This window comes from Providencia sp. PROV156, assembly GCF_028480905.1.
In the GTDB taxonomy this organism is placed as follows: domain Bacteria; phylum Pseudomonadota; class Gammaproteobacteria; order Enterobacterales; family Enterobacteriaceae; genus Providencia; species Providencia hangzhouensis.
The window spans coordinates 1-57671 of sequence record NZ_JAMPPE010000008.1; the positions used below are offsets into that span (position 1 = coordinate 1).

Below are 57671 nucleotides of genomic sequence, written 5' to 3' on the forward strand. Positions count from 1 at the left end.
CAGTTAGCATTTGTTATGTCTTCTAAATCTATTATGGTCTTATTTATCCCATGCATTTCTAGGGCGAATATGGGATGAAAATGTGGGTTTTCTACTATTAAAGAAAAAAGGATTACAACCTCAACGTAACAATAGCTTGTCACTTTATGCAAATCAGTCGACAGGCCTATTACAAAATACTGGATAGGATTGAGGAGCGAAAGAAAGCTGATCCATCATTAAGGTCGGGGGATACAATTTTGTTCTTCGGAGTATCAGGAAATACATAAAGAACATAATATTCAATATTCTATGATAGATAGCTACGATTGTTGCCAAAATGCTTTAGCGGAACGAATTAATGGAATATTGAAAATGGAGTACTTTCTGATAAAACCGAGTAATCTAGAGCTAGTGAGAAAATTAGTTGAAGATGCCAAAAACGAAGGTAAAAAATTCATACTAACTAGGAGGCGCCGACCAAAAGACTCTGCTTTTAGTGCTGCCTTAAATTCAGGTGTACTTGGCGCACCATGTTTAAGAATTTAAAACATTTCTACGATTCTTGAGAATATTGTTTTTATTCCATTTTTTTATTCTATTATGGTTAACTAATAAAAATGATATGGATAATAACGAAATATTTAAAGAATGTAGGAATGAATAATCTTAATAACTTCAATAGGTAGGGCATTTAGTTAAGGGCTTAATAAAGCCTCAAGAAAGTTTATAGTCTTAAAGTTTATTATTTTTTTAGGTACGGGTATCACCAAGTTTTGGTTATATAAAATTCCATTAAAAAGGAAATGTTAACATCTTGTTAATTAATAACGTGTGGCGTTTAAGACTTGTTGGATAAAAAAACTGTTTTTTTTAAATATATGAGATAAGTAACTATATTTAGTGATGGTGTTTACCCGAAAAATGACGAGTTCGTTAGACATTGTTTCATAAACCTTACTTATATTAAGGGTAACCAGATATTAATAGTTAATAATCAGCATTTTCAATAAATAAAATTAATGTTTGGTTTTATTTATTACTCGTATGTGAGTTTGTTATTTTTATTTTATTTAATTAGTATTGCTCGCAGTTAGTTATTCTTACGTTATTCAGTATCTACTTTGTATTTTTCAGAAAGGAAATAAAAATGGCAGCTAGATATCCTATTGCCAAAATAGTAGGGAGCAGAATAAAGAAGCTTAGAAGGGAGTATGGATTAACAGGAACTGAAGTGGCAATGGCTTTGAATGTTAGTCAACAGCAGTTTTCTCGCTATGAACGAGGTATTAACAGAATAGATATCGATTCTTTAGTTATGATTGCAGACTTCCTTAAAGTCAGTGTTCATTATTTCCTTGAAGATATAGATTTAGAACAATCAAATAGCTGGACCTCTGAATATAACTCATTATTAAGTCATGGTTTTTATTCAAACAATAAAAAAAATGAAGGTTAGTATTTGTTTTAAGGATCTCCTTATATTTACGGTTCATATTAGTGGTTATATTACTTCACATGTTATCGAACATCTCAAGTCATTAAAATAATGATAAGAATAAAGTTAACTAAATTCTAGTTATATCAATAAAACTATTGATATGGCTGTGTACCAACTAAGGTATTGCCTTAGTATATATTAATAATATCATGAAATAAGGGTTTAAAATGAAAAAGACGCTATTAGCATCTTCAATTATCGCATTAACATTCACTGCTGCATCAACTTCATTTGCTGCAGATGTAGGAAGCGGTACTATTGAATTCAATGGTACTGTGAATACTGGTGCTTGTACCATTGCTCCTTCTTCTGTTAACAAAGAAGTTCAATTAGGTTCTGTTCCAGCGGCATCATTACAAACAGCTGGTTCACAAGGTCCAAATGTTGATTTCACATTAGAATTAACGGATTGTATTTTGGACCCTACCGCAAGTGGTACTGATTATTCTAAAGTAACAGTTAAATTTACGGGCCAAATGGATGCAGCTGGCACCTTATGGGCAAGTACTGGTACTGCTACCAATGTTGGTGTGTTATTCCAAAATGCAAGTGGAACAAATTTAAAAACAAATGATACTGTTGAGCAAAGCTTAAACGCAGGGACAAATGTTATTAATTTATCTGCTCGTATGCAGGCATTAGGTGCAGCTACAGCCGGTTCTGTTAAATCTACAGTCGCTTACGTTTTAGATTACCAATAAGTATTAATATAAAAACATTAAAAAAATAATAAATCTTATATTTGCTGATTATGCTGTGTATAGCAATTGCTTCACAGCATTTTCAGTTATATGAGTTCATTCAATAAATCCATTATAGAATATTGCGGCTAATGAAAAAGAACAATTTTAATAAAAACATAGTGACTAGTTTAGTATCTAGTTTATTGTTTTACACTTACTATGTTAATGCGGATTCTGTTCAATTTAATGAAGACGCATTATCTATTTTGGGTAATACTAATATAGATTTAAGTGCATTTGAGAAAAATAAAATTAGTGAAGGTTCTTATTTTTCTAATGTATCGGTGAATGGTCGAAGAATCAATTATTTTGATCAAATAAATTTTTTAAATAAAGACGAAAATATACAACCTTGTATTTCTAGAAACTTAGTAGAAGTTATTGGGTTAAAAGAAGAATTTATTAAAGAAGTACCAACATGGGAAAATGGTCAGTGTTATGACCTTGCATCACAGGATAAAAATATTCAGGCAAGATTCGATGATGAAAAGCAAGAGTTAATGCTTTCAATACCTCAAGCTTATTTTCAGTATTCTGATGACAATTGGGTTCCGCCCATGCAACGGGAAGTTGGAGTTAATGCACTCGTATTGGATTACAACTTTGTTGAAAACTATATTAAGTATAAGAATACTCGAGATATTAATAATTTTAGCTCATTCGGTTCTATTGGTGCGAATGTAGGGCGTTGGCGTGTTCGCAGTAATTATCAATATCAAAAAGATTTTAATGATAATAAAAATGATAATTTTAAATGGGTGCAAACTTATTTATTTACAGATTTACCTAGTTTATCCGCAAAATTTTTTGCGGGTAAGTATTATACCGTAAGTAATGTATTTGATTCTGTACGCTTTAACGGCGTTAGTGTCTTTACGGATGAGAACATGCTACCGGCTTCTCTAAGGGGGTATGCACCGAGTGTCACAGGAACCGCGACAAGTAATGCGACAGTCACTATCTCACAAAATGGACGTATCTTGAATCAAATGAAAGTGGCACCAGGGCCTTTTTCAATTGATAATTTGAGTTCCTCTTTATCAGGGACTCTTGATGTTAAAATTACAGAAGAAGATGGCTCTATACGTGAGTACCAAGTTTCCTCGACCAATATTCCTTTTTTAACACGCCCAGGCATGGTGCAATATAAACTGAATGCAGGCCGGTTAGACCCAATGGGATATAAAAACATCAATGATGACTTTATATCAACTGAAGCTTCTTGGGGGATCCTCAACAATTTATCTATTTTTGGTGGTATTTTTGCAACCTCTAATGATGAATATCATGCCTATAATGCAGGTGTTGGGGTAAATATGGAACGCTTTGGTGCAATATCTTTTGATATTACACAGTCGAAGAATCAACTACAGGATATCGCTTTACGTACTGGTGAAAGTTACCGTATTAATTATGCAAAACGTTTTTCGAATTCAAGTCGATTGGATTTAACAGGGTACCAGTTTTCTAATGAAGGCTTTATGTCAGTGAATGATTATATTAGCTTAAAAGAAACTCCGTTAACGCCACATTATCGGCAGAAAAATGTATTTACGACTTCTTTTACACAACAACTCCCTGATTTACAGGCAGATATAAGTTTAAGTTACTCACGGGAAAGTTATTGGAAAGAATCAAAAAATAATAATACTCTAAATTTATCGTTTAATAAAACCATAAATACAAGTTTTATAAATAATGCGATTTTATCATTATCAATTGGTGAAAGTAGCTACGTAAAAGGTAAACGCTCTAAGCAAGCATATCTTTCGTTAAGCGTCCCATTTGGTGGTGAAAGAAACTCACGGATTCAATACTTTAGTTCTTATAATGATATTGATAAGAAATATAATAGTAATATTAATTACAATTCTAAAATTAATGATAATAACGTTAGCTTAGGTTTATCAAGTAAAGACTTTTTTGAAAATGCGGCAATGAATGCATCCGTTTATCGTGATACGCAATATGGTACTGCACAACTAACGGGATCGTATGGTGAAGATTACCATACATTAAGTGGGTCACTAGATGGCTCCTTGACGATTACCAACCAAGGCCCAGTTTTACACCGACGAGTTTATGATAACCAAGCTCGTATGGTTATTGATACAGATAAAGCGAAAGGGGTATCAATTAATAAAAATGAATCAGTTACGAATGGGTTTGGTTTAGCCGCAATTAGTAATGTTCCAACCTATTATAGGTCGACCCAGTATGTAGACCTTAATAATGTACCAGACAATGTCAGCATTGATGACAGCGTGATTGAATCAAATTTAACTGATGGTGCGGTTGGTTATTCAAAACTCAATACATTAGTGGGGGAAAAAGCGTTAGTTACAATTAAATTCCCTGACGGAAATACGCCTCCATTTGGTGCTTTAGTTTATGGCTCTGATAATAATAGTGTATTGGGAATGATTGCAGAGGAAGGGCAAGTTTATTTAACGGGCTTCCAACCAGATCAAAAATTAACGGTTAAATGGAGTGGTGACCAGTCATGTCGAATTATGTTAGGAAAACAAAGCCATTTAGCCAGTAAGAATATAACCTGTAATAAAGAATAGAAAATCATGAAAAAATTTAAATTAATAATAAGTGCTTTAATCTTGATTAGCACATACACACATGCATCAATTTCTGTTGACCGTACTCGCGTTATTTATGATGAAGCAAGTAAAGGTGTTAGCGTTGTGATTGAGAATATTGATAAAAAAGACCCTTATTTAGTTCAGTCATGGATCGAGAATGAAAATGGTGAAAAAATTTCAGAGCCACTAATTGCTTTGCCTTTACTGCAACGTGTTGAAGCGAATCAAAAGAAACAGGTTAGAATTAGTTTATCAAAAAATGACGTGAAAATACCGAACAACCAAGAGTCTTTATTTTACTTTAATGTCTTGGGTATTCCACCGAAAACTAAACTAGAAAATGCTGTTGAAATTGTTATTCAATCACGCTTTAAATTATTTTATCGTCCAAGTGAATTGAAAAAATACCCTAACAATGACTGGCAGAAAGAATTGAAAGTGGAAAAAATGGGAAACTCGTTAAAATTAACTAACCAGACACCCTATCACATTGTTGTGATTAATGTTAATGATAATGAATCTAAAGTTCCTGATTTTAAAGAAATTGTCATAAAGCCAAATAGCAATTCAACATATTTTCTATCAGATAAACAAGTGAAATCGCCGAAAATGGTTATTACTTATATTGATGATTATGGAACACCAAACTTATTGAAATATACATGTAATACAACTTGCTCCTTATCAAATGAAAAGGATAAGAGATAAATTATGTTAATTTTTAATAAAATAAATTCATTCGCTATATTATTTTTATTTTTGCTAAGTTTTCAATCAGTAGCTGCGGTTAATAATTGTATACCGAGTTCAGGAGCTACAACTATAGAACAAGAATTAACCTTTGATATTACAAATAGTAGTACTTCAATTCCAAATGGTACCTTATTGACATCAGCATTGAGCTCATATATATCAGTGAGATGTGAGTTTACTGGCTCATCAAGTACAACTAATGCCGTTTACTTTAAAAATACAATGCCAACTGCAATTAAAACATTATTGATTAATAGTGGTGTCAGTGTGACGCAACAAAATGCAATTTCATCTCCTAGTCCAGTAACGATAACCAACCCAACTGTTCCAAATATTTATTTGGGGTATTGGAGTCAACCAGAAACAGGAATTACACGCAATATCGCTTTCATGTATAACTTTTATGTTTATAAGGGGGCAAACGCTCTTAAACCTTTTGATACAGGGCTATTTTTATTAGGAACCCATGTGGATTATTTAGGTAAGGATTTAGGCGGGCCAACTTATGTGCGCATTAAAGGTAACTTAACCTTGCTCTGCCCTGCACCTGCGGTGAATATCACGGCTTCTAATGGGGGAAGTGTAAACTTTGACTCAATTTCACCTAAACAAATGAATGCGGGAGAAGTGGTTAGCCGAACTTTTAATTTAGGTATGTCAGTGCCACAAGACTGCGAAACAGGGCTAAATATATCAGTACGTTTTGAACCCAATAATAATACGGTGCTAGGTGGAAAATATCTTGATATGGGCAATGGGTTACAAACACTATTAACCCGTAATTCAACTGATATTAACTATAATGAAAGCTACAGTATTGGTGAAATCATGCCACAATCACCGATTAATGTCCCTTTTACTGCGACATTAAGCAAGATAGCGGGCAGCACTATCGCTTCTGGTCCGTTTTCTAAAACAGTTCGAGTTGTTGTTTCATATTAAGAGTGTTAATTGACATTTTTTCTATGGTGTTATATTGAATATACATATTCTGATGCTGAGTATTATTAAATGAAAAAACTCAAATTAGTATTAGTTGATGATCATCCCATTGTGCTTTCAGGTTTGAAAGATACACTTTCTCAATCAATGAATTTAGACATTTTAGGTGCTTACACTCAGGATGCTGAACTATTTGCTTTTTTGAAAAAAAATGAGGTTGATGTGATCGTAACTGATTATATGATGCCTAATAATACCCAATCTAGCGATGGACAGAATTATATTCAATTTTTACGTCGCCAATATCCAAATATTGCAGTGATTGTATTAACGATGGTTTCTAACCCAATGATTGTACAAATGTTATATGATTCTGGGGTGAGTGCGGTGGTGTCAAAAGAGGCACCATTAGGTGACCTGATGAAAGCTATCACATTAGCGGGGCAAGGTCGCCAATATCGTGTTCCTGTTGCAGATATGACAACGACATTAAAAAGCCGTAATGCAGTAACATTAAATGATAGGGTAAAGACATTATCACCTCGTGAACTTGAGGTACTGCGCCTTTTTGTTCAAGGTAAGCCTATTGTTGATATTGCTAAGCAATTAAACCGCAGTGATAAAACTATCAGCCTACAGAAAAATGCTGCAATGCGTAAATTGGGTGTTGATAATAATCAAGCGTTAATCAGTTATTGCCTCACACATCATTTGTTTGACTAATTTTTTTTATCCAATTAGCTAATTGGTTGCAGATATTCTGACTAATCTGGGTATCAATGTATGTTGATGTCCGTGAATCTAATGCTGTTTCAAACCCACGAAGCTGATTAGCTAACTCACGTTGTTCAACACTAATTAATGCACCACGGATACGATGGGATAACTGTTTTAATTCTTCTGTGTTGTTATTTTCAACCGCTTGGCAAAATTGAGTAATATCACTCACAAAATGACGAATAATTTTTTCTCTATCTTCCCCATTTAGCGGGTTAATCACTTTTATTGGCCCCATTTCTGAAGCTGAGGAGGAGTAAATCGGGAATAAACGGTTGAACAATTGAACTAAGGTTTCTAGCTCTATAGGTTTTACAAGCCATGAATCCATTCCAGATTCTAGGCATCGCTCTTCTTCTTCTTTTAATCCATTAGCAGTAACACCAACAATCGGGCATGTTTCGCCTTCACTGCGCAGCTGCTGTGCAAGCTCATAACCATTACGATAAGGCATATTAACGTCTGTAAGGATGATATCAACAATTTCGTTATCCCAGATCACCAACGCTTCTTCACCATCATTGGCAATAAATACCTTACAACCAAGTAGTTCAAGTTGCTCTTGTAGAACAACTTGGTTAATGGGGTTATCTTCAGCAATTAAAACGCGAAGCGGGTATTTATGCATATGAGTTTGTATACGAGATGTTGGACAAATAAGGGGTATCGGTTCTTTATTATTTTGTAGTAAGAATAACTGCTGATTTAACTCGGATAGTCTGAAATTCATTTCAGTGCTTACCCATTGTTGCCCATCCCAATTAGTTGGCAGAGGAAACGATGGAATTAAGATGCCGACGGCAATAACGGATGAGGTATCTATGGGGAGGCTATTTTCTGTGAAATATACATTGGCCCCCCAACGTTTTAGCCATTGCGTTATATTTTCAGTCAATAATGGGTTTGGGGTTTGCAACCAAATATTGGTGTTCTTGAGTGATAGCCAGTGTGTTTGCTGTATATCGAGTGCTAAAGGTAGTGTCACGAGAAACGAGCTACCAACTCCAGTTTCGCTTTGTAAGCTTATTTGCCCATCCATCAATTTGATAAGCTTAGAGCAAATAAATAGACCTAAGCCAGTGCCACCATAAGCATGAATTTCTGAATGAGCTTGATAAAATGGCTCAAATAATTTTATTTGTTGTTCAGGGCTAATTCCAACTCCTGTATCACTGACACGTAGTAATATATTATTTTTATTACTTCTTTTAAGTTCAATAATAACAGTACCTCTGTGGGTAAATTTAATCGCATTACTGAGTAAATTACCTAAAATTTGTTGCAGTCGGGCAGAGTCACCAACTCTATTTGCTTGTACATTTGGGTCAATAATAGCAAATAGGAGCAACCCTTTTTGCTGAGCAATTCCTTGATATAACTGAACAGTTTGTTGCACTAATTCTAATAAATCAAATGGTTGATTATGAATTTGAATTTGATTAGCTTCTATTTTGCTAATATCTAAAATATCACCAATTAACTGCATAAGTAATTGGGATGTTGTTGATATTCGATCAATAAAGTGAGCTTGTTGAGATGAAAGAGAGGTATTTGCCAGTAATTCTAATGTACCTATTAGACCATAAAGTGGGGTTCGTATTTCATGGCTCATTGTTGCTAAAAATGTGGATTTAGCTCGGTTGGCTTCTTCTGCAAGTCGCTTAGCATCATCAAGTTGTTTTTCAGTTTCTGCTTGGATCGTAATATCAGTAAATGCGCATAAAATAACAGGGCGCTGCTGGTAATAAGTTGCTGTGCTTACGACATAAAGAACATGTTCCCCAGACTTTAAATTAGTTTTAACCTGTTCTGTGTCAGAAAGAACCTTGATAAGTAATTCATTATATTCATTTGAGTCGTGGGGAGTAGATATATTGGTTATTTTTAGCCAATAACGAGCTAACTCATTCGCAAAGCGTAACTGCTGGGTTTCTTTATCTATTACACATAAGCCGATAGGGGTTGTCGCAATAAGTGTTTGGTTAAAAGATTCATTTTCTAAGATAGCTTGCTGGGAGTCTATTGCGGGTTGTAATATTTTTCGTTGGTACCAGCGGTGATATCCCCATCCACAAAATAAACTAAAGAAAAGTGCAATAACTAAACTGATAGGAAGCCACAGGTTGTCTTCAAAAAAAGCCGCATAACTAATTCTATAATATCCAGTCCATTCATCAGTTTTAGATGAAAGTTTAAGAACTAGGCCATCTCGGGTATAAAAAATACCTTCTAATGCTTCTTCCTCAGGTGCTTGGGTTGTTCCAAGTAGCTGACCATATTTTGCATGAATCAGCCAAAATTGATGTGTGAGTGTGGGGTTTAACATTCGCTCCAGCACGCTAAGCCTTGCTTGGCTTAACATACTGACTGCATAAATATTTTTAGGAGAAATGTGAGCATTCTGCCATAAATGTTCATCAAAACCAGCAGGGATGATCCCAATGAGAATATGATCAAATGGCTCAGGACGTAACCAGATAATGTCTTTTGAATCGCTTTCTTGTGATTCTAAAAATTGAGCATGAATAGTAGGTAAATTTTTTCTAATACTATCAATGACGGAGTAATACAAATTTGGAGAAATAGATTCATTTCCTAAAACTGTTCCAACGGAAGGAACGCTGATACTAATTTGGTCGTGTTCGTTGACAAAAAATACTGCAGCAGCTGGAAAATATGAGCCTCCCCAAAAAGTAGAATAGTAATCAGCTAAATAGGCCCCTAAAGAAAATAGTATACTGGGAACGTTGGAACACTCTAAACTCTTGTCACAAGCTAGGGTAAATGGCATTGCAACTAAAGATTCTTTACCTTCGAGTAGATATAATGGCGACCTTGTTGGTAAGAACTGTTCTTGTATTGCATAGGTTCGGCTTTCAACTAACTCTATTAAATCTTGATTTTGCTTATTTAAAGATCGTAAAAACTTTTCTTGTTCATTGATATAGCCTATTAGTGACCTAAAATCGACTTCTAGGCGTTTAGTTTCTTGTTGAACAATTCGCTCTGCACTCCAAATCAATGTTGTTATTAGAATGAATAACAAAGGAAAAGCAATGGTAAGTATGCTATTCGTGCGTCCTGATGTGCGAGTTATCCTTGAAAATGCAGTCGGAGAAGGGGTAGGCATAGCGCTGTTCTCATCGATTATAGGCAAACTCCATGATTTTCATAATAATATAAAATAAACAAATTAAACAATATTTCTTTACGCTAAAGGTTATACAATTGCTGAATTATAATAGTCTTTCAAATCATCTAATTCCCAGCCAAAACCATTTAAATTAGTGATATAGTGTGAAAGTTTAGGATGATGACTCACGACATAGAATAGCCTATGGTAAAAATCTGGGAAATTAATACCGAGTATAAGAATAAATTTAAACAATACATCTACGGTTAACGCATTCTCTCCTCGTTCATAGCGCGATAATTGCTGTTGGCTAATGCCTAACTCTTTCGCAATGTTCTCACCACTAATTCCTAATTCTTGCCGGTATTCTTGTAAGCATTTACCAACTAGTTGGCTGATATAATAAGTTGTATCTTTTTTCTTTTTCATGAGGAAACTTGACCCTAGTATCATTGATTCATAAAACTATTTTTATAGCTAAGAGTAAATTATGACGAAAAGAAAATTTTAGAATATAAGGTATTCCTTAATTGAAAGTTTTAAATAAGATTGAGTCATTTATTTTAGGTTCATATGCAGAGTCTTATTCTAAACATTATAGTTATTTGCTCTTTATTTTATGGGGTTATTTTTATTACTTAACAATATGTTAAGCAAAAATTGTGAGTTGTTCGGTAAGGTTGAGTAGGTTTTATTACATTAAGGCTTAGTTACCTTTTTATTACAAATTATTATTAGCACTTCTTGATTAATATTGTATTTGATTATTTTTTTAGCTCAATAGCTAGGAATAAAAAATGATATTGTGGTTTTTTAATGATTTATTTTCATAACTATTAATATAAAAACTTATTTTTAGGTTCTTAGATAAGACAATAGGCTAATAAAAACACGTAATATGAGTTAAGCTTGGCTGTCTAATGGATGAAATGAGAAAAGGGTGAGAATAATAATCTAATTATAAACTTTAGTGTTTGGTTTTTTTTAGGTAATTCCTGGTTATTTGGTATAAGTCAAGTTAATTGACTTTATATTATAGCTGATTGTATATCAATATTCTGTATAGTGGCGGACTAACCATGTCTAGTAGACCGAAAGGGTATAGAAATAAGTGTTTAGGTTAGATAAAAAAAAGATTATAGATTTCAGATTCTTTAGCCGAGTACTCAACTTGAGCTTAGAAATATAAAAGCAAAAAACCGCCTTTTGGGGCGGGTTCTTTAAATATGTGGTGCCCAGACTCGGGAACATTCAGCTATTTAATGAATTGATTTTCAAAGTAAATCTATTTTATCTTTTTGTCAAGACCCATAATATGCCTCTTTTTTCTACATTGATTGCCATGTTCTGAGCTGACACCCCACCACGGTAAATAATTCAGCTCGGGTGGGGTGGTCTATGAAATCTACCCTCTCAGGCAAACTTGAACTGGCTGCACTTCTGTCGGGCCGGTTCAGGAAGTCATTCGCAGCTTGTTAGGCTATAGCAACCCCGTGAGTTCAGGCTTCCGGACCTTCGCTCCATGACCGGCGGTATTGTTGTTAGATGAGCCTTTGTCGAGCTTAGATCCAGGTAGCCGTTAACGTTTAGGGCTGGAAGTGAGAGATATCTTGCGGGAAGCTGGGCAAACAGCACTGTTAGTGACTCACAGCGAAGATGAAGCACAATTGATGGCTGAAAAATTAACTATCTGAAAAAGGGCAGATTAATTCAGAATGATGATCAATTGAGCATATGGAGAAGACATCTGATTCGGTATAGCCCAGATACAGGTCCCCTTGATCCGCAGTGGTGAAAATAGATTTGGAATTTAATATGAAAAAACGAGTTATAGGTTTGTTTTTATTGATAGGACTACCTTTGGTTGCAATAGCTGATAATATTCACGTGACGGTGAATTCCTCTATGTACTCTTACCCTGATAATCGGGCGTGTATTAACCCCATTTAACGAGGTGTATACCAGTGTTGATGTAAAAAATACAAGCACAATTCAATGCCAGTCAATCTTGTCAAAATAAAGAGGGCAGTAAGAGTATTTTTGTACACCAAAAGATTACAGCAACTGTGACACTGAGTAATGGAGATAGTTGTCACCAGAGGCTCTCTACCATTGCATTATTTCATGGATTTGATCAAACAGGTCAGTATTTGCTGGTAAATGAAAGTATTGATGATGTTAGTACATATAATTTTGGTAACAAGATCATGTCGTTTGATATTTCGGATGGACAATGCGGTTTTTCAAAAAAACTTTCAGGGTGACTATTATACCCGCTCTTCAGGAAAGGGAGATGCAGATGATTTTCTACACAGCATTAGCTCAATGAAAATACCTCGAAAGAGGTAAACTGACAATAAAAATATAACTTGTTAATTTACTTGCGTGAATTATGTTCGCTTTAATCGTTATGATTAAATTTCGTTATTTTGTATTTCATGACCTTGTGGGTTTTATCCAGTATCTGTGTAAATGGTTTCTGATAAATTATTTAGAAAGGCATATGGTTTATGGTTATCACAGATGAAGCATACCAAAGATGATATGCATATTTATTGGTTTTTTGATTTGTTTTGTTAGGCTATGGTGTGAATGGGGCGAATAGATGGAGATATAGCTTTAGATGATTTTAATGGCGCATGTGTGAAATTGTCAGAGTTTTTTCCGATTAAAGATGGGATGTGATATAAATAACTCTGAATAATACCAAGTATATAATCCTACACTTATAGCATATGATAACCTGACTTATCACTCATTATTTTCGACTATTAAAATAAATAATAAAAAAATAATATATATTTTTTCCATTATGGAGATTTTATGTCATTGAACACAAATGATGGTTCTAAAGTATATACACCTCTCTCTTTGGCTCTATATGACTGGTGGGTACTAAATATATCTAATAACTATGCATGGCGTTGTAATACTGATGAATTTTTAATTCCTCACTTTAAATCTCATCTTGGTAACAACCATATGGATATTGGTGTTGGGACTGGTTTTTATTTAAAAAAAGCTGCAGATGAAATTAATAAAATATCACTTTCCGATCTTAATATTCACAGTTTAGAATATGCTAAAAAATATATTTCTGATGAGAAATTAAACTCTTGTTTCTGTCATGATATTTTTAATAGATTTACTGGTGAGTTGAGAGGGGCATTTGATTCAGTATCCATATTTTATTTATTACATTGCTTGCCAGGGAAAATGAGTGATAAGAAACAAGCGATAATAAATATCAGTGAAACACTTAAGGATGATGGCACTTTATATGGTGCGACTATTCTTGGAAAGGGGATTAAGCATAATCGTTTTGGAAGTAAGCTAATGTCAGTCTATAATAAAAAAGGAATTTTTAGCAATGTTTATGACTCTGCGGATTCACTTGAAACGACACTTGCTTCTTTGTTTGAAGATGTTTCTGTTAATATTCAGGGGGCGGTTGCATTATTCACTGCTAAAAATAAAAAAATCAAGTGTAGTAAAATATAATTATCTGTAATAAAAAATGATTTGCTTATATAGGTGACAATATATTCTTTTTTTGATTTTACACATGATGTTATTCAGCTTAATCGGATAACTGATTGGGGTAATATTTTAAGAAATAAAAAGTGGCTTTCACTTCGAAGGCCACTGTCATCATAAAATGGGGGAGATGTAAAAAAACAAGCTTGTGTTGTTAATACTCAACAAGAGTAAAGTTAATTATAGAAAACCGGCCGCTTTAAATTTTGCTAATGCATCCGTTTTTTGTGCTGCAGTTAATGGGCGTAGTGGACGGCGGGGGTCACCAACATCAATACCATGTAATTGCATTGCAACTTTACCTGCAGCAACACCACCGTATTCTACCAGCACACGAATAATTGCAATTACTTTATCCATACATGCAGCGATACCATCGTAATCACCAGTGTTAAATTTCTCAATTATTTCAAGATATAAAGGAGCCGCATAGTTATAGGTGCTTCCTACAGCGCTTAACGCCCCACAAGCTAACCCTGCCGGTATAAATTCATCTACACCAAATGGAATGTCGTATTTACCGCCATCAACACGTAAACAACGTTGAAATTCATACATATCAGGAGAATTAAATTTCATTCCGGATAAATTCGGAATTGTTTTTCCTGCCGCTTGTAAAAATTTTTCCATGTCAATGTTTAGACCTGACATAGTAGAGTGGTAGTAATAAAAGCCTTTAGAAGGCGAATTCATCGCTGCTAAACGACAATATTCAACTAAGTCATCTACATTGCTTGGTTTAAAGAAACAAGGACCAATCACTGATGTAGCTTGAATATCTAACGTTTCAGCATGACGGGATAGCTCTATAGTGTCTGCAATACTGAGTGCACCTGTATGAACAATGATATCTAGTTGTCCTTGACTGGCAGCAGCCCAGCATTCAGCGACTTTTTTGCGTTCTTCGACAGAACAATGGATACCTTCTCCTGTTGTTCCTAATACGTAAGCACCAGTGACACCACTTGCAATAAGATGTTCTGCAATTTTATCAATGACAGGATAATTAATACTGCCATCGGCAGCAAAAGGTGTATGAGGTGCAGCGATTAATCCAGAGAGTTTTTTCATTATCATTCCTTTTTTGGAGGTTGATTTCTTTATTTATTATGATATGGAGTTTTACTCTATATTAAGGCTCAATCGTTCAGAACGCAATAATGAAATTAGCGTTAAAGAAAGAGAAAAATGAAAGTGTGATCTTTAGCTGGTTTTTGTTCAAGACCACATAACACTGATTATAAACTCATGCTGAATTGGTATTTTTTAATGCATTTAGTGTACGCAGTTTTTGCTCTTTGACCATTTCAGGTTGAGCTTGGACAAGTAGGGTATATAGTAAGTCTAAAACGAACAGTTGTGCTGTTTTTGTACCAATAGAATCACCTTGTAATTTCCCCTGTCGATTACCATTAATCAGATAATAATTGGCATATTCCATAATGTGTGAACCTAAATTATGCGTTAGCGCAATTGTGGTAGCCCCTGCTTCTTTTGCAAGTTTCAGTGCATGAACTGTTTCCGGTGAGTTTCCGGAATGGCTGATACCAATCGCGATATCACCCGGTTTCAATAAGGAAGCCTGCATATACATAAAATGGTTATTGGTAACAGCATCCACTCGATATCCAATACGCATCAGTTTATTTTTTAGATCCTCTGCTGTGATCCCTGAGGAACCCACACCGCAGATAAAAACATAATTCGATGATAGCAACGCATTTACAGCATCTTGAACTTGCGTCATATCAAGTAAATTTAATGTTTCTGATAACACATTATTGATGGTTGCTTGTAATTTTAAACCTATAGTATGGATATCATCCTGATGGCTAACTTCAGCATCAAGGATTGGTGATTCTTCACTATCCGATGTCGCCATTTCAATGGCTAAATCCATTTTAAAGTCTTGAAAGCCCTTATAGCCTAAAGTGCGGCAAAAACGCACTACAGTTGCCTCTCCCGCCTTAGTCGCTTGGGAAAGTTGTGCGATGGAAAGCTGAGTGACTTCAACAGGATGAAACAGGATATATTCAGCAATACGCTGTGATACTCGCGTCAGGCTATTTTTCATTGCCCCTAGTGTGTCGAGTATTTTACCTGGCTTCAGTCTGGTAACTGACTGTTTTGTCATGAAAATTATCCTTGTTTGCCGAAGTTCAAAGGGAATGGAATTCTGCTAACAAGAGTATCAATTCTGGCGGGTTAAAAAAAGCCTTGCTCTTATAATTATGTGATAATAACAAAACGCTTTATTCCATTTGCATCAATATACAATTTATTGATGCATTAGAAATAAAGCGTTTAATTGGAACTGATGAAAATTAACTTGTCAGCAAATTAAGGTTTACCTTAATTACTGCTTTTTTTAATATACTGTTTCCTTCCTCTGCTGCTATACCTGGTTTATGGGGTTCATAAGGCATAAAAATAGCAAACATAGAGGGTGTTAATGACAATGTTTGACAATTTTCAATGACATCTGTGAGTTGGTAGTCATCCGCTTCACTGTAAACAGTGGCATTTTTAGCCGAATTTCGAACGCCGTAATCTATAACTTCCTCACCGGATAGTAAAATTTGTATATCAATATAGCGATGATGTAATTCTGCACATTTTTGTTCTCGAGATTGTGTTTCAAATGACATTACATTCATGAATACATCATTATCATCAATAGGGTAGCTTCCCGGTTCTAAAGAGAATGGGTCGAGTGCGAGTGCCTTTTTAATTATATTACGTAATACCAAATTCATTTCAGGCATTACTGCCGCGTCAGATATATGACCAAATAACATAGATACCTCCTATGAGTTCCTTGATATTTCACTATCATCCAATGAAATTTGTTTTGCTGCCGAGAAAAATGGCGCAGTAATTGTACCAATAATGACTACTGACATAGCACCTATTACACCATAGAAGAAAAAGTTAAGGTCACTGCCATAACGGGCTGCTAATACAGCAATGATACTTACTATAATGCCTGCGACCGCACTACCTGCATTAGCACGTTTAACAAAAATACCTAACATAAATAGTCCGGTCATAGGGCCACCCATTAAACCGATTAAACTGTTAAAAGCATCCCATATTTCAGACTCGTCAGATAAAACTAGCCAAATTGTTGCTAAACTGCTGAATACTCCAGCAATAATTATAACTAATCTGGCGACTTTCATTTTTTGTTCTGAACGCCGTTCAACTTTACTTAAGCGAATATAGATATCAGAATTAAAGCAACTAGAAATACTATTTAAGCTACTAGATATGCTCGATTGAGCAGCGGCAAAGATAGCTGCAATGATTAGCCCAGAAATACCCACTGGCATTTCTGTAACAATAAATAAGGGTAAGATACCTCCGGTATTAAAACCTTCAGGTAACAAACTTGGATTTTGTTTGTAATACACAAATAGGGCTGAACCAATGGCAAAAAAGAAAATAGGAATAATGGCAACTAATTTAGCATTTGTGATTAAAGTACGTTTAGTTTGTTCGATAGAATCAGTCACAATGTAGCGCTGGACAACATCTTGGCTTGCAGTAAATTGTTGAATATTGGCAAATAAAAAACCAATCATTAATACAGGAATAGTACTGTCAGTCCAACTCCAGCGTAACTGTGCATCCGGGAAAAATTTATCAGCCTGTGCTGTTGTGGTAAAAATCTCACTAATACCTCCATCAACTTTAAAACAAATCATGATAAAGATTAAAACAGCACCACCTGAAAGTAACAATCCCTGAATAACATCTGTCCAAATAACGCCTTCAATCCCTCCCATCCATGTATAAATAATACATAATAGACTAATCAGTACAACTAATATAATAGGGTCTATCCCTATGAAAGGACGTAGTGCGAGTACGGTCAAATAAGTGATAATTGCAATACGACCAATATGAAATAACATAAATGACAGGCTGGCAAATAAACGGCTTCGTATATCAAAACGGGCTTCTAAATACTCATAGGCTGAAGTGATTTTTAATTTTCTAAAGAAAGGAATATAGAAATAAAATACTAATGGCAAAATGGCGATCGCTAAATATTGGCCAATAATAAAAGTCCAATCAGAAGTATAAGCTTTCGCTGGAATTGACATAAAGGTAATTGAGCTTAATGTTGTTGCAAAGACAGAAACGCCGGCAGCCCAACCGGGAACCCGCCCCCCAGCACGAAAATAATCATCCGCTGTTTTTTGGCGTTTAGAGAAATAAACACCAACGAGTAACATTGCGGCTAAATATCCAAATAGCACTGCATAATTAACGAAACCAAAATCATGTAATTGCATTTTTTTAGTCCTGCCATATGTAAGGTAAAAGGTAAGAAGTACGACAGTTTTTTAGTGTTTCCTAGCCCAAAGAACGGCTCCCCAAAGTCCAGCATTATGATGATAGTGAGCAGCTAAAATAGGGACTTGTAACGCCTCGGGCTGTTGTCTGATAGCTGCTTGAACAAGCTCGATATATCCATTTGCTAATCCAACACTTCCACCAAGAACAACACAGTCGGCATCTATTATTGCTTTAATATCAGCAACTAAATTAGCTATAGTACTTGCTGAGTTTTCAATTATTGTTTTCGCTTGAAGGCTTCCCTGGTAATAGGCAGTAAAAATAGCTTTAGCATCTTTACCTGCAAGTTCATTTACAGCTTGTGAAGCAATGGCACGGCCGGAAGCGATAGCTTCGACACATCCATAACGACCACAGCCGCAAAGAGGGCCATGAGGATCAGCTATAGTGTGGCCTAGATGGCCTGCAATACCTCGTTTTCCTAGCTGTAATTGTCCTTGTTGAATTAGGCCGCCCCCAACCCCTGTCGATACTGTAATAAATGCCATATCAGAGATATTTTCATGGCGGTAATCATATTCAGCCCATGCAGCAGCTTGAGCATCATTGAGTAACCAGCAAGGCAAACCGGTTATTGTAGAAAGTGTTTTTTTTAACGGGAAATTTTTTAATCCTCCCAAATTATTAGGATTTAATGCAGTTAATACGCCATCACAGATAATCCCTGTAGAGGCTACGGCGACACCATCTGCATACGCTTTTAGTGGTGTAGTTATCGCCACCAAAGCTTCATAGAGTTGAGTTGGTGATGCACTTGCAGGGGTTGTAATTTGAGTATGGTGCGTAAGTTGATTGTCTCGACTGATTAATGCAGCCGAAATCTTTGTTCCTCCAATATCAATTGCTAATATATTCATTTAACTAATTCCTGCTGTAACTTGAGGGCATGGGTAAACCAATCACAGACATGTTCAAGTCGGGTTAATGCGGAACCAACTGTGACAGCCCAAGCTCCAGCTTGTATAGCTCTTGCTGCAATCATAGGTGTGTTATAGCGGCCTTCGGCTATTACACGGCATCCATTTTCAGCGAGTGCTGCCACTAATTGTAAATCAGGTAATTTTGGTATTTCACCACCGGTATAGCCAGACATAGTTGAACCAATAAATTCTGTTCCTAATTCCTGGCAATACATTCCCTCATTAAATGTGGAACAATCTGCCATTGCCAACCTATTGAAGTGGTGTATGCAAGCCAATAACTCATTGACTGGAACTGGGCGTACACGATCCGTACCATCAAAAGCGATAATATCGGCACCTTCTGTTGCTAGTGCTTCTACATCACTTAACCAAGGTGTGATCCTGACAGGACTATCCAGTAAATCGCGTTTGACAATACCAATAATTGGCACATCAATAAGAGGGCGAGTTGCTTTTAAATTATCTATTCCCTCAATTCGTACTGCTACTGCACCTGCATTAACTGCAGCTTGAGCCATTGCAGCAACAATTTCTGGCTTATCCATAGGGCTATTATCGACAGGCTGGCAAGAAACGATCAGCCCTCCTTTTTGTTGAATATCCGTAGTCATCTTTTCAATCAATGCCATTTTGAACTCACCATTTTATTTTGAAGTATAACTCCAATTAATGTTATTTTATGAAGCTAAATTCCTCAATTACGAAAGTCGTAATTTGTGAAGAAGATCAAATAATAAAATATTTTTCTTAATTTATTGATAAATATGAAAAAATAATATAGTGAGTAATGGAGTAATTACTCACTATAATTTTTGGCATCTTTTTACATAAGATTTAAAAGTGGAATTGTAATCCTAAACGATACCTAGTTTGACGGGCGTCACTGGTCGGGCTTACCGCAACATTTCCAACTTCAATATAAGGAGTGAATGTGTCACTCAATTGGTAAGAGAAAGAGACATTATGTTCATAATTACGTTTCTTATTATCATATTTTATGCCATCGCTATACATTTGTGTGTAGTCATATTCAATTTTGTATTTATTATATTTATAGCCAATAAACGCATCAAAGCGATTTGTTTTTTCGTCATCAACAGCTTTTTTTGTTTTTCTGGCATAATCAAAACGATAACGGCCTGCAATATATAAACCGTTATCAAAATTATATTGCGCCTTTAAATAAGGTTTATAAATTGATGTGTCTGTAACTGTTTCAAAAATTAATCCCGGTTGTAACGTTATACTTTTATTTATCTTATGGTTGTAACTTAGCCCCATTTCGATAGCATTATTAACAACATCACTAAATACTTTATCTTTTTCGCCGTCAACACCACCTGACTTTATACTGGCATCAATATAAAATCCGATACCATTTGAAAATGAATGAATAAAGGCAATGCGATCTTTATTTATTCTGGATGAATCTGAATATTCATGACGAAAGTCTAGTGTAGTCGCATTTAATTGAAATGACATAAAAAAAGTACAACATGCCAATAAAATTTTATTATTAAACATAGTTTTTACCTGAGTGGATAAGACTCCATAAATTTAATATGGAGTTCTTGGTTGGTTATTATAATTTATAAATTTAACTGGTTTAGTTAATAATTAGCTCTTTATCTTTTAATGTTAAAGTGATTACAGAATTAACTGCCTCACCTTTTGTAGTTTCACCTCCGATTAAATATAGTGAATTACCATGCTCAATAGTGATTCCATAACCAAGAGGGATCGGTAATTCACCAATTACTTTCCATTGATTATCAATCAACCCATAAATTTCTTTATGCCATTTTTTGTCTAAATCCTGATGTGCAAAATAATGTTTCTGTGAATACTTAGCCTGAGACCCAGGGAAGTTAGCACCCCCAGCAACAAGTAAGGTATGAGCACTATAACCTGCAAATGCACCAGCCAAGCCATCTTGCTGCTGCTCAGGTGATGGTGGAGGAAGTTTCTGTACAGTAGTATTCCACTGTAGTTGATTATTTTCTAATATAGCCGTTTGTATTTCACTAGTACGTAACCCAGGTTTTAATTCACCGTTAATCAAGGTTATTGAATTGTTATCATTTACTACTAATGAAGAACCCGCAGTTCCATTAAAAGGAATAGTGCCTAATGAACCCCATTGATTATTATCTGCATTATAAGTTAGTATGACTCGATTAAAAAAATAGCCTTCTATGGGTTTATTAAAGTAATCATTAATAACTTTATTTTTAATAGATGAATTGTTTTTAGCATGATTTAAATTAATGAAATATTTATCAAATATTTGCTTGTTTACTCCTCCAAGAATGATAGCTTTATTGGTGCTGATACTAACTCCTGCATGACCAACCAAGCCATAAGGTGAACTAGTATCTATTTTTTCCCATTTGTCTTCACTTGGTGAATAACGATAAACATCTGTTAATGAGCTTATTGTTTCACTATCAATATTTTCTTTTCCCGCTCCGCCGAATATATAAATATTATTATTTAACTTAATTGCTATAGCTTGGTCTCTTGGTGTACCCGGAAAATCAGCTATTTTTTCCCATTTTTTTTTATTTTCATTAAGATCAAGTTTATACCATGAGTTTCCTGTACTACCTAAACCTATGTAGATAATATTTTGGTTAATTACTCCGGTTCCATTTTTTAATGTCACAGGAAGGGCGGGGAGTTTCTCAGCAAAACTGGTCGATGAGAATATTGGTGAAGACAGTATTATGGTGAAAAAGAGATAAGATATTTTCTTTATTATTTTCATACGCGTTCACTCTTGTAGTGGTTATAAGTGAGATTTCTATCTAGAATTAAACTCCAATATAAAACATTAAATGAAGCATAACTTCAAATTAATGTTTTATAAAATGTGAAGATGGTCAAGTTATCTTTTTAAACTCTATATTTTTTCCTTACCTGAAGGTTAGTCTTAATTTAATTTTGAATTAATACGAGCTATGTAAACATGTGTTACTAATTGATAATATTGATATTTATATTACGTTGGTGATATAAGAACACGCAAGCCATGCTAACGCTTACTGTTATAAAACATCCCGACATAGTTGAATATATCGCTCCGGGTTTCTTTCCATACTCCAGATAAAACTCATTAAATAGCGCAGCATATTGCTACACCTATTATTTTATGTATATCTGCCAGACACATTAAAGCGTAGCATGACTGTATCAGCTCAGATTTAAGCTGACAGGTTTCGTAGATAGAACACAATTCAGTCTGATAGCCTAGTGTGAATGAAAAGCTGAAATTGACATATCTGTTAAAGTTAATGATTCGTTTTTATGGAATACTTACACAAGAAAATAAGAGATAGGTTTATGAGGGGGTATAGGTGTCTTTAACAGCAAAGAACATCTGCAAAAATGGCATGAAATCCAGTAAATAAATAACGTGTTGCAACGACCTGAAATCTACCGTAGCTAGAAAAGCAAAAACCCGCCTTTTGGGCGGGTTCTTTAAATAAGTGGTGCCCGGACTCGGAATCGAACCAAGGACACGGGGATTTTCAATCCCCTGCTCTACCGACTGAGCTATCCGGGCAACGGGGCGCATTAAACCGTATTCAGCCGTTTGCGTCAATGCATTTTTAATAAAAAACCACTTTTTTTTACTGAGTGTTTTCTTTTTCAGCAAAATGTGTGTGTTTAGTATGCGTTAGTTGTTTTTTTAACTTAACGCTCCTTTTTTACGGCATAGTGCGATTGTTAGGATATCCTCAGAAAGGTGTTGTGCAATCTCGACATCTTGAATGTCTCTTTGTACTAATAAACGGTTTAAACAGCCTTCAAGTACTAGTTCCATTTGGTTAGCAACCAATACAGAGTCTTCAATATCTAGCTCTTCTAATAGGTTTTTAGTGAAGTGAAACGAATTGTCTTTTTGCAAGCGACTTAATTGGTGGATAGGGTGCTCTGCATCTGGGTAATAATTACATGCAGAAATAAATAAACAGCCAGGGAAACGCCCTTGGCTGACTTTTTCTGATAATTGTTGGTAGCGAGCCATTAATTTTTGCTGTGGGCTTAGGGACTCATCTAGCAAAGTCTGTCGCTGCCATACTTCGATTTGCTGGCTATGATAGCGTAAGCAATCATAAATAAGCGCCTCATCGTCTGGCCAGAACTGGCGAATAGTAGAGAAATCAGATTCAATTTCACTGAGTAAATTCTCTGTAGATGCGGATAAGCCTTGAATTTCCAATTGATTTAACGCATGGCTCAAAATAATTTCGCGTTGGATAGGCATTGTTAACTCCATCACAATAATGTCTGATTTTTATCCATCATAACAATGTTCAATTGTGAATTATAGCGGTTTGCAGTGCTATTATGAGTCGTCGTTTTCGAAGGAGAACGAAATCAAATAGGAAATTAAGAGGGGGAGTTTAAAGCAAACAGGAGGGGGAAGAACCCCCCTGAAACGAACTTCATGGATTTATATCGGTCTTAGTTGATCAACTTAGCTTCTAATGCAGCATCGATATAATAAAACTGAAAGACTTTTTTCATAAAATCATCAATATCATGTGTTCGTAATTCGAGAGCTTGTAAAATATCTAAAAGACCTTGGATCGTTATCGCATTTTTACCTCTTTCATAACGAGAAACTTGTTGTTGGCTAATTTTTAAGCGAGAAGCTAATTGTGAGCCAGTTAAGCCCACCACTTTTCTACGGTGTTTTAAAAAGCTTCCAATATAAACGGTTACATTTGTATTTTCATTTCTTTGAGTACTTAGCATTACTCCTCCAAATATATAAATATTGAACAAATAAGTTATTTTTCTATTAAAGTTTCGTGATGTTTAATTTGTGTCACTCAGAGTGATTAAAAGATAATTATCAGACTTTTCGGATATTATTAAACAAGGGTCAGTTAATTATTACCAATATTTATGGCGGATTGATTTTAAATTTTTGATAGATGATTTCTATCTTTGGTACTCTCAATTCGTGTGTGATGAGGGGTTTTTTAGTGTTATTGTTTGTCTGCTTCCGCTTTATTAGTGATTTGTTTTGATGGTTATTTATTTTTACTTTATTTTTGAATTTATATTTCTATTTGTGATTTTGAAGAAATGAATGAAGCAGCTTGTCATTATATGATTATAGTCATTGTTTGTTACACTTATATGTAGAGTATTAATATAGATATATTGTTAGAAAAATACTTATTTCTGATTTTAATTTAATTATTAACAACCGAGTTCAATATATTTTAAATATATTTTTAATAAATGGCTTAGTTTTTTATCTGAATGATTATTATATTTTTATAATTTCCTCCGTGACTTTGTATAGAATAACAAAAATAATATGTTATATGTAGGCATAGAAAACCCGTGCGATTTGCACGGGTCTTTATAATATTAATTGATACTAATATAAACTATAGGATCATACCGCCGAATAAGAAGCCGAATGAAACAGCTAATGCGACAGCGATGGTACCTGGAATAAAGAATGGATGGTTAAAGACAAATCGGCCAATACGTGTTGTCCCTGTATCATCCATTTGTACTGCTGCAACCAGTGTTGGGTAAGTAGGCAGAATAAATAGGCCAGAAACCGCAGAGAATGATGCGATAGCCGTTAATGGGCTTACATTCAGCGCTAATGCCATAGGCATCAATGCTTTTGCTGTTGCAGCTTGTGAGTATAGTAAAGCAGAACAGAAGAAGAAAATTACCGCTAACATCCAAGAGTGCTCATGGATTAAATCACCGGCAGTTTCTTTGATCCAGTCAATGTTATGCTGTACGAAAGTATCACCTAACCAAGCAACACCTAAAATACAAATACATGCGCTCATACCTGCTTTAAAGGTACTTGAGTTCAAGATTGCATCAGTATTAACACGACAGAAAATAGTGATTAATGTCGCTACAGTCAGCATGATAATCAAAATAGCATTTGTGGTGTTCATTAATGGGGTTTCGACAATCCCTAAGCTTGGGCTGTTAATGATGGCATAACAGACAACGCCAACAACCCCAAGTAAGAACAGCAGTACAGAAGACTTAGCACCGGCTTTGATTTCTTTTACTTGGCTACCACGCAGTTCAACTAAACCTTCAGCTAAACGTTTTTGGTAGATAGGGTCATCGGATAATTTAGAGTTAAAAGTCCAAGAGATGATGAACGACATCAAAATGATAGCAAGGAATGTCGCAGGTAATAGAACACTTAAGAGAGAGATGTAACTGACTGTGTTACCTGCACCAACCATTGCAGGGTTTTCCATGACGGATGCCATGTAAACCACTGCAGCAGAAATTGGTGATGCTGTAATACCTATCTGAGCAGCAACAACCGCAGTTGATAATGGACGGCACGGTTTTACGCCTTGCTCTTTTGCAACTTCTGCAATAACAGGCAGTGTTGCTAAAGAGATATTACCTGTCCCTGCGAAAAGTGTCAGGAAGTAGGTAACAATGGGTGCAAGAATGGTGATGTATTTAGGATTGCGGCGCAGTAATTTTTCGGTTTGGGCAACTAAATAGTCCAGACCTCCAGCAATTTGCATTGCAGAGATAGCGGCAATAACAGCCATGATGATTGAGATAACGTCAAATGGAATGGTTCCTGGTTTTACGCCAATAGCAGCGAGTACCAGTACCCCAAGGCCACCGGCGAAGCCGATACCTATCCCACCTAAACGGGCCCCCAAAAAGATGGCCAGCAGAACAATAATAAATTCTACGGCTAACATAGTGTTTACTCCTCGACAAAATGAAAATTAAAATTATGAAACTGTTATGTTAATTATTTGTGTGTGTATCAATCAAAAAAGGCACGCTTTCTATTGAGAGGCGTGCCTTTATTTTTAAGTGTTATTTATGATAAACATAAATTTTTAGTCATCAAAGCGTTTTGCTTTATAAGCTGGGTGTTTTAAGTTCTCAATAGAGAAAATATCATCCAGTTCAGCTTCAGTCAGTAAACCGCGTTCTAAAACAACTTCGCGGACGCTCTTACCGGTTTCAGCACAAATTTTACCCACGATGTCACCATTATGGTGGCCAATAAATGGGTTTAAGTAAGTGACGATACCGATGGAGTTAAATACAAATGCTTCACAGATTTCTTTGTTTACTGTAATGCCGCTAATGCATTTTTCTTGCAGATTACGACATGCGTTGCTCATTAAAGAGATGGATTCGAACATCGCTTGGCCAATCGCTGGTTCCATTACGTTTAATTGCAATTGACCCGCTTCAGCAGCCATTGTTACGCAGATATCGTTACCAATAACTTTGAAACAAGCTTGGTTAACAACTTCAGGAATTACAGGGTTAACTTTTGCTGGCATGATAGAAGAACCAGCTTGTAACTCAGGTAAATTGATTTCTTTCAGACCTGCACGAGGACCGGAAGATAACAGACGTAAGTCGTTACAAATTTTAGACAGTTTCATCGCCAGACGTTTTAAGCCCGCGTGAACTGTGATGTAAGCGCCGCAATCAGAGGTTGCTTCGATTAAGTCTTCTGCAGGAACGCATGGTAAACCAGTCACTTCAGCTAATTTTTTAACGGCAAGCTCTGAGTAACCAGGTGCAGTATTCAAGCCTGTACCGATAGCAGTAGCGCCTAAGTTAACTTCGAGCAGTAATTCGATGCTGCGTTTTAAGTTTTTCTCTTCTTCTTTTAAGAGAGTAGCGAAAGCATGGAATTCTTGGCCGACGGTCATTGGAACAGCATCCTGCAACTGGGTACGGCCCATTTTCAGAATGTCTTTGTATTCTTCAGCTTTAGCTTCAAAGCCTTTTCTCAGGTATTCAACAGATTCAATTAACTTCAGTACTGAGTTATACACTGCGATACGGAACCCAGTAGGGTAAGCATCGTTAGTGGATTGACTTTTGTTCAGGTGATCATTTGGGTTGAGGAATTCATATTCCCCTTTTTTGTGACCCATCAGCTCTAAACCGATATTCGCCAGTACTTCATTGGTATTCATGTTCAGTGATGTGCCCGCACCACCTTGGAATACGTCAACAGGGAACTGATCCATGCATTTGCCTTCATTCAACACAACGTCACAGGCTTTGATAATAGTCTCTGCGATATTACGAGGAATAGTTTTCAGTTCTTTGTTGGCTAAAGCTGCCGCTTTTTTTACCATAACCATGCCGCGGATAAATTCTGGGACATCGTTAATAGTGCGGTCGCTGATATAAAAGTTTTCAATCGCACGCAGAGTATGAACACCATAATAGGCATCAGCTGGAACTTCTTTTTTACCTAACAGGTCTTCTTCGATACGAGTATTGTTTGACATGAGAACCTTCTTAATTAGATTACAGTTACTGTCCGTTTATGCGCTTTAAAAATCTATACTTCGTAAAACAAAATTCACAGGTGATTAATATTGCAAAGTAAAACTTTACAAGCAATTAACACCGTCTACTACGTTGTCAGCATTATGATCTACTGATTTATGGGTAGATGATATGCTTTTAATCATCTATTGCCTTGAACCTAGATCACTATATAGTTTGATTTATGCAACAGATTTCACGTTGTGTGACATTCATCACAGATAAGTATCATTAATGAAAAAAATCTGTGAGTTGAAAAGCGTTATCTCTGCCCCAATTATTATGGCTATACTAAAGAAAAAAGCGAATATTGATAGTTGTCTCTTAGATGCAGTTCACAAAGGTTTCCCTAGGGGCGTAAAATAATCGATAGCTTATTGAAATAAAGGAGAACTTGTGCGCTGGTTACCACTCATTCTGATATGTATTCTCGTTTACATTGAATCCGTGATTTTTGTGCGGGTTGCATCCGAAGTTGGTGTTTTAATGACGCTAATTTTGGTCGTTTTGACATCCTGTTTAGGTGTGTCACTCGTTAAAAATCAAGGTATGAAAAATGTACTACAAATCCAACAAAAGTTAGCATCGGGTGAAAGCCCAGCAGCTGAAATGATCAAGAGCGTTGCATTGGTTTTAGCGGGCTTCTTGTTGATTGTGCCGGGGTTCTTTACAGATTTTATTGGCTTACTATTGTTACTTCCGCCAATTCAAAAGCTTATTGTAATGCGCTTAATTCCTCATATTCGTTTCTACCAGCCGGGTTCAGGTTTTAACCAAACAGGAAATAGCGGCTTTCAACGTGGCGATACTTTTGAGGGGGAATTCCAACGTAAGCAAGATGATCCTTCTTTTACAATCGATAATTCAGATAAAACAGATTCATCAGATAAAGACGATCGCCCTAAACCATAAAACCACCCTCTTTATGGGGAGATAAAAATGAAAAATTTTTTATCTCCCCCCTTGAAGTCCCTCTTCTTCGCCCCAATCTGCTCAAACATGGTACTAGTTTATTTAAGACATGCTGGTATCGTCCTTTTACCTAGTATGGACTTTATTTATAGGAGAACTATTAATGAAAATTCGTCCATTGCATGACCGTGTTATCGTTAAGCGTAAAGAAGTTGAATCAAAATCTGCCGGCGGGATCGTTCTGACGGGTACTGCTGCAAGCAAATCAACTCGTGGTGAAGTTCTTGCTGTTGGCAACGGCCGCATCCTCGAAAATGGTGAAATCAAAGCACTGGATGTGAAAGTTGGCGATATCGTAATTTTTAACGATGGTTATGGCGTGAAAGCTGAAAAAATCGACAATGAAGAAGTTCTGATTATGTCCGAAAGTGACATTCTGGCAATTGTTGAAGCGTAATTTTCACTTAAAACTTCTCAACGAACGAAAAGAATTTGAAGGAAAGAGATAATGGCAGCTAAAGACGTTAAATTTGGTAGTGATGCACGTACGAAAATGCTTCGTGGTGTGAATGTTCTGGCAGACGCAGTAAAAGTGACTTTAGGTCCTAAAGGCCGTAACGTAGTTTTAGATAAATCTTTTGGTTCACCAGTTATCACCAAAGATGGTGTTTCAGTTGCACGTGAAATCGAATTAGAAGACAAATTCGAAAACATGGGCGCTCAAATGGTGAAAGAAGTTGCTTCTAAAGCTAACGACGCTGCAGGTGACGGTACAACAACTGCAACTGTACTGGCTCAAGCTATCATTACTGAAGGCTTAAAAGCGGTTGCTGCGGGTATGAACCCAATGGACCTGAAACGCGGTATCGATAAAGCAGTTGTTGCTGCAGTTGAAGAACTGAAAGCCTTGTCTGTTCCTTGTTCAGACACTAAATCAATCGCACAGGTTGGTACTATTTCTGCAAACTCCGACGAAACCGTGGGTAAATTAATTGCAGAAGCTATGGATAAAGTCGGTAAAGAAGGCGTTATCACGGTTGAAGAAGGTACTGGTCTGGAAGACGAGCTGGATGTGGTTGAAGGTATGCAATTTGACCGCGGTTACTTGTCTCCTTACTTCATCAATAAACCAGAAACAGGTGCTGTTGAGTTAGAAAACCCATTCATCCTGTTAGTTGACAAAAAAGTTTCTAACATCCGTGAATTACTGCCAGTATTAGAAGGCGTTGCTAAAGCAAGCAAACCACTGTTAATCATCGCTGAAGATGTTGAAGGTGAAGCACTGGCAACTCTGGTTGTTAACACCATGCGTGGTATTGTTAAAGTTGCAGCGGTTAAAGCACCGGGCTTCGGTGACCGTCGTAAAGCCATGCTGCAAGATATCGCAATTCTGACTAACGGTACTGTTATCTCTGAAGAGATCGGTATGGAGTTAGAAAAAGCGACATTAGAAGATTTAGGTCAAGCAAAACGTATTGTTATTAACAAAGACACTACCACTATCATTGATGGTGTGGGTGAAGAATCTGCGATTGCGGGCCGTGTTGCACAAATTCGTCAACAAATCGAAGAATCTTCTTCTGACTACGACCGTGAAAAACTGCAAGAGCGCGTTGCTAAATTAGCAGGCGGTGTTGCTGTTATTAAAGTGGGCGCAGCAACTGAAGTTGAAATGAAAGAGAAACGTGCTCGTGTTGACGATGCTCTGCATGCAACTCGCGCAGCGGTTGAAGAAGGTGTTGTTGCTGGTGGTGGTACTGCACTGGTTCGCGTTGCAGCGAAACTGGAAGCACTGACTGGTGAAAACGAAGAACAAAACGTAGGTATTCGTGTTGCTCTGCGTGCGATGGAAGCGCCAATGCGTCAAATCGTTACTAACGCAGGTGAAGAAGCCTCTGTTGTTGTTAACAACGTGAAAGCAGCAAAAGGTAACGAAGGTTACAACGCGGCGACTGATACTTACGGCGACATGATTGACATGGGTATCTTAGACCCAACTAAAGTAACGCGTTCTGCTCTGCAATTCGCAGCGTCTATCGCAGGTCTGATGATCACCACTGAAGCGATGATCACTGAACTGCCAAAATCAGACGCACCTGACTTAGGTGCTGCTGGTATGGGCGGCATGGGTGGAATGGGCGGTATGATGTAAGCCAGCTGGCGACATCAAGCTTAAGTAGTTACTAACTCAGTTAGGGCTACCCACCACAAAACCGGTATCGTTAGTGTTCCTAGCGGTGCCGGTTTTTTATTGGTTTTTAATAAATATATAACCATTAATTATTGATGAATGTAATACCTCGAAACGATGTACAATTAATGCGTTATACGATTTATTTTTGCGTCAATGTTGCTTCACAGGTTATATTTAACGTAAGGTAAATGGTTTGAATTAGTAAAGAATAGAGCAGGTTCTTGGTTAATTTGTGGTAAACTCTATTCGGCTGGTGATGTGCGGCAATTATGGCGCTGTATGTTAATCACCTCCTAGATATTTCAATTAATAGATTATTGAAACTAAAGCGATTTTCAAACCAGCTGCAAAAACACAATGAAAAAATGAGGGAAAACATGCGAATTAAAGTCTTGCTTGGTGCTGCTGCATTATTGCTTTTAGCAGGTTGTTCAACAACAACTAATTTGACTGCGGCAGGCTCACAAGTTCGTTTTGTTGAGAATCAACCAGGAAGTGATTGCCAACTTCTCGGTCAGGTTGCAGGGACTCAAAGCAACTGGTTGAGTGGTGTGAATAATGAATCTAGCTCAATGCGCAGCGCAGCAAATGATTTACGTAATAAAGCCGCGGCAATGGGCGGTAACGTGATTTTTGGTGCATCAAGTCCAAGTGAAACTGTGTTATCTAGCTTCATTCCATTAGATAGCAAAATGGTTGGCCAAGTTTATAAGTGCCCCTAAAATGAATTCATAGCGCCCAAATGATGATTTGGGCGTTTTGCTTTCTAGTTCTGCCTTAAATTAAGGTCAAGCAGTGTTTTACTTGGCTCTCCCCCAATTTCCCGAGCGAGCTTAGGTACAAGGTACCCTGAGACTTTACTCAATAATTGCTGTATTAATTGTCTAGCTTCAGTATCACTCACTAAAAAGTGAGCGGCACCTTGGACTTTATCTAATACATGTAAGTAATAAGGTAAAATACCCGCATCAAACAGAGCATTACTTAAATTCATCAGAGCTGTCACGTTGTCATTAACTTGGCGCAGTAATACGCTTTGGTTTAATAATGTCACACCTGATAACTTTAGTTTTTGCATAGCATTGGTGAATGACTCGTCGATTTCGTTAGCATGGTTAACGTGTGTCACCATAATTACTTGTAACCTTGAGCTAGCAAGGCGTTTACAGAGAGTTTCAGTGATACGTTCAGGTATCACTACAGGCAAGCGAGTATGAATTCTAAGGCGTTTTATATGTGGGATCGCCTCTAATTGGCTGATAAGCCAATCGAGTTCATGGTCTTTTGCCATCAATGGATCACCACCTGAGAAGATGATTTCATTGAGTTCGGTGTGGTTTTTTATATAATCCACAGCCATCAACCAGTTATTTTTATTTCCTTTGTTGTCTTCATAAGGAAAATGCCGGCGAAAACAGTAGCGACAGTTGACTGCACAGCCACCTTTTACCAGCAGTAATGCGCGGTTGTGGTATTTATGCAGTAAACTTGGAATTTCATTATCCTGCTCTTCTAGTGGGTCAGTAGAAAAACCTGGATGTATATCAAACTCTGCTTTTGCGGTTAATACCTGCAATAACAGAGGATCTAGTGGATCGCCTTTCTTCATACGGGAAATAAAGGGCACTGGAACGCGTAAAGGAAATAGTTTACGTGCCTCACTGCCTTCTTTTGATAAAAGGTGATTTTCTAGGTTAAGTATTTGCAGCAATTCATCTGGATTAGTGATTGCTTCTGCAAGTTGTTGTATCCAGACTTCTCTGGATGAGGTATTTTGAGTTACAATATCGACCATTTTTTGGCTATGCCATTTTTAGTTTATAAATTAGAGGATCACCATGGCTACTTATAGTACCAATGAATTCCGCTCAGGTCTTAAAATCATGTTAGATGGCGAGCCTTGTGTCGTTTTAGAAAGTGAATTCGTCAAACCGGGTAAAGGTCAAGCGTTCGCACGTGTGCGTATCCGTAAACTGATTTCTAACAAACTGTTGGAAAAAACATTTAAGTCTACTGACTCTGTTGAAGGTGCAGATGTCATGGATATGAACTTAACTTACCTGTATAACGACGGTGAGTTCTGGCATTTCATGAACAACGAAACTTTCGAACAGTTAGCAGCGGACGAAAAAACCGTTGGCGATAACGCGAAATGGTTAGTTGACCAAGCAGAATGTATTTTAACACTGTGGGACGGCCGTCCTATCGCGGTCACTCCACCTAACTTTGTTGAGTTAGAAATTACTGATACTGACCCTGGCCTGAAAGGTGATACCGCAGGTACAGGCGGTAAACCTGCAACACTGAGCACTGGCGCAGTGGTTAAGGTTCCTCTGTTTGTTCAGATCGGTGAAGTGATCCGTGTTGATACTCGTTCTGGCGAGTATGTTTCACGTGTAAAATAACGGTTGATCCTATACTGAATCGTTAAAAATAAAAAGCCGTGGTCGAATGCCACGGCTTTTTTTGTCTATTTTTTAAGGCCTAACAGCACTTAAACCCACCTTTACCACCGTAACGTGCATCTTGGCGCTCTTTAAAAAACTCTTCATAGGTCATGGGAGTTTGGTCAGGGTGCGTTTTTTGCATATGAGCGACGTAGTTGTCGTAATCGGGGACGCCGACCATCATTTTTGCCGCTTGGCCTAGGTAGCGGGCTGCTTTTCCCAGTTCTCCAAACATAAATCCTCGTCATACTTTGTGTTGTAGCGGTGTTGGCTGCTCTCGGCTACCCAAGTCACATACTGTTATGTATGCTCCTAGTTTCTCCTTCATACTTCACGCTATTGCTGCGTTGGCTTTATTCGCTAACCCTAGTCACATATTGGAGTATGCTCCTAGGGATTATCTTCTTTGCCGCCTTGCTCCAACGTGAATTATTTTGGAGAAAGAGTATATGCCCTAAACAGTGACAAGCTTTTCCGCGAAAATCAATGATGGCGTGTATTTGCCACGATTTCTTCATAGTTGGCTGGCATGGCTTCGTATGGTACTTCATTCGCTGTTGGTTGGTCGGATTTTAATGCCTTCAACGCAGTGCGGATGGAGAATAGAGCCAGTAATACCACAACAATCATAAAGAAAATAGTTAATCCTGCATCTAAGCGGTTATTGAAAATTAACTGAGTTAATTGAGATTCCGTATATTGAACTGGAATATTACCGCTATCAATCATTGCTTGGAATTTATTTGCGACAGCTAAGAAACCAACACGGGCATCTTCACTGAAAGTTTTCTCCCAGCCTGCAGTCATCGTACAGATTAACAACCATGCAGTTGGGACTAAAGCGACCCATGCATATCTTTGGCGCTTCATTTTAAACAGTACCACAGCACACAGCATTAATGCCATACCCGCTAACATTTGGTTCGCGATACCAAACAATGGCCATAAGGTGTTAATACCGCCAAGTGGGTCGACAACACCTTGGTGAAGAAAATAACCCCAAGCAAGCACACATAGCGCGGTTGCTATCAAGTTTGCGGGTAACGAATCGGTACGTTTCAAGGATGGAGAAACCACACCCAGTAAATCTTGCAGCATAAAGCGTGCCGCTCGAGTTCCTGCATCCACCGCGGTTAAAATGAACAACGCTTCAAATAGGATGGCAAAGTGATACCAGAAGGCGACATTCATTAGACCGCCAAGGGCACCGTGGAGAATATACGCCATCCCAACAGCCAGTGTTGGAGCACCTCCGGCACGTGAAATAATACTGGTTTCACCCACATCATTAGCAATGCTGTTAAGCTGTTCAGGGGTGATCTGGAAGCCCCAGCTACTGACGACCTGGGCAGCAGAAGCGACTACATCTTGTGTACCTGCGGGAGCTAACATTGCCATGGGGCTATTCATGGCGAAATAAACACCCGGGTCAATCACACAAGCGGCGACTAACGCCATGATAGCTACAAAAGATTCCATCAACATGCCACCATAGCCGATAAAGCAAGCTTGGTTTTCATTCGCCAACATTTTGGGTGTGGTGCCCGATGATATCAGTGCGTGGAAGCCAGAAACGGCACCGCAAGCAATGGTAATAAATAAGAATGGAAACAAGTCACCTGCCCAAACCGGGCCTGTACCATCAATATATTTGGTCAGCGATGGCATTTGTAGATTTGGATTGAGGATTAAAATACCAATTGCCAAACCAATAATAGTACCGATTTTTAAGAAAGTTGATAGGTAGTCTCGTGGGGCAAGTAGCAGCCAAACAGGAAGTACAGCGGCAACAAAGCCATATCCCACTAGCATCCAAGTGAGTTGAACACCAGTATAGTCAAAATAAGGTGCCCAAGTTTCGCTTTCAGCGACCCAACCCCCAGAGATAATTGCAAATACGAGGAAAACTAACCCTATAATAGAGACTTCACCAATGCGTCCTGGCCGTATATAACGGGTATAAATACCCATAAAAATCGCCAATGGAATAGTAAAGGCAACGGTGTAAGTTCCCCATGGGCTATGAGTGAGGGCTTTTACGACAATCATAGCGAGTACGGCTAAGATAATCACCATAATCATAAAACAAGCAATTAAAGCCAGAACCCCTGCCGAATTACCCATTTCTTCTTTAACTAATTCACCCAGTGAACGGCCGTCTCGACGTGTTGAAACAAACAACACCATAAAGTCTTGTACGGCCCCTGCTAGCACAACCCCGGCAAGTAGCCAAAGCATGCCTGGTAAATACCCCATCTGTGCCGCAAGTACAGGGCCGACAAGTGGGCCAGCACCTGCGATGGCAGCAAAGTGGTGGCCAAATAATACTTTTTTATCTGTTGGTACGTAGTCTAAGCCATCGTTATGACGAATTGCTGGTGTCATACGAGTTGCATCAACTTGGAGTACTTTTTTAGCAATAAAAAGCCCATAATATCGGTATGCAATCAGATAAATACACACGGCTGCAACAACGATCCACAGGGCATTAATCTGTTCACCTCGATTTAAGGCGATGTAACCCAGTGAAAAAGCACCAAGTAATGCGAGCACAATCCATATTAATTGTTTACCCATAGCCATCCCCATCTGTTCAGTTGATTACTTTTTGTTATTTGTTTAAGTAAAACTGAGAAAGGTATAACCATACTTAAGTCAAAGAAAAAGTAGCTAAACCGATACACCCAATTGAAATTTGAGATAAATTTCATAATTGTAGCCAGTATCACTAATTTAGGATTATTTATTGGATTTTATTTGGTTTTGGACTAGTGGTTGTCTATTGAATTGGTTTTTTATCTTGATTTATTATTTATTTTGAAATTAATGACTGTTGATGTGTTTTTACCGATGAGGGGATGGGTAAAGGTAGGGCAAATAATCGGAAGTTAAAAAACCTCCGATTATTAATTGGTTAACTAGGTATGTCTTAATTTTTGAATTATTTTTTTGCCAAAAAGTGTAGTAATTAGGCCAAACATGATTAAAACAAGGCCAGCAACTTGTACGCCATTAATGTGCTCATCAAGAAATAATGCACTACTGCTTAAACCGAAGACGGGAACTAACAATGAAAAAGGAGCAACACGCCACGCTTCATAGCGACCAAGTAAGACACCCCAGATCCCATAACCAACAAATGTTGATAAATAAGCTAAATAGATAATGACACCAAAGACCGACCAATTAAAACCAGATAGCCCTTCAATAATTGCTTCTTCACCTTCTAAAATCAATGAACTAATTAAAAACGGAATAATTGGGATCAGAGCACTCCAACTGACTAAAGATAGGGCGCTGCATTTCTCTGCGCCTTCCTGTTTCATAATAATTCTATTAGTGATATTACCACAAGCCCATGATAATCCAGCAATTAAAGTGAATGCTAATCCGAGTAATGGGATATCATCAAGCCCACCGGCAGTGGCACCATTGGCTAACACCGTCAGCCCTGCAATCGCGATAAACATACCAATAAAGTGGGTTGGCTGTAATGATTCCTTTAAAATCATTGCGCCAAGTAATAGGGTAAAGAAAGCTTGGGATTGCAATATGACAGAGGTTATACCCGCGGGCATACCAACTCGAATAGCACAAAATAAGAAGGCGAATTGACCAAAGCTAATCGTTAGCCCATAGAGAAGTAATAATTTGAATGGAATTTTAGGGCGTTTAAAAATAAAAATAGCGGGAAAGGCCACAAACATGAAGCGTAAGGCACCTAATAATAACGGTGGAAGTGCAGTTACCCCGAGCTTAATGATAACGAAGTTAACTCCCCAAATAATCACCACACAAAGGGCGAGTAAGATGTCTCTGAGACTCATGCTGTTTTCTCGATGAACTTGCCAGATAAGACACCTACTTTACCTGTGTATAATTTTGAGTGCGATAGTTATGATGCTTAATCATAAAAAACAGTATAAAAAGGTTAAATATTATTGCTGATTTGCGCTTATTTGTTATTTTTCGTTGCTTGAGTCTTGTTACATGAATGTTTATAATGGATTTTCACTTCATACGTATTCAGGACGACCTGAATTAACGTCATTTAAATATGGGGACGACCCCGAGTATTTAACGGGAGCAACCAGCTATGGCTTGGATCGTCCTTTTATTTGCGGGTTTATTAGAAGTTGTATGGGCTGTTGGCTTAAAATATACCCACGGTTTTACACGTTTAACACCGAGTATCATTACCATTATTGCGATTATTGCGAGTATGGGTCTGTTAGCTTACGCAATGCGTGACTTACCTGTCGGCACGGCTTATGCAATTTGGACCGGTATTGGTGCAGTGGGTACGGCAATTGTTGGGATTATTTTTCTTGGGGAATCAGCGAATATGTTTCGCTTATTAAGCCTTGCCTTGATTATTACAGGGCTAATTGGTTTAAAAGTATCAAGTTAGCTTTCAAATTAAGCATTTTTTAATTAAAAATGAATAATAAGCGGGTGACAGAGAAAGTTACCCGCTTTTTTTGATATTTTTGGGGACATAGAGAAAACAATTCTTATGTTATTTTTCGTTATAACGCGATGGCCAAATTTCAGATGGTGCAACACCCAAAAACTCGGCAATAATACGTTCTCCTTTTGGCCAGCGTCTTGACAGGGCATTATTTAATGTTGATGAGTTTAACCCTGCTGAACGTGATATTTGTGAAAGAGAAGAACCTTTTTTCTTTATTGCTGCAATAATATCAGCCGAGTGCCAATCTTGTTTCATATGATCTCCAATAGTTAATATATAAATATAATTTAAATTATTTTAATGAACTGTAATTCAATTGAGATATAAAGATAAAAAAATAATTCTTAATTTTGAATACCTTTAAATTTTGGCCTTTGAATATTTATTTTTATGTGTTAAAGATATAGATTCAACGTTTTTATTATCTTTATTTTTATTTAAATAACTAAAAGGTGATTTTTATGGATATAGAAAACAATAGGATGGAAAAAATAAGTACTAGAATGAAATTAGATCTATATAATTATTTTGATTGGAATGATATTGGTATCCATTATACGGTTATTAATGTTGATGAAAGAAATATATACACATTATCTAGTGATTATGAATGGCAATTAATTTATTGGTACCATGATATGGATTTGTCATTAAAAGAACGGTTATTTGCGGGTGTTCAATATTGGAGTAATTATTCAGATGCATACCAGAAAATTTTAACCAAATTAGATAAAGGAAATAAAAAAATTGATTTTTGCAATAGATACAATAATTTATTTGAGATATTTTCACTCAATGCGAATCATAAAGTCCCATATGATCATTTACTTTCATTGTATCGATGGCGTTCAATAGTTTCTGAATATGCATATGAAAAATGGTCTGAAAATAAAACGGTTGCATTACCATTACGCCAAAAAATTGAATTAGACGAAACCGCACCTATTATTTGCAGGGGTAATGAAATCTCTAATTATATACGTTTTGGGCAGTTGTCATTTTCAAATAAAGAAGTATTAACCATCCGTTTGTTGCTTTCCCACCGAAATATAAATGAAATTAGCCGTATTCAAGGCTGTTCGGAGGAGGACGAATATATAAGGGTTAACAATATCAAGAAAAAATTAAACTGTGAAATGGTATCTCAAAAGGAATGTTTTTCGGTAATGAAAGATCACGGGATTACATTAGCAAGCTTAGAAAAATTAATGCCTATTAATTAATTTAACTATTTGTTTCATATAGGGATATGGGATCATTTTATGAAATGGAAATTACGTTTTGGCGCTGTAGCAGGGCATACCTTAGAATTTTATGATGTTGCAATTTTTGCAGCGATTTCATCATATTTAAGTGCAGAATTAACTCGGCTAGGTTATCAGCAAGCAACGGAACTTGTGTGGGGGATTTTTGCTTTACGCTTTCTTATACGGCCACTAGGTGGGTATGTGATTGGCCGTTATGCAGATAAAGTTGGTAAAAAACCGGCAATGATTTTGGTAAGTATTCTCACCGGTAGTGCAACATTATGTATGGCATTTCTGCCAATTGAACTCTTAGGGGTATATACGCCTTTAGCCATATTATTTCTTCAAATGTTGCTATCTTTTAGTTTTGCGGGTGAAAGCCCATCACTGTCTACCTATTTATATAAAGACTCTAAGCCCCAAGAACGAGGTAGAATTTCGGCGTTGTTAACTGGAAGTGCGGTTGTTGGTGTTATTGGCTCGTTAGGAATCGTGTTAATTCTCGAAAATATATTAGACCCTGAAACCATGCAAAGGGTGGGGTGGAGGATACCACTACTATTAGGTCTAGGTAATATACTGATCTGTTTTTGGTTTCGCTATCGCTTACCAGACCAACCCATTGAGTATGATGGGTGCCAAAAAATAGATTGGCTTAAGGCATTTAATATTTTACTGGTTGTTATTCCTGGTTCGGTTATTTTTTATACCTTAAATTTTTCATCTTCGTTTTTACTTAAGGAGTTAGAGCTAGAAGAATTTAAAAGTATATATTCAATGATATCATCAACTTTATTATTGATTTTAATGGCAATAGTTGGCTGGTTAACAGATAAATACAGTTACGCTGAACGGGTGTTTAACTTAGGGGTAAAGTTAGCTGCCATACTATCAATTCCTATTTATTACCTAATGTCGACTAAGGTTTTATCATTAGTACTTATCTCCCAATCGTCAATTATTATTATTTCAGCAATGGTTTTATGTAATTGGAATTATGCCATGGCAAAACCAGCCAATGGACAAGTTACGACTTTAAGTATGGGATACAATCTTGCATCGACGATTATAGGCGGGTTAACGCCTTTAATTATCAATTATTTAGTCATCATTGATGTTTCCTTGGTTGGTGTTTTTGTTTCGTTGAGTTCGTTAACTCTATTTGTTTCATTGTTATTGAGTAAAAAACAAAGGTTATTAACTATTTAAATGTAAGGGTGACATATGAATATAGAAAATAAACACCTAGAACTTTCTTGTTCTGGTTTTGGTGATAAGTTTTTAAAGTATTTCGATTGGAATGATATAGATGTTAATTATAGCAGAGTAGATGTAATTAATCATTCTGTAAGGACCATTTCTAGTAATTACAATTGGGTTCTTATGTTTTGGGATGATGATCTAGATAAGAAAGTAAAGGAACGATTAATCCCTGGTATTCAATATTGGAATAATTACTCTGCCGAATTTCAAAAAACATTATCTAAAACAGATAAGAAAGAAATGAAAGTGGATTTTTGTACTCAATATGGCGGTGTATATGAAATTACATCAATAAATTCAAGAAAGAAATTCTCATCTAATGAGTTATTAGAGCTCTATAAATTAAGAGCTGTTATTTCTGATTACTCCCAGCATGTCTGGAAAGATAATGAAAATATTATTTTACCACTTAGGGCGGACATAAGCTTATCTCAACAAATTGAAGATAATAACCGAGATATTTTAGATTTTCATCATTATATGCGTTTTGGTAACATTCGTTTTACCCGTAAAGAAATGATAACTATTCGTTTATTATTATCACATTGCCGAGTAAAGGAAATTAGTTATATTCAAGGTTGTTCGGAAGCGACAGAAAATAAACGTATTCTACGCATTAAAGAAAAACTAGGTTGCTCTTATACTTCACCTAGTGGTTTATTTCAGGCTTTAAAAGAAAATGGCATTACTCTTGCGTGTTTGGAATCTTTGGTGAGTTACCCTTAAATATGAGAATATTTTTCTACAAGGAAATTGATTAATAGAAAAGGGATTAATAATGAAATGGAGATTCATGTTTGGCGCCGTCGCAGGTAATGCTTTAAAGTATTATGATATTGCTGTATTTGCGGCTATATCCACTTATTTAAGTACGGAATTAACTAATTTAGGTTATACACAAGCAACGGAAATGGTATGGGGGATTTTTGCATTACGTTTTTTAATCCGCCCACTAGGTGGGTATGTTATAGGCCGATATGCTGATACGGTAGGGGAAAAATCAGCTCTAGTATTAACAAGTATGATAACCGGTACGGCAACATTAATGATGGCACTGTTACCCATTGAATTATTAGGGAACTATACGCCATTAGTAATATTAATTTTACAATTAGCACTTTCTTTTAGTTTTGCTGGGGAATTTCCTTCTTTAATCACTTATTTATTTAAGGATTTAGGTGGGAATATTCAATCTAGAGTTTCATCAATTATTGTTGGTAGTTCTTTATGTGGAGTAATCGCATCATTAGCTGTCGTTTTCATGTTAAAGAACACATTTTCTGAAGAAGCGATGCAGTCAATTGGCTGGAGGCTCCCACTATTAATTGGTTTAATTAATATTTTAATTAGTTTTTGGTTTAGAGCAAAATTACCGGATTATAAAAGTGAATTAGATGAAAAACCAATATTCAGTTGGCTCCATGTGTTTTGGGTTTTCTTATTTACCATTCCTGGTACTGTCACTTTCTACTCTCAAAATTTATCAACTTCATTAATTATTGAAAAATTAATGATAGACGAGATAAAGAGTTTTTATGAAATATTTTCGTCCGGTCTATTGTTAATTTTTATGCTGATATGTGGTTGGTTAACCGATAAATATAGCTCAGTTAAATCTGTTTTTAATATGGGAGTCATTGGGATGGTATTGCTTTCAGTACCACTCTATTTTTCATTGCAGCTAGATAATTTACTTCTAGTCTTTTTCGCTCAAGTCGTTATGTCCGTATATTCAGCGATGATATTGTGTAATTTATCGGCCGTACTGATGGATAAATCAAATGGGCAAGCAACAATACTAGGCGTAGGGTACAATGGCGCCTCTGCCTCTATCGGGGGGATAACGCCTTTAGTCGTCGGTTATTTAGGTCACTTTAACTTAGGTTATGTTGGGCTATTTGTTGCGGTTTGTGGGCTTTCCTACTTTATATCTACTTGGTTGCCAAAACCAAATCCTGTTTAGTGTTAGTCATGATTTAATCCCCCTTAAGGGGGGTTAAATATCAATACATCATAGGGTTACAGTAACGAAAAATCAGATAGTTACCTTATTAACTATATAAATATTTTGCTTTTCGACATAGTATTTGACGCTATTTTCATACCATGATTTAAGTTCAGATGATGCGTTTATCAGGTTATCTAGCCTTTCTTTTGCAGGTTTCGTTCTCGGCTTTTTAGGTTGTATTGTCATCGAAATATCTCTTAACGTCATGTTCCAAAAGCAAATCTGATAAGGCCATCATAGCACTTGATATTAACATGCTAAAACTTAGCTCTCCGGCAGTTTCGTTATTTTAACTATCTGGCTGCTACTTCTATGAAAAGATAAAATAAATGCGATCAATAAAACATACATCATCGCACCAATCAGCCATACCCAGCCATCCCATGTTGCGAGTGTTTGACCAAAAATAAAACTAAATAATAATGGACCAATAACCCCAGTGGCATTGGTTAAACTGACTAAAATTCCTTGTAATTTACCTTGGTTAGCTTGATTAACTTGAGCTGACATCAACCCTTGTAGTGCTGGCAATGCAATACTGCCACCAGCGAGTAAGACCAATGTTGGGTAAATCATCCAGCCTTCTGTCAGTAATGACAAAATAATGAATGCGGCCCCATCCACGACAAAGCCGACAATGATTGTCACTTTTTCATTGAATCTTTTGGCTATTGCGCCTGCGACAAAGGCTTGAAACAAGGCATGCATAACGCCTAAGCCTGCTAAGGATAACCCAACTTGCATGCTATTCCATTGGAAGCGGTTTTCGGTAAATAACACCCAAGTTGTTGCAGGGATTTGGCCAATTAACTGTGCTATAAAAAAGACGAAAAGTAGCAAAATCACGGGTTTTACCACTTGCATGAAGGGAACAGGTGACGATAGCTCCGCATTCTGCTCACCCTGTTCAGCGACTTTGTGTTGATCTTTAAAAATAAACCAGATCACGACAAAAGAGCACGCATTCAAAATAGCCGCAATAACAAAAGGAAGATGAGGAGAGAGTTGTCCTGCAAAACCCCCAATCGCAGGCCCTGCGATTAAGCCAATACCAAAAGCTGCACCTAAACGACCAAACCACTTGGTACGTTCTTGTGGCAGTGTATTGTCTGCAATAACAGAAGCGGCTACTGCGCCTGTTGCACCAGTGATCCCTGAAATTAAACGGCCTAAATACAGCATCCAAAGTGAGCTCGATAAAGCCAACAAAGTGTAGTCCAGCGCTGCTCCGGCAAGGGAAAGAAGCAAAATGGGCCGGCGGCCGAATTTATCGGACCATTTACCCAATATTGGAGCAAAAAATACCTGCATGATGGCATAGAGCGCGAGCAGTATGCCGTAATGATTAGCCAAATGTTCTATGGAGACATATTCACGCAGTAAAGCAGGTAAAACAGGCATGATCAAACCGATCCCCATCGCATCAAGGGCTGTGATCATTAATGCCGTGATCGCAAATTTATTCATTATCTATTTCTCTATCATTGATAGAGTTGGAATATATCCCTATCAGTGATAGAGTGTCAATAGAAATTAAGGGGAAAACGATGGCACGATTGGATAAAGAAACCATTATTACGGCGGCATTAGATTTATTGAATGAAGTGGGAATGGAAGGGCTGACAACACGAAAATTGGCCCAAAAATTGGGGGTTGAGCAACCCACACTGTATTGGCATGTGAAGAACAAGCGCACATTGTTGGATGCATTATCTGTTGAAATGCTAAAACGACACCATGACCATTCATTACCCGTTGAGGGGGAATCGTGGCAGGAGTTTTTGCACCATAACGCATTAAGTTTTCGCCGAGCCTTGCTCAGTTATCGTGATGGAGCAAAGGTACATTTAGGAACACGCCCTAGTACAGAACAATACGCCACCGTAGAAAAGCAATTACAATTTATGATTGATAGCGGTTTTTCATTAAAAAGTGGCCTTTATGCAGTGAGTGCAGTGGGGCACTTTACATTGGGTTCAGTACTTGAGCAGCAAGAGCATTTAGCGGCAATGGGTGAGAGAGATGTTGAACAAGACGAGGCGATGCCATTGCTATTAAAGGAAGCTGTTCAAATCATGGATAATGATGATGGAACAGAAGCATTTTTGTTTGGTTTAGAATCAATTATTCGAGGCTTTAAGCCCTAAAAAAGAAAAGGTATGACAATGTGCTGTCATACCTTTTATTAAAATAATGTGTGATTGAATTATTTACAGAGTAAATACACCAATAATTGCAATAACGCTAATGATTGCTGAGCCGCCGTAGAAAACCCATTTTGTCGCAGGGACATGGATTTTAAAGTCGTGCAGCGTATGGTGGATACGGTGCATACCACACCAAACTGGCAAAATAATCATCAGTAATAAGAATACGCGGCCGATAAAGCTTTGGCTAAATGCCATAATGCGCTCATAGCTAAGCATTTCTGGCGCAACGCCGAGAGGAATTAAAATCCCTAACAGAATGATGATTGCAGGGCCAATTACGGCGCTCCACATACCACCGGCACCAAATAATCCCCAGAAAATCGGCTCATCGGAACGTTTAGGCGTTAGATTCATCAGATTCTCCTTAGATTAAAATAATAATGCGATAGCTAAGATTGCTGCCGTAACAACAATCGTGAGAGCCCAGAAGCCTTTAACGATAGGCTCATCAGACATTTTCTTATCTTTCACAATAATACTGACGGCTTTTGGTGCAAGATTGAACCATGTGGTGGTGTGCAATAATGTTGCTGCCAAAGTAATAATGTTAATGATAAGAATGATTGGGTTACTTAAGAACCCAACAAAGCCAGCCCATGATTCAGGGCCACTCTTGAGTGCAAATACTCCATATAGGACTAAGATACTAAACCAGACTTGAAGGACTGAAGTACTTTCACGCATGATATAAAAGCGGTAAAAACCTAGCTTTTGCCACCAATCGCCCTTCATTTCCCTTACATAGGGTTTACGTTTTGTTGTCATGACTTCAATTCTCCTTATCGTGGCTTCAGCATGGCGATAACAAAGTCTTGCGCACTGGCAACTTTACCTTGTTGGATCGCACCCGCAGGGTCGACATGCTTAGGACAGACTTCAGAGCAGTAGCCTACAAACGTACAACTCCAGACACCATTGTCACCGTTTAACAAGGTCATGCGTTCTTTCGCACCATGGTCTCGGTTATCTAAATTGTAGCGCTCTGCCAATGTAATCGCGGCTGGACCGATGAACTCTGGGTTCAGTCCAAATTGTGGGCAAGCTGCATAGCACAGACCACAGTTGATACAGCCTGAGAATTGATGGTATTTCGCCATCTGGGCAGGCGTTTGCTTATTTGGGCCTTCAGAAGGTTTACGGTCATTACCGATAATGTACGGTTTGATCGCCTCTAAACGCTCAATAAAGTGAGTCATATCAACAACAAGGTCGCGCTCGATTGGGAAGTTACCTAATGGCTCAACTTTCATGCCTTGCGGGTATTCACGCAGGAATGTTTTACAAGCCAGTTTAGGCACTTTATCCACCATCATGCCACAAGAACCACAAATCGCCATACGACAGGACCAGCGGTAAGACAGGTCTGGAGCGAGATTATCTTTGATATAGCCTAACGCATCTAACAAAGAAGTTTGCTCGTCGTAAGGGACATCATACGTCACCAAATGGGGCTCACTATCCGTTTCCGGATTGTAACGCATGATCTCCATTTTTAGGTGTTTCATATCATCCATTAGCTTGCTCCTTCTTCGCCTTATCTTGAGCTTCAGCTTCGGCACCGTAAACACGTTTAGCTGGCTGAGATTTCGTGATTTTCACGTCACTGTATTCTAAACGAGGGGAGCCCTCTGGGTTATAGAATGCCAAAGTATGTTTAAGGAAATTAACATCATCACGCTCAGTACAGCCTTCATCGAGACGTTGGTGTGCACCACGTGATTCTTTACGGTTGATTGCAGAGTGAGCCATACATTCCGCCACATCAAGGCCAAAGCCTAATTCAATGGTGTACAGTAGGTCAGTATTAAATACGCTGCTATGGTCGGTAATTTCGACATGTTTGAAGCGTTCTTTCAGCTCAGCAATTTTATCAACGGTTTTTTGCATTAATTCAGGAGTACGGTAGATACCGCAGCCTTCTTCCATTGAAATACCCATTTCGTCGCGAATTTTCGACCAGCTCTCTTTCCCTTTTTGGTTCATGAGCTTGCTGAGGTCAGCTTCGATATCACGAGTACGGGCTTCGATAGCATTTGCATTGGCTGGTGTTGCTTCAGCAGCATGGCGAGCAGCTTCTTCACCTGCCAGACGACCAAATACGACTAATTCAGCTAATGAGTTAGAACCTAAACGGTTTGCACCGTGCAAGCCAACAGAAGAACACTCACCGACAGCAAATAGGCCTTTGATGCGTGTTTCTGTGCGTTGATCCGTTTCGATACCACCCATAGTGTAGTGAGCGGTTGGGCGAACAGGAATTGGGTCTGTTACTGGGTCAACACCCACGTAGGCTTTCGCTAATTCACAAATAAATGGTAAACGCTCATGCAGTTTTTCTGCGCCAAGGTGGCGAAGATCTAAGTAAACAACATCACCGCGGTGGGTACTGATGGTGCGACCTGCACGCCATTCGTGCCAGAACGCTTGGGAAACTTTGTCACGTGGACCCAGTTCCATATATTTATTTTCAGGTTTACCTAGTGGAGTTTCAGGCCCCATTCCGTAGTCTTGTAGATAGCGATAGCCGTCTTTATTGACAAGGATCCCGCCCTCACCACGACAACCTTCGGTCATTAAGATACCAGAACCAGGAAGACCTGTTGGGTGATACTGAACGAATTCCATATCACGCAGCGGCACGCCATGGCGGAATGCGATACCCATACCATCACCGGTTACAATACCGCCATTGGTGTTGTAGCGATAAACGCGCCCAGCACCGCCAGTTGCCATCACGATGGCATTAGCACGGATCTGGACTTTTGTTCCTTCCATCATATTTAACGCGACAAGACCACGGACTTGGCCTTCATCAACAATGATATCGAGAACAAAATGTTCGTCAAAACGTTGGATTTGTGGATATTTTAATGAAGTTTGGAACAGGGTATGGAGCATGTGGAAGCCAGTTTTATCAGCAGCAAACCACGTACGCTCAATTTTCATTCCACCAAAACGGCGAACGTTAACTGAACCATCTGGTTTACGGCTCCACGGGCAGCCCCATAGCTCTAGTTGGGTCATTTCTGTTGGGCAGTGTTCGACAAAATAGTCGACAACATCTTGCTCACACAGCCAGTCCCCACCAGCTACAGTATCATTAAAATGATAGTCATAGGAGTCATGAGCCTGAGTAACTGCTGCTGATCCCCCCTCTGCGGCCACAGTGTGACTACGCATTGGGTATACTTTTGAGACCAGAGCAATCTTGATATTGGGATTTGCTTCAGCGGCAGCAATTGCTGCACGTAAGCCTGCGCCCCCGGCCCCGATAATCGCTAAATCGGCATTGAAGGTTTGCACTGCGCTTCTCCATTGTTCAAGTGTAAAATTGATAAATTCTTTTAAATACTTTTGATAATTAGCTACGTCATTTTCAGTTCAACTTAAAGCTAAACTACGAAATATCTGTTTTTTAATAGTAAATAATATAATAGCTAATAATGACTTATCATGCTGTGAATTATAGCGAATAGTACTCAAGATAAATTTGATATAGAGGGGGGTTTTGGCCAAATTTAGCGATAAAGTGTGAGGTAGATCTTCTTTTTATAAATTGTTTTTACATTGCTCGATTTTCTAGGCTGTTAACATCGAATAAAAAGGAATTTCAAATAATTATCATTAAATTTACATAAAATTTTAGTGTATAAAACCAAGGGAATTAGTCAGGTTTTACCAATAATAAGTGAATAATACTATTATTATAGCTGAAGAGTTTCATTCATATTGAATGCTAATTTGCGAGGAGTCTCACTATTTATTTTTAGAAGAAGTTCAATTTCGAAGAGAAAATTTTAAAATAGATTGAGAAAGCGAATCGTTTCGCTTTTTTAGTAACAGTTATGTCACATAACATAAGAAATAATCATGTTTCTGACTATTTTCTTTATCTTTCCTCATTAACTCGATGTATAGCTCAAAGTAAAGGCTTTGCCTAATCGTATAAAGCAAGAGATAATCTGGTTATCTCTACTTACTCATCATGTCGACAGTTACAAGTACTTACGCCCAGATAAATGTGCATTATCAGTGTAAATGCATTGTGTGTTGCAAGTGAGGTGGGTACACTGCACGACTAAGTTTATTTTGGAGTTATCTTAATGAGTGATATAGCGAATTGGCAGCCAACCGCCCCCATCGCTAACCTGTTACAGCGCGCAAAAATAATTGCGGAAGTCAGACGTTTTTTTACTGATCGCTGTGTACTTGAAGTCGAAACCCCCGCAATGAGTCAGGCAACAGTCACTGACATTCATCTTGTTCCATTTGAAACGCGTTTTGTGGGTCCTGGTGCGGCACAAGGCATTAATTTATATTTAATGACTAGCCCTGAATACCACATGAAACGCTTATTAGCGGCAGGTAGTGGCCCTATCTATCAGTTAGGTCGTAGCTTTAGAAATGAAGAAGCAGGGCGACATCATAACCCTGAATTTACCATGTTAGAGTGGTATCGTCCGCATTTTGATATGTATCGTTTGATTAATGAAGTGGATGATTTACTGCAACAAGTTTTAGAATGTGAGAGTGCAGAGCTACTTTCTTACCAACAAGCGTTTTTACGTTATTTGGATATTGACCCGCTGTCCGCCGAGAAAAGCGAATTACGTGAGGTTGCAGCCCGTTTAGATTTGAGCAATATCGCGGATCAGGAAGAAGATAAAGATACCTTACTTCAACTGCTATTTACCATGGGCGTTGAGCCTCATATTGGTAAAGAAAAGCCTGCAGTCGTGTATCATTTCCCTGCGACTCAAGCTTCTCTTGCGGTGATTAGCACGGAAGACCACCGCGTAGCTGAGCGTTTTGAGGTGTATTATAAAGGGATGGAACTGGCGAATGGTTTCCATGAACTCACCGATGCAAGCGAACAACGCCAGCGATTTGAACAAGACAACCGTAAGCGTGCGGCAATGGGGCTCCCTACTGCGCCTATTGATGAGCACTTATTGGCGGCTTTAGAGCATGGTTTACCCGATTGTTCTGGTGTAGCAGTTGGGGTTGATAGGCTGATAATGATTGCATTAAATGCAGACAAAATCAGTGATGTGATCGCATTCCCTGTCACTATTGCTTAACTAAGACGGTTAACTTAAAGAGAATGCAGCCAAATGAATGGCTGCATTCTTGTTTTTGGTTCAGAAAACTATTTTTGCTTCTGCTGTTCCAAGAACTTAACCCCTAAGTCAGGGAAGTCTGTGAAGGCGCCATCGACATCGGCTTGGTTATAAATAATGTCATAAAGCTGTTGCCCATCTTTGGCGTATTTTGGCAGCTTATCAACACGGATAGTGAACGGATGAACTGCCATTTTGTTATCATGAGCTTCTTTAACCATGCCATTCACTTTGATATTAGTTGGCGTGGATTCTTCACTAATTAGCATATGATAGTCAGGGCCAATACCATCTGCATAGGTCGCAATTTCTTTCATGGCGCCGGGTTTCATCATCCAATCATAATTGTAATTAACCCAAGTTCCGTCAGGTTTTTGCTCTTGAGTTTCATTCCAATCGGTGTAAGCAATCAATTGAATTAATTTAAGATCCATTCCCATTTCTGGCATCAAGGTATTTTTGATACGTTTTAGGTCATTAGGGTCAAATGACTGTAGATAAACGTTGGAATCCTTGGTGGTATAGCCATACTCTTTAAGGACTTCGAGTGTTTTTTTGGTGATATCTTTGCCTTCTTGTAAGTGGAACCAAGGGGCTTTAATTTCTGGGTAGATACCAATATTCTTACCCGTTGACTTGTTTAATCCCTGAACAAATTCAATCTCTTCTTGGAAAGTATGAACGCGGAAGTCTGATTTGCCCATTGGGAAGCGGTTCGGATAGCTTTGCACTTTTTTACCATCAACAATATCAAATCCTTCTGTAAAATTGAGTGATTTGATTTCATCAAGGGTAAAGTCAATCGCATAGTAACGGCCATCTTTACGAGCGCGGTCAGGGAAACGTTCAGCAACATCTGTCACGCGATCGAGATAATGGTCATGTAAGACCACGAGCTCGTTATCTTTCGTCATAACTAAATCTTGCTCAAGAAAATCAGCACCTTGTGCGTAAGCCATTGCTTTTGCAGGTAGGGTATGTTCCGGTAAGTAACCACTTGCACCACGATGTGCAATGACAACTTTACTTGAAGCTTGAGCTACAGCAGACACTGACATCACTAAAACCATACTAGCCACCAATGTTTTTAATGGAAAGCTCATGATTATATCTCCTTGGCACTTTATTTGGGTAAAAAAATGGGCTACATCATTTTTTGATATAGCCCACGAGTCTAGCGATTAACAATGAACATTTGATGAATGTTTATTGTGAGTTTGCTAATTCGCGTTTATGTTTGCTTTCGCTCAACATCACGATAAACAGTAGAACAACGGCCAGTGCTGAACCACCGATCATGACTGCGAAGCCACCGTCCCAACCGAAGTAGTCTACGGTATAACCAACGATAGCACTTGCTGCTACAGAACCACCGAGGTAGCCGAACAAGCCTGTGAATCCTGCGGCTGTACCTGCTGCTTTTTTCGGTGCAAGTTCAAGGGCGTGCAAACCAATCAACATAACAGGACCATAGATTAGGAAACCGATGATCAACATACATGCCATATCAACATTTGGGTTACCAGCTGGGTTCATCCAGAACACGATAGTTGCAATGGTTACCAGAACCATGAAGAACACACCAGTGGCTCCACGGTTACCACGGAAGACTTTATCCGACATCCAACCACACAGTAACGTACCTGGGATACCTGCGTATTCATATAAGAAGTAAGCCCATGAAGATTTGTCCATTGCGAAGTGTTTAACTTCACGCAGGTAAGTTGGAGACCAGTCCAAAACACCATAACGCAGTAAGTAAACGAACACGTTCGCAATCGCAATCATCCATAATAGTTTGTTAGGGAAAACATACTTCATGAAGATTTCTTTTGCAGTTAACTCTTGCTCATCTGATGCTTTATAGTCAGTTGGATAGTCGTTTTTGTACTCTTCAATTGGAGGAAGACCACAAGATTGCGGGGTGTCGCGCATTAACGCAAATGCAATGATTGCAACAAGGATAGCAGCCAATGCAGGCATATACAGCGCAGCTTTCCAGTCGTTAAACCATGCCATACCTAACATGAACAGTAATGGAGGGATACCACCACCGACGTTGTGTGCACAGTTCCAAACCGAAACGATACCGCCACGTTCTTTTTGTGACCACCAGTGAACCATGGTACGCCCACAAGGAGGCCAACCCATACCTTGGAACCAACCACAAAGGAACAGTAATACGAACATTACCATGATGCTTGATGTTGCCCATGGTACGAAGCCCATAATTAACATCACTGCGGAGGCGAGAATCAAACCTGCTGGTAAGAAATAACGCGGGTTTGCACGGTCGGAAAACGACCCCATGATAAATTTAGAAAATCCGTAAGCAATTGAGATCCCTGATAATGCAAAACCAAGGTCACCTTTAGAGAAACCTTGTTCAACAAGATATGGCATCGCTAACGCAAAGTTCTTTCGGACTAGATAATACGCTGCGTAACCAAAGAAAATACCCATGAAGATCTGCCAGCGAAGCTTACGATAGACAGGATCTATCTTATCCGCTGGCAGCCTCTCTATATGAGGTGCTGGTTTAAAAATGCTTAACATATACGCCTCCGATGGCATGCTAATTTTTATTTACACTTCCATTTCTCTATTTCAGAGAAATATTGAGTGTTTATTATTGGTGAAGTAACAAAAACGAAAGTAATCGAGTAATTTAAGAGTCTTTATTTTCTTAATTGCTCTAAATTGTAGTCGTTAAAAAACAATTTATCTGTAATCCAACGCACAATTATTGATTTTGTTTATGAAGTTGCATAGTAAATGACATTTGTGAATAGAATGGAACTAGAAATGTTAATTATTTTGTGATTCTCATCACGATTTTGTTCTTTTGAACACTGAATATGCATCAATTGCTTTCGTTTTTGTTCCTTATCAAACATTGATCGCGTTTCTGGGCTATATTTAATAATAGATTATAAAAATAGAATCTATACTTATCGATTATAGAAATGTTTATTAATGTGAGGAATGCGACATGAATGGCTCATCTGTGACTGAGACGGATGTCATCATTATTGGTGGTGGCGCAACAGGTGCAGGAGTCGCTCGTGACTGCGCTCGCCGAGGTCTAAGAACTGTTTTACTCGAAAGGCATGATATTGCGACTGGCGCGACAGGGCGTAACCATGGGTTACTTCATAGTGGCGCGCGTTATGCAGTCACAGATGGTGAATCCGCCAGAGAATGTATAGAAGAGAACAAGATTTTAAAACGTATCGCGCATCACTGTATAGAGCGAACTGATGGTTTGTTTATTACTTTACCTGAAGACAGCTTAGAGTATCAGCAACAATTCATTACGGCTTGCCAAGCTGCGGGTATTGATGCGACTGCAATTGACCCCAAAGAGGCTATTCGCCTTGAACCTTCTGTTAACCCACATCTAATAGGTGCGGTTCGTGTTCCTGATGGCACGGTTGACCCATTCCGTTTGACTGCGGCAAATATGTTAGATGCCAGAGAGCATGGCGCGAAAGTGTTAACTTATCATGAAGTTATTGGTTTGATTCGTGATGGCGACACCGTACGTGGCGTTACGGTTTATGATCACCACGCCAAGAAGCAATATGATATTTACGCGGAAATTGTCGTCAATGCAGGCGGGATCTGGGGGCAAAAAATCGCAGAGTATGGCGAATTAAAAATTAAAATGTTCCCTGCGAAAGGGGCGCTATTAATTTTAGGCCATCGCTTGAACAACATGGTGATAAACCGTTGCCGCAAACCTGCAGATGCCGATATTTTAGTTCCCGGCGATACGATTTCCCTGATTGGGACCACATCGACTCATATTGAATATGACCAAATTGATAATATGTATGTCACCCCTGAAGAGGTGGATATTCTTATTCGTGAAGGTTCAATGCTATCGCCAGCACTTGCAACAACACGTATTTTACGTGCATATGCAGGTGTTCGGCCATTAGTTGCCAGTGATGATGACCCATCAGGGCGTAATGTCAGCCGCGGTATTGTGCTGTTAGACCATGCTAAACGCGATGGCTTAGAAGGGTTTATCACTATCACTGGTGGTAAGTTAATGACATATCGTCTGATGGCTGAGTGGGCTACTGATAAAGTTTGTGAAAAATTAGGCCACAGTGCCAAGTGTACAACAGCAGAAGCGCCACTACCGGGCTCGCAACATAGTGCAGAAGAAGCCTTACGCAATGTTGTTTCTATCCCAGCCCCTATTCGTGGCTCAGCGGTTTACCGTCATGGTGACAGGGCTTCTGCAATTCTCAGTACGGATAGGCTCGATAAAAGTTTAGTTTGTGAGTGTGAAGCCGTTACTGCTGGTGAAGTACGCTATGCCGTTAATTCATTAACGGTGAATAATTTACTTGATTTAAGGCGTCGTACTCGTGTGGGGATGGGAACTTGCCAAGGTGAATTATGTGCTTGCCGTGCTGCGGGGTTACTCAATCGTTTTAATGTCACAACGCCTCATGAAACAGAGCAACAACTGAGTCACTTCCTTAATGAACGTTGGAAAGGTGTACGTCCAATTGCTTGGGGTGACGCATTGCGTGAAAGTGAATTTACCAGCTGGGTATATCACGGGTTATGTGGCATGAATGAAGCGACACTTGGCAAGGATGCACAGAAGGAGGCGGACAATGAAATATGATGTAGTGGTAATGGGCGGCGGTTTAGCTGGATTAATGAGCGGTATCCGTTTGACCCAGTCTGGTCTATCTTGTGCAATTGTTAGTGCAGGGCAAAATGCATTACATTTTTCATCAGGCTCCTTGGATTTATTAACCCATTTACCAAATGGACAAGTGGCTGAAAAACCACTAGAAATGCTTGATGCGCTAAAGGAACAGGCGCCAGCACACCCTTATAGTTTAATCGGAAAGACGCAAGTTACTGAGCTAGCGCATATGGCTCAGTCAATATTGCAGCAAGCAGGAGTTCATTTAAAAGGCTCTTGTGAAGAAAACCATTATCGTATTACACCTCTGGGCCATAAACGGATGACTTGGCTTAGTCCTGAGTCTGTTCCGACTGTCGGTTTGCACCATAAAATGGATGTTAGCAAGATTGCTGTGGTTGGTATCGAAGGTTTCTTGGATTTTCAACCTCAGATGGTGGCTGATGAGCTACAACGTGAGGGGTTACAAGCAACATCGCATTATGTGCATTTACCATTATTAGACCGATTAAGAGAAAACCCGAGTGAGTTTAGAGCGGTTAATGTTGCTCGTTGGCTTGATAGACCAGAAAATATGGCACAAATGGTTGCTGAAATTTCTCCGTTGGTCACAGATGCAGAGGCGATTTTTATGCCAGCCTGTATCGGACTCGATAGTGATGAACCTTTACATGAATTACAAATGAGCTTAGGTAAGCCATTATTTTTACTACCGACTCTTCCTCCTTCGCTATTGGGGATTCGTTTGCATGAACTGTTACTGCGTCAGTTCCGTCGCCAAGGTGGAATTGTGATGCCTGGTGATAAAGTTACCGCTGTGAATTGTGTTGATGGCCGAATTGAATCTGTCCAGACTCGTAATCATGGCGATATCTCTTTAAAAGCTAAGCATTTTGTTCTGGCGACGGGAAGCTTTTTTAATAATGGTTTGGTGGCAGAGTTTGACCGTGTCTATGAGCCTTTGATGCAATTGGACCTGTGTGAAATTTCAGAACGTGCAAAATGGACTAACAAAGAGTTTTTCGCTTCCCAGCCCTATATGGCTTTTGGTGTGAAAACCGATGAAAAACTACGCGCACAAAAAGAGGGGAAAGCCATTTCTAATCTTTATGTAGCCGGCGCTGTTTTAGGCGGTTTTGACCCTCTCACTCAAGGTTGTGGTGCGGGCGTATCGATAATTAGCGCATTATATGCCGCTAATGAAATTATTAATGAACTGAGTAAGAATAAAACTATGCAGGTGGAGGTGGCACAATGAGTATTCAAGATGCAAGCTTTGAAAGCTGTATTAAATGCACTGTGTGTACCACTTATTGCCCTGTTGCAAAGGTTAATCCTCTGTATCCTGGCCCTAAGCAAGCAGGGCCAGACGGTGAGCGTTTACGCTTAAAAGATCCGATGCTGTATGACGAAGCGTTGAAATATTGTACTAACTGCAAGCGTTGCGAAGTCGCTTGTCCATCAGATGTGAAGATTGGCGATATTATTGCTCGTGCGCGTAATACTTACAGCCAACAGAAACCTAAAATTCGTGATGCTATTCTCAGCCATACGGATTTAATGGGGTCGTTATCGACGCCATTTGCACCAGTTGTCAATACTATTACAGGGTTAAAACCTGTACGTCAAATCCTTGATAAAGCATTGAAAATAGACCACCGCCGTGAATTACCTAAATATTCGTTTGGGACTTTCCGCCGTTGGTATGCAAAACAAGCCGCTGAACAAGCTAAATTTGAAGAGCAAGTTGCGTTCTTCCATGGCTGTTATGTGAATTATAACCACCCTCAATTAGGTAAAGACTTAATTAAAGTCTTTAACGGCATGAATATTGGTGTTCAGCTACTTAAACGTGAAAAATGTTGTGGTGTGGCATTAATAGCCAATGGCTTTATGAAACAGGCTAAGCGCCAAGCCAATGTTAATTTAGAGTCATTGCAAGAAACTATCCTTGAAAAACATGTACCTGTTGTTGCAACTTCATCAACCTGTACGTTTACCATCCGTGATGAATATACGCATGTACTTGATGTTGATACTTCTGCTATGAGGGATAACATCGAGCTCGCAACGCGTTATATTTATCGTTTACTTGAAGAAGGGCGTGAACTCAAACTGAAACATACGCCTTTAAAAGTGGCTTATCACACACCATGCCATATGGAAAAAATGGGGTGGACTTCCTATACGTTAGAGTTAATTAAACGTGTACCAGGGGTTGAGCTAATTGTGTTGGATTCACAATGTTGTGGTATCGCAGGAACCTATGGTTTCAAAAAAGAAAACTATGAGGTTTCTCAAGGAATAGGGGCAGGGCTGTTCCGTCAAATTGAAGAAAGTGGTGCGGATATGGTGATTACAGACTGCGAAACTTGTAAGTGGCAGATTGAGATGTCGACGAGTAAGAAGTGTGAGCACCCGATTTCACTTCTAGCAAAAGCTTTGTGATCTGTTACTTATCGAATTGTAGGGTTGTTATTTTTTGTTTTAGCTCAGTTAAACTTATTTGGAGATAGCATATAACTATCTCCTTTTTTTGTTTTTAGTGTTGATTGGCTAACTGTTTTTTATCTGAGTTTGCAAAGAAAGACTTCAAGATAAAGTTCAAAAGCACACCATAAGCAGGCAAGAAAAATAGCATGCAAATAAGTAGCTTAAAGACATAGTCAACTAAAGCAATCTCTACCCAATTTGCAGCCATAAATGGATCGCTACTGCGGAAAAAAGCAATAAAGAAAAAGGCGATAGTGTCAATCAAGTTACCAAAGAACATTGCACAGGCAGGTGCTACATACCAACGTGCATTTTGGCGTAATCGATTGAAAACACTGACATCTAATATTTGACCCAGTACATAAGCCATAAAACTCGCTGCGGCAATACGTGCTACAAATAAGTTAAATTCAGATAATGCGGTAAAACCTTGCCATTCACCTTGGAAATATAAAGCTGAAATAACGTATGAAATCAGTAATGCGGGCAGCATAACTGCAGTGATAATTCTGCGTGCAAGCGGCGCGCCATAAATACGAACGGTTAAATCAGTAGCTAAGAAAATAAATGGAAAAGTAAATGCACCCCAAGTGGTATGGAAGCCAAAAATATTAATTGGCAACTGCACGAGGTAGTTACTAGAAGTAATGATTAAAATATGAAATAACGAAAGCCAAATTAACGCAGTGGCTTTTTGCTGCGCAGTAAAATCAAACATATTGTACCTTTTTAGTCACAATGGGGTGAGGGAACCCATGAAATACATCCCAACACTTGGGAGCAGCGCATCATACTCTTGTTGCGCAACAAATGCAAAACTGTTCATTTATCAATGGATATTTTATTATATAATCAGTCTATTGATCCCTTTTAGAAGTGTTTTTTAATGTCTGATTTATTTGCTAACCCAACGAAAACCCTTGATACACTAGGGCTGCGTTGCCCTGAGCCTGTGATGTTAGTGCGTAAAACGGTTCGTAACATGGCCGATGGTGAAACGTTGTTAATTATTGCTGATGACCCAGCAACCACACGTGA

At 38.1% G+C, this 57671-nt stretch carries 50 protein-coding genes, 1 tRNA gene and 2 pseudogenes (1 of these 53 running past the window's edge); 25 read left to right on the top strand and 28 right to left on the bottom strand.

Going from position 1 to position 57671, the window contains the following annotated elements; translation table 11 throughout:
• Positions 1 to 225 precede the first annotated feature (225 nt).
• The 7 genes and pseudogenes from PSF31_RS21100 to PSF31_RS07685 all read left to right on the top strand — a co-directional run.
• Positions 226 to 417: pseudogene (locus PSF31_RS21100) on the top strand (IS3 family transposase); the annotation flags it as partial.
• 712 nt (positions 418 to 1129) lie between these two features.
• Complete coding sequence (locus PSF31_RS07660) at positions 1130 to 1438, top strand: helix-turn-helix domain-containing protein (RefSeq protein ID WP_004258958.1); 309 nt, start codon at positions 1130 to 1132, stop codon at positions 1436 to 1438.
• 209 nt (positions 1439 to 1647) lie between these two features.
• On the top strand, positions 1648 to 2181 hold the full coding sequence (locus tag PSF31_RS07665; protein ID WP_004258955.1) for a fimbrial protein: 534 nt from the start codon (positions 1648 to 1650) through the stop codon (positions 2179 to 2181).
• A gap of 131 nt (positions 2182 to 2312) precedes the next feature.
• Positions 2313 to 4793 (top strand): fimbria/pilus outer membrane usher protein, encoded by a 2481-nt coding sequence (locus PSF31_RS07670; protein WP_096864368.1) that lies wholly within the window; start codon positions 2313 to 2315, stop codon positions 4791 to 4793.
• Between the two features lie 6 nt (positions 4794 to 4799).
• A complete protein-coding gene (locus PSF31_RS07675; protein WP_096864369.1) occupies positions 4800 to 5525 on the top strand; it encodes a fimbrial biogenesis chaperone in 726 nt (241 codons plus the stop codon).
• Positions 5526 to 5792: 267 nt separating this feature from the next.
• Complete coding sequence (locus PSF31_RS07680; protein WP_226617307.1) at positions 5793 to 6512, top strand: fimbrial protein; 720 nt, start codon at positions 5793 to 5795, stop codon at positions 6510 to 6512.
• Positions 6513 to 6581: 69 nt separating this feature from the next.
• A complete protein-coding gene (locus PSF31_RS07685) occupies positions 6582 to 7235 on the top strand; it encodes a response regulator transcription factor (RefSeq protein WP_004258940.1) in 654 nt (217 codons plus the stop codon).
• On the opposite strand, the gene PSF31_RS07690 is transcribed toward PSF31_RS07685, so the two are convergent.
• Together PSF31_RS07690 and PSF31_RS07695 are read right to left on the bottom strand one after the other, a co-directional pair.
• Positions 7213 to 10419, bottom strand: a complete 3207-nt coding sequence (locus tag PSF31_RS07690; protein WP_232062936.1) for an ATP-binding protein — start codon at positions 10417 to 10419, stop codon at positions 7213 to 7215. The genes PSF31_RS07685 and PSF31_RS07690 overlap by 23 nt on opposite strands.
• Positions 10420 to 10509: 90 nt before the next feature.
• Positions 10510 to 10851, bottom strand: a complete 342-nt coding sequence (locus tag PSF31_RS07695; RefSeq protein WP_036958050.1) for a helix-turn-helix domain-containing protein — start codon at positions 10849 to 10851, stop codon at positions 10510 to 10512.
• A 1097-nt stretch (positions 10852 to 11948) separates the two neighbouring features.
• Between PSF31_RS07695 and PSF31_RS21055 the strand changes: the two are divergent.
• Together PSF31_RS21055 and PSF31_RS07700 are read left to right on the top strand one after the other, a co-directional pair.
• Positions 11949 to 12217, top strand: a pseudogene (locus tag PSF31_RS21055) (hypothetical protein); the annotation flags it as partial.
• Positions 12218 to 13245: 1028 nt separating this feature from the next.
• Positions 13246 to 13923, top strand: coding sequence for a class I SAM-dependent methyltransferase (locus tag PSF31_RS07700; protein ID WP_096864371.1), 678 nt, complete (start codon positions 13246 to 13248; stop codon positions 13921 to 13923).
• 216 nt (positions 13924 to 14139) lie between these two features.
• Here PSF31_RS07700 and PSF31_RS07705 read toward each other — a convergent pair whose 3' ends face one another.
• The 13 genes from PSF31_RS07705 to aspA form a co-directional block, all read right to left on the bottom strand.
• Entirely contained in the window at positions 14140 to 15030 is an 891-nt protein-coding gene (locus PSF31_RS07705; RefSeq protein ID WP_036958048.1) for a dihydrodipicolinate synthase family protein, read from the bottom strand.
• Positions 15031 to 15205: 175 nt separating this feature from the next.
• Positions 15206 to 16093 (bottom strand): MurR/RpiR family transcriptional regulator, encoded by an 888-nt coding sequence (locus PSF31_RS07710; protein ID WP_004258907.1) that lies wholly within the window; start codon positions 16091 to 16093, stop codon positions 15206 to 15208.
• 190 nt (positions 16094 to 16283) lie between these two features.
• The gene (gene nanQ / locus PSF31_RS07715; protein WP_004258903.1) at positions 16284 to 16757 is read right to left on the bottom strand and encodes an N-acetylneuraminate anomerase; all 474 of its coding nucleotides are present in this window, start codon (positions 16755 to 16757) and stop codon (positions 16284 to 16286) included.
• 9 nt (positions 16758 to 16766) lie between these two features.
• Positions 16767 to 18260 (bottom strand): sodium:solute symporter, encoded by a 1494-nt coding sequence (locus PSF31_RS07720; protein WP_004258898.1) that lies wholly within the window; start codon positions 18258 to 18260, stop codon positions 16767 to 16769.
• A gap of 51 nt (positions 18261 to 18311) precedes the next feature.
• Positions 18312 to 19181 (bottom strand): N-acetylmannosamine kinase, encoded by an 870-nt coding sequence (nanK, locus tag PSF31_RS07725; protein ID WP_004258893.1) that lies wholly within the window; start codon positions 19179 to 19181, stop codon positions 18312 to 18314.
• Positions 19178 to 19876, bottom strand: a complete 699-nt coding sequence (locus PSF31_RS07730) for an N-acetylmannosamine-6-phosphate 2-epimerase (protein WP_004258889.1) — start codon at positions 19874 to 19876, stop codon at positions 19178 to 19180. Before PSF31_RS07730 ends, nanK begins: the two co-directional genes overlap by 4 nt.
• Before the next feature lie 205 nt (positions 19877 to 20081).
• Positions 20082 to 20771: an oligogalacturonate-specific porin KdgM family protein gene (locus tag PSF31_RS07735; RefSeq protein WP_036958047.1), complete on the bottom strand. Its 690-nt coding sequence runs from the start codon at positions 20769 to 20771 to the stop codon at positions 20082 to 20084.
• Between the two features lie 82 nt (positions 20772 to 20853).
• The gene (locus tag PSF31_RS07740) at positions 20854 to 22014 is read right to left on the bottom strand and encodes an N-acetylneuraminate epimerase (RefSeq protein WP_164560884.1); all 1161 of its coding nucleotides are present in this window, start codon (positions 22012 to 22014) and stop codon (positions 20854 to 20856) included.
• A 722-nt stretch (positions 22015 to 22736) separates the two neighbouring features.
• Positions 22737 to 22812: transfer RNA gene (locus PSF31_RS07745), tRNA-Phe, on the bottom strand.
• A gap of 126 nt (positions 22813 to 22938) precedes the next feature.
• The gene (dicD, locus tag PSF31_RS07750; RefSeq protein WP_409201109.1) at positions 22939 to 23511 is read right to left on the bottom strand and encodes a division control transcriptional repressor DicD; all 573 of its coding nucleotides are present in this window, start codon (positions 23509 to 23511) and stop codon (positions 22939 to 22941) included.
• Between the two features lie 206 nt (positions 23512 to 23717).
• Positions 23718 to 24011, bottom strand: a complete 294-nt coding sequence (locus PSF31_RS07755; protein WP_096864373.1) for a helix-turn-helix domain-containing protein — start codon at positions 24009 to 24011, stop codon at positions 23718 to 23720.
• Positions 24012 to 24658: 647 nt separating this feature from the next.
• Positions 24659 to 25981, bottom strand: a complete 1323-nt coding sequence (locus tag PSF31_RS07760; protein ID WP_004258703.1) for an anaerobic C4-dicarboxylate transporter — start codon at positions 25979 to 25981, stop codon at positions 24659 to 24661.
• A gap of 144 nt (positions 25982 to 26125) precedes the next feature.
• On the bottom strand, positions 26126 to 27550 hold the full coding sequence (aspA, locus tag PSF31_RS07765; protein ID WP_004258700.1) for an aspartate ammonia-lyase: 1425 nt from the start codon (positions 27548 to 27550) through the stop codon (positions 26126 to 26128).
• Between the two features lie 436 nt (positions 27551 to 27986).
• On the opposite strand from aspA, the gene PSF31_RS07770 reads away from it, so the two are divergent.
• From PSF31_RS07770 to PSF31_RS07785, 4 genes are all read left to right on the top strand, one after another.
• Positions 27987 to 28502, top strand: a complete 516-nt coding sequence (locus tag PSF31_RS07770; protein WP_096864374.1) for an FxsA family protein — start codon at positions 27987 to 27989, stop codon at positions 28500 to 28502.
• Between the two features lie 163 nt (positions 28503 to 28665).
• Positions 28666 to 28959, top strand: a complete 294-nt coding sequence (locus PSF31_RS07775; RefSeq protein ID WP_004908085.1) for a co-chaperone GroES — start codon at positions 28666 to 28668, stop codon at positions 28957 to 28959.
• 51 nt (positions 28960 to 29010) lie between these two features.
• Positions 29011 to 30654: a chaperonin GroEL gene (gene groL, locus PSF31_RS07780; RefSeq protein WP_004258673.1), complete on the top strand. Its 1644-nt coding sequence runs from the start codon at positions 29011 to 29013 to the stop codon at positions 30652 to 30654.
• Between the two features lie 419 nt (positions 30655 to 31073).
• Positions 31074 to 31418 carry a DUF4156 domain-containing protein gene (locus PSF31_RS07785; RefSeq protein ID WP_004908089.1) on the top strand — a complete coding sequence of 115 codons (345 nt, stop codon included), beginning with the start codon at positions 31074 to 31076 and terminating at the stop codon, positions 31416 to 31418.
• Positions 31419 to 31462: 44 nt separating this feature from the next.
• On the opposite strand, the gene epmB is transcribed toward PSF31_RS07785, so the two are convergent.
• A complete protein-coding gene (gene epmB, locus PSF31_RS07790; RefSeq protein ID WP_094962347.1) occupies positions 31463 to 32491 on the bottom strand; it encodes an EF-P beta-lysylation protein EpmB in 1029 nt (342 codons plus the stop codon).
• Between the two features lie 43 nt (positions 32492 to 32534).
• Between epmB and efp the strand changes: the two genes are divergently transcribed.
• Positions 32535 to 33101 (top strand): elongation factor P, encoded by a 567-nt coding sequence (gene efp, locus PSF31_RS07795; RefSeq protein ID WP_004258667.1) that lies wholly within the window; start codon positions 32535 to 32537, stop codon positions 33099 to 33101.
• Positions 33102 to 33180: 79 nt separating this feature from the next.
• Here the strand turns inward: efp and PSF31_RS07800 are convergent, their stop codons facing one another.
• The 3 genes from PSF31_RS07800 to PSF31_RS07810 form a co-directional block, all read right to left on the bottom strand.
• Entirely contained in the window at positions 33181 to 33378 is a 198-nt protein-coding gene (locus tag PSF31_RS07800; protein ID WP_004258665.1) for a YbdD/YjiX family protein, read from the bottom strand.
• Positions 33379 to 33626: 248 nt separating this feature from the next.
• Positions 33627 to 35720, bottom strand: coding sequence for a pyruvate/proton symporter CstA (gene cstA / locus PSF31_RS07805; RefSeq protein WP_096864375.1), 2094 nt, complete (start codon positions 35718 to 35720; stop codon positions 33627 to 33629).
• A 341-nt stretch (positions 35721 to 36061) separates the two neighbouring features.
• Positions 36062 to 36970, bottom strand: a complete 909-nt coding sequence (locus PSF31_RS07810) for an EamA family transporter (protein WP_096864376.1) — start codon at positions 36968 to 36970, stop codon at positions 36062 to 36064.
• 269 nt (positions 36971 to 37239) lie between these two features.
• Between PSF31_RS07810 and sugE the strand changes: the two genes are divergently transcribed.
• Complete coding sequence (sugE, locus tag PSF31_RS07815) at positions 37240 to 37554, top strand: quaternary ammonium compound efflux SMR transporter SugE (protein ID WP_004258648.1); 315 nt, start codon at positions 37240 to 37242, stop codon at positions 37552 to 37554.
• Positions 37555 to 37662: 108 nt separating this feature from the next.
• Here sugE and PSF31_RS07820 read toward each other — a convergent pair whose 3' ends face one another.
• Positions 37663 to 37872 carry a helix-turn-helix domain-containing protein gene (locus tag PSF31_RS07820; RefSeq protein ID WP_004908101.1) on the bottom strand — a complete coding sequence of 70 codons (210 nt, stop codon included), beginning with the start codon at positions 37870 to 37872 and terminating at the stop codon, positions 37663 to 37665.
• A gap of 206 nt (positions 37873 to 38078) precedes the next feature.
• Here PSF31_RS07820 and PSF31_RS07825 point away from each other — a divergent pair, with 206 nt between their 5' ends.
• From PSF31_RS07825 to PSF31_RS07840, 4 genes are read left to right on the top strand one after another with little or no spacing between them, the layout of a single operon-like run.
• Positions 38079 to 38840, top strand: a complete 762-nt coding sequence (locus tag PSF31_RS07825) for a hypothetical protein (RefSeq protein WP_096864377.1) — start codon at positions 38079 to 38081, stop codon at positions 38838 to 38840.
• A gap of 39 nt (positions 38841 to 38879) precedes the next feature.
• Complete coding sequence (locus PSF31_RS07830) at positions 38880 to 40073, top strand: MFS transporter (RefSeq protein WP_096864378.1); 1194 nt, start codon at positions 38880 to 38882, stop codon at positions 40071 to 40073.
• A gap of 15 nt (positions 40074 to 40088) precedes the next feature.
• Positions 40089 to 40853 carry a helix-turn-helix transcriptional regulator gene (locus PSF31_RS07835; protein ID WP_096864379.1) on the top strand — a complete coding sequence of 255 codons (765 nt, stop codon included), beginning with the start codon at positions 40089 to 40091 and terminating at the stop codon, positions 40851 to 40853.
• Positions 40854 to 40905: 52 nt separating this feature from the next.
• The gene (locus PSF31_RS07840; RefSeq protein WP_096864380.1) at positions 40906 to 42090 is read left to right on the top strand and encodes an MFS transporter; all 1185 of its coding nucleotides are present in this window, start codon (positions 40906 to 40908) and stop codon (positions 42088 to 42090) included.
• 309 nt (positions 42091 to 42399) lie between these two features.
• Here PSF31_RS07840 and tet read toward each other — a convergent pair whose 3' ends face one another.
• Positions 42400 to 43602: a Tet(A)/Tet(B)/Tet(C) family tetracycline efflux MFS transporter gene (gene tet, locus PSF31_RS07845; protein ID WP_096864381.1), complete on the bottom strand. Its 1203-nt coding sequence runs from the start codon at positions 43600 to 43602 to the stop codon at positions 42400 to 42402.
• 80 nt (positions 43603 to 43682) lie between these two features.
• Here tet and tetR point away from each other — a divergent pair, with 80 nt between their 5' ends.
• A complete protein-coding gene (gene tetR, locus PSF31_RS07850) occupies positions 43683 to 44282 on the top strand; it encodes a tetracycline resistance transcriptional repressor TetR (RefSeq protein ID WP_096864382.1) in 600 nt (199 codons plus the stop codon).
• 63 nt (positions 44283 to 44345) lie between these two features.
• Here the strand turns inward: tetR and frdD are convergent, their stop codons facing one another.
• The 4 genes from frdD to frdA are packed head-to-tail and all read right to left on the bottom strand — an operon-like array spanning position 44346 to position 47648.
• Positions 44346 to 44699, bottom strand: coding sequence for a fumarate reductase subunit FrdD (frdD, locus tag PSF31_RS07855; RefSeq protein ID WP_004258620.1), 354 nt, complete (start codon positions 44697 to 44699; stop codon positions 44346 to 44348).
• A 15-nt stretch (positions 44700 to 44714) separates the two neighbouring features.
• Entirely contained in the window at positions 44715 to 45110 is a 396-nt protein-coding gene (frdC, locus tag PSF31_RS07860) for a fumarate reductase subunit FrdC (protein ID WP_004258617.1), read from the bottom strand.
• A 14-nt stretch (positions 45111 to 45124) separates the two neighbouring features.
• On the bottom strand, positions 45125 to 45859 hold the full coding sequence (locus PSF31_RS07865) for a succinate dehydrogenase/fumarate reductase iron-sulfur subunit (protein ID WP_004258616.1): 735 nt from the start codon (positions 45857 to 45859) through the stop codon (positions 45125 to 45127).
• Complete coding sequence (gene frdA / locus PSF31_RS07870) at positions 45852 to 47648, bottom strand: fumarate reductase (quinol) flavoprotein subunit (RefSeq protein ID WP_004258614.1); 1797 nt, start codon at positions 47646 to 47648, stop codon at positions 45852 to 45854. The genes PSF31_RS07865 and frdA overlap by 8 nt, the downstream gene beginning before the upstream one ends.
• An 800-nt stretch (positions 47649 to 48448) precedes the next feature.
• On the opposite strand from frdA, the gene epmA reads away from it, so the two are divergent.
• A complete protein-coding gene (gene epmA, locus PSF31_RS07875) occupies positions 48449 to 49426 on the top strand; it encodes an elongation factor P--(R)-beta-lysine ligase (RefSeq protein ID WP_004258613.1) in 978 nt (325 codons plus the stop codon).
• A 68-nt stretch (positions 49427 to 49494) separates the two neighbouring features.
• On the opposite strand, the gene glpQ is transcribed toward epmA, so the two are convergent.
• Together glpQ and glpT are read right to left on the bottom strand one after the other, a co-directional pair.
• The gene (glpQ, locus tag PSF31_RS07880; RefSeq protein WP_004258611.1) at positions 49495 to 50568 is read right to left on the bottom strand and encodes a glycerophosphodiester phosphodiesterase; all 1074 of its coding nucleotides are present in this window, start codon (positions 50566 to 50568) and stop codon (positions 49495 to 49497) included.
• Between the two features lie 103 nt (positions 50569 to 50671).
• Positions 50672 to 52021 carry a glycerol-3-phosphate transporter gene (glpT, locus tag PSF31_RS07885; protein WP_036958039.1) on the bottom strand — a complete coding sequence of 450 codons (1350 nt, stop codon included), beginning with the start codon at positions 52019 to 52021 and terminating at the stop codon, positions 50672 to 50674.
• 436 nt (positions 52022 to 52457) lie between these two features.
• Between glpT and glpA the strand changes: the two genes are divergently transcribed.
• The 3 genes from glpA to glpC are packed head-to-tail and all read left to right on the top strand — an operon-like array spanning position 52458 to position 56588.
• Positions 52458 to 54113 carry an anaerobic glycerol-3-phosphate dehydrogenase subunit A gene (gene glpA, locus PSF31_RS07890; protein WP_004258606.1) on the top strand — a complete coding sequence of 552 codons (1656 nt, stop codon included), beginning with the start codon at positions 52458 to 52460 and terminating at the stop codon, positions 54111 to 54113.
• Entirely contained in the window at positions 54103 to 55398 is a 1296-nt protein-coding gene (glpB, locus tag PSF31_RS07895) for a glycerol-3-phosphate dehydrogenase subunit GlpB (protein WP_096864383.1), read from the top strand. Before glpA ends, glpB begins: the two co-directional genes overlap by 11 nt.
• On the top strand, positions 55395 to 56588 hold the full coding sequence (glpC, locus tag PSF31_RS07900; RefSeq protein ID WP_004258601.1) for an anaerobic glycerol-3-phosphate dehydrogenase subunit GlpC: 1194 nt from the start codon (positions 55395 to 55397) through the stop codon (positions 56586 to 56588). The genes glpB and glpC overlap by 4 nt, the downstream gene beginning before the upstream one ends.
• A gap of 94 nt (positions 56589 to 56682) precedes the next feature.
• Here the strand turns inward: glpC and PSF31_RS07905 are convergent, their stop codons facing one another.
• Positions 56683 to 57351, bottom strand: a complete 669-nt coding sequence (locus PSF31_RS07905; protein WP_004258598.1) for a 7-cyano-7-deazaguanine/7-aminomethyl-7-deazaguanine transporter — start codon at positions 57349 to 57351, stop codon at positions 56683 to 56685.
• 168 nt (positions 57352 to 57519) lie between these two features.
• Here PSF31_RS07905 and tusA point away from each other — a divergent pair, with 168 nt between their 5' ends.
• A protein-coding gene (gene tusA / locus PSF31_RS07910; RefSeq protein WP_004258596.1) for a sulfurtransferase TusA crosses the window boundary here: on the top strand, positions 57520 to 57671 show its 5' portion. The gene runs 97 nt beyond the window's last position; 152 of the gene's 249 nt are visible here — the first part of the coding sequence; it begins with the start codon at positions 57520 to 57522; its stop codon lies beyond the right edge, outside the window.

What these genes read in the sequence shown, in the direction of transcription:
- PSF31_RS07700 (WP_096864371.1), top strand. Translation starts at nt 13,246, where the DNA reads ATGTCATTGAACACAAATGATGGTTCTAAAGTATATACACCTCTCTCT.
- PSF31_RS07760 (WP_004258703.1), bottom strand. Translation starts at nt 25,981, where the DNA reads ATGTTAGCCGTAGAATTTATTATTGTTCTGCTGGCCATCTTTTTGGGG.
- PSF31_RS07820 (WP_004908101.1), bottom strand. Translation starts at nt 37,872, where the DNA reads ATGAAACAAGATTGGCACTCGGCTGATATTATTGCAGCAATAAAGAAA.
- PSF31_RS07685 (WP_004258940.1), top strand. Translation starts at nt 6,582, where the DNA reads ATGAAAAAACTCAAATTAGTATTAGTTGATGATCATCCCATTGTGCTT.
- PSF31_RS07690 (WP_232062936.1), bottom strand. Translation starts at nt 10,419, where the DNA reads ATGCCTACCCCTTCTCCGACTGCATTTTCAAGGATAACTCGCACATCA.
- PSF31_RS07785 (WP_004908089.1), top strand. Translation starts at nt 31,074, where the DNA reads ATGCGAATTAAAGTCTTGCTTGGTGCTGCTGCATTATTGCTTTTAGCA.
- PSF31_RS07705 (WP_036958048.1), bottom strand. Translation starts at nt 15,030, where the DNA reads ATGAAAAAACTCTCTGGATTAATCGCTGCACCTCATACACCTTTTGCT.
- cstA (WP_096864375.1), bottom strand. Translation starts at nt 35,720, where the DNA reads ATGGGTAAACAATTAATATGGATTGTGCTCGCATTACTTGGTGCTTTT.
- PSF31_RS07675 (WP_096864369.1), top strand. Translation starts at nt 4,800, where the DNA reads ATGAAAAAATTTAAATTAATAATAAGTGCTTTAATCTTGATTAGCACA.
- nanK (WP_004258893.1), bottom strand. Translation starts at nt 19,181, where the DNA reads ATGAATATATTAGCAATTGATATTGGAGGAACAAAGATTTCGGCTGCA.
- tetR (WP_096864382.1), top strand. Translation starts at nt 43,683, where the DNA reads ATGGCACGATTGGATAAAGAAACCATTATTACGGCGGCATTAGATTTA.
- glpC (WP_004258601.1), top strand. Translation starts at nt 55,395, where the DNA reads ATGAGTATTCAAGATGCAAGCTTTGAAAGCTGTATTAAATGCACTGTG.
- groL (WP_004258673.1), top strand. Translation starts at nt 29,011, where the DNA reads ATGGCAGCTAAAGACGTTAAATTTGGTAGTGATGCACGTACGAAAATG.
- PSF31_RS07840 (WP_096864380.1), top strand. Translation starts at nt 40,906, where the DNA reads ATGAAATGGAGATTCATGTTTGGCGCCGTCGCAGGTAATGCTTTAAAG.
- PSF31_RS07710 (WP_004258907.1), bottom strand. Translation starts at nt 16,093, where the DNA reads ATGACAAAACAGTCAGTTACCAGACTGAAGCCAGGTAAAATACTCGAC.
- PSF31_RS07680 (WP_226617307.1), top strand. Translation starts at nt 5,793, where the DNA reads ATGCCAACTGCAATTAAAACATTATTGATTAATAGTGGTGTCAGTGTG.
- glpT (WP_036958039.1), bottom strand. Translation starts at nt 52,021, where the DNA reads ATGTTAAGCATTTTTAAACCAGCACCTCATATAGAGAGGCTGCCAGCG.
- sugE (WP_004258648.1), top strand. Translation starts at nt 37,240, where the DNA reads ATGGCTTGGATCGTCCTTTTATTTGCGGGTTTATTAGAAGTTGTATGG.
- PSF31_RS07835 (WP_096864379.1), top strand. Translation starts at nt 40,089, where the DNA reads ATGAATATAGAAAATAAACACCTAGAACTTTCTTGTTCTGGTTTTGGT.
- frdD (WP_004258620.1), bottom strand. Translation starts at nt 44,699, where the DNA reads ATGAATCTAACGCCTAAACGTTCCGATGAGCCGATTTTCTGGGGATTA.
- PSF31_RS07800 (WP_004258665.1), bottom strand. Translation starts at nt 33,378, where the DNA reads ATGTTTGGAGAACTGGGAAAAGCAGCCCGCTACCTAGGCCAAGCGGCA.
- frdC (WP_004258617.1), bottom strand. Translation starts at nt 45,110, where the DNA reads ATGACAACAAAACGTAAACCCTATGTAAGGGAAATGAAGGGCGATTGG.
- nanQ (WP_004258903.1), bottom strand. Translation starts at nt 16,757, where the DNA reads ATGTTATTTGGTCATATATCTGACGCGGCAGTAATGCCTGAAATGAAT.
- PSF31_RS07720 (WP_004258898.1), bottom strand. Translation starts at nt 18,260, where the DNA reads ATGCAATTACATGATTTTGGTTTCGTTAATTATGCAGTGCTATTTGGA.
- epmB (WP_094962347.1), bottom strand. Translation starts at nt 32,491, where the DNA reads ATGGTCGATATTGTAACTCAAAATACCTCATCCAGAGAAGTCTGGATA.
- PSF31_RS07695 (WP_036958050.1), bottom strand. Translation starts at nt 10,851, where the DNA reads ATGAAAAAGAAAAAAGATACAACTTATTATATCAGCCAACTAGTTGGT.
- glpA (WP_004258606.1), top strand. Translation starts at nt 52,458, where the DNA reads ATGAATGGCTCATCTGTGACTGAGACGGATGTCATCATTATTGGTGGT.
- glpQ (WP_004258611.1), bottom strand. Translation starts at nt 50,568, where the DNA reads ATGAGCTTTCCATTAAAAACATTGGTGGCTAGTATGGTTTTAGTGATG.
- PSF31_RS07830 (WP_096864378.1), top strand. Translation starts at nt 38,880, where the DNA reads ATGAAATGGAAATTACGTTTTGGCGCTGTAGCAGGGCATACCTTAGAA.
- PSF31_RS07740 (WP_164560884.1), bottom strand. Translation starts at nt 22,014, where the DNA reads ATGAAAATAATAAAGAAAATATCTTATCTCTTTTTCACCATAATACTG.
- PSF31_RS07670 (WP_096864368.1), top strand. Translation starts at nt 2,313, where the DNA reads ATGAAAAAGAACAATTTTAATAAAAACATAGTGACTAGTTTAGTATCT.
- glpB (WP_096864383.1), top strand. Translation starts at nt 54,103, where the DNA reads ATGAAATATGATGTAGTGGTAATGGGCGGCGGTTTAGCTGGATTAATG.
- PSF31_RS07810 (WP_096864376.1), bottom strand. Translation starts at nt 36,970, where the DNA reads ATGAGTCTCAGAGACATCTTACTCGCCCTTTGTGTGGTGATTATTTGG.
- PSF31_RS07905 (WP_004258598.1), bottom strand. Translation starts at nt 57,351, where the DNA reads ATGTTTGATTTTACTGCGCAGCAAAAAGCCACTGCGTTAATTTGGCTT.
- PSF31_RS07665 (WP_004258955.1), top strand. Translation starts at nt 1,648, where the DNA reads ATGAAAAAGACGCTATTAGCATCTTCAATTATCGCATTAACATTCACT.
- PSF31_RS07825 (WP_096864377.1), top strand. Translation starts at nt 38,079, where the DNA reads ATGGATATAGAAAACAATAGGATGGAAAAAATAAGTACTAGAATGAAA.
- tet (WP_096864381.1), bottom strand. Translation starts at nt 43,602, where the DNA reads ATGAATAAATTTGCGATCACGGCATTAATGATCACAGCCCTTGATGCG.
- PSF31_RS07865 (WP_004258616.1), bottom strand. Translation starts at nt 45,859, where the DNA reads ATGGATGATATGAAACACCTAAAAATGGAGATCATGCGTTACAATCCG.
- aspA (WP_004258700.1), bottom strand. Translation starts at nt 27,550, where the DNA reads ATGTCAAACAATACTCGTATCGAAGAAGACCTGTTAGGTAAAAAAGAA.
- PSF31_RS07775 (WP_004908085.1), top strand. Translation starts at nt 28,666, where the DNA reads ATGAAAATTCGTCCATTGCATGACCGTGTTATCGTTAAGCGTAAAGAA.
- PSF31_RS07730 (WP_004258889.1), bottom strand. Translation starts at nt 19,876, where the DNA reads ATGGCATTGATTGAAAAGATGACTACGGATATTCAACAAAAAGGAGGG.
- PSF31_RS07755 (WP_096864373.1), bottom strand. Translation starts at nt 24,011, where the DNA reads ATGCTAAGTACTCAAAGAAATGAAAATACAAATGTAACCGTTTATATT.
- PSF31_RS07735 (WP_036958047.1), bottom strand. Translation starts at nt 20,771, where the DNA reads ATGTTTAATAATAAAATTTTATTGGCATGTTGTACTTTTTTTATGTCA.
- efp (WP_004258667.1), top strand. Translation starts at nt 32,535, where the DNA reads ATGGCTACTTATAGTACCAATGAATTCCGCTCAGGTCTTAAAATCATG.
- epmA (WP_004258613.1), top strand. Translation starts at nt 48,449, where the DNA reads ATGAGTGATATAGCGAATTGGCAGCCAACCGCCCCCATCGCTAACCTG.
- PSF31_RS07660 (WP_004258958.1), top strand. Translation starts at nt 1,130, where the DNA reads ATGGCAGCTAGATATCCTATTGCCAAAATAGTAGGGAGCAGAATAAAG.